56 protein-coding genes (2 of these 56 only partly in view) are annotated in these 57,671 nt (G+C 46.2%); 36 read left to right on the top strand and 20 right to left on the bottom strand.

Going from position 1 to position 57,671, the window contains the following annotated elements; translation table 11 throughout:
* From R7R24_RS03765 to R7R24_RS03745, 5 genes are all read right to left on the bottom strand, one after another.
* Window positions 1–500 carry the 5' portion of a hydroxymethylglutaryl-CoA lyase gene (locus R7R24_RS03765; RefSeq protein ID WP_054579011.1) on the bottom strand. Its footprint begins 409 nt before the window's first position, so only the first 500 of its 909 coding nucleotides appear in the window; it begins with the start codon at window positions 498–500; the stop codon falls past the left edge of the window.
* A complete protein-coding gene (locus tag R7R24_RS03760) occupies window positions 500–1,339 on the bottom strand; it encodes an enoyl-CoA hydratase-related protein (RefSeq protein ID WP_054579010.1) in 840 nt (279 codons plus the stop codon). Before R7R24_RS03760 ends, R7R24_RS03765 begins: the two co-directional genes overlap by 1 nt.
* A gap of 29 nt (window positions 1,340–1,368) precedes the next feature.
* On the bottom strand, window positions 1,369–2,973 hold the full coding sequence (locus R7R24_RS03755) for a carboxyl transferase domain-containing protein (RefSeq protein WP_132936377.1): 1,605 nt from the start codon (window positions 2,971–2,973) through the stop codon (window positions 1,369–1,371).
* Window positions 2,974–2,998: 25 nt separating this feature from the next.
* Window positions 2,999–4,168 carry an isovaleryl-CoA dehydrogenase gene (locus R7R24_RS03750; RefSeq protein WP_132936378.1) on the bottom strand — a complete coding sequence of 390 codons (1,170 nt, stop codon included), beginning with the start codon at window positions 4,166–4,168 and terminating at the stop codon, window positions 2,999–3,001.
* A gap of 66 nt (window positions 4,169–4,234) precedes the next feature.
* Entirely contained in the window at window positions 4,235–4,609 is a 375-nt protein-coding gene (locus R7R24_RS03745) for a MerR family transcriptional regulator (protein WP_017821195.1), read from the bottom strand.
* Between the two features lie 275 nt (window positions 4,610–4,884).
* Between R7R24_RS03745 and R7R24_RS03740 the strand changes: the two genes are divergently transcribed.
* The 13 genes from R7R24_RS03740 (at window position 4,885) to R7R24_RS03680 (ending at window position 19,822) form a co-directional block, all read left to right on the top strand.
* On the top strand, window positions 4,885–6,096 hold the full coding sequence (locus R7R24_RS03740) for an acetyl-CoA C-acyltransferase (RefSeq protein ID WP_318119419.1): 1,212 nt from the start codon (window positions 4,885–4,887) through the stop codon (window positions 6,094–6,096).
* Between the two features lie 23 nt (window positions 6,097–6,119).
* Window positions 6,120–7,613 carry a CoA-acylating methylmalonate-semialdehyde dehydrogenase gene (locus R7R24_RS03735; protein WP_191115844.1) on the top strand — a complete coding sequence of 498 codons (1,494 nt, stop codon included), beginning with the start codon at window positions 6,120–6,122 and terminating at the stop codon, window positions 7,611–7,613.
* A gap of 19 nt (window positions 7,614–7,632) precedes the next feature.
* Window positions 7,633–8,787, top strand: coding sequence for an acyl-CoA dehydrogenase family protein (locus R7R24_RS03730; RefSeq protein ID WP_191115843.1), 1,155 nt, complete (start codon window positions 7,633–7,635; stop codon window positions 8,785–8,787).
* Window positions 8,788–8,825: 38 nt separating this feature from the next.
* Entirely contained in the window at window positions 8,826–9,611 is a 786-nt protein-coding gene (locus R7R24_RS03725; protein WP_191115842.1) for an enoyl-CoA hydratase, read from the top strand.
* 8 nt (window positions 9,612–9,619) lie between these two features.
* Entirely contained in the window at window positions 9,620–10,759 is a 1,140-nt protein-coding gene (locus tag R7R24_RS03720) for an enoyl-CoA hydratase/isomerase family protein (protein ID WP_191115841.1), read from the top strand.
* Between the two features lie 11 nt (window positions 10,760–10,770).
* Window positions 10,771–11,676: a 3-hydroxyisobutyrate dehydrogenase gene (gene mmsB, locus R7R24_RS03715; protein ID WP_005375775.1), complete on the top strand. Its 906-nt coding sequence runs from the start codon at window positions 10,771–10,773 to the stop codon at window positions 11,674–11,676.
* Window positions 11,677–11,786: 110 nt separating this feature from the next.
* On the top strand, window positions 11,787–12,545 hold the full coding sequence (locus R7R24_RS03710; RefSeq protein WP_005375778.1) for an SDR family oxidoreductase: 759 nt from the start codon (window positions 11,787–11,789) through the stop codon (window positions 12,543–12,545).
* A gap of 798 nt (window positions 12,546–13,343) precedes the next feature.
* Window positions 13,344–14,225: a ubiquinol oxidase subunit II gene (gene cyoA, locus R7R24_RS03705; protein ID WP_005388604.1), complete on the top strand. Its 882-nt coding sequence runs from the start codon at window positions 13,344–13,346 to the stop codon at window positions 14,223–14,225.
* Between the two features lie 5 nt (window positions 14,226–14,230).
* Window positions 14,231–16,267, top strand: coding sequence for a cytochrome o ubiquinol oxidase subunit I (cyoB, locus tag R7R24_RS03700; protein WP_005375781.1), 2,037 nt, complete (start codon window positions 14,231–14,233; stop codon window positions 16,265–16,267).
* Complete coding sequence (gene cyoC / locus R7R24_RS03695; RefSeq protein ID WP_005375782.1) at window positions 16,257–16,859, top strand: cytochrome o ubiquinol oxidase subunit III; 603 nt, start codon at window positions 16,257–16,259, stop codon at window positions 16,857–16,859. The genes cyoB and cyoC overlap by 11 nt, the downstream gene beginning before the upstream one ends.
* Complete coding sequence (gene cyoD, locus R7R24_RS03690) at window positions 16,859–17,170, top strand: cytochrome o ubiquinol oxidase subunit IV (RefSeq protein ID WP_012842490.1); 312 nt, start codon at window positions 16,859–16,861, stop codon at window positions 17,168–17,170. The genes cyoC and cyoD overlap by 1 nt, the downstream gene beginning before the upstream one ends.
* Window positions 17,131–18,045: a heme o synthase gene (gene cyoE / locus R7R24_RS03685; RefSeq protein WP_033906955.1), complete on the top strand. Its 915-nt coding sequence runs from the start codon at window positions 17,131–17,133 to the stop codon at window positions 18,043–18,045. Before cyoD ends, cyoE begins: the two co-directional genes overlap by 40 nt.
* A 670-nt stretch (window positions 18,046–18,715) precedes the next feature.
* A complete protein-coding gene (locus R7R24_RS03680) occupies window positions 18,716–19,822 on the top strand; it encodes an NADH:flavin oxidoreductase (protein ID WP_054579004.1) in 1,107 nt (368 codons plus the stop codon).
* An 80-nt stretch (window positions 19,823–19,902) separates the two neighbouring features.
* Here the strand turns inward: R7R24_RS03680 and R7R24_RS03675 are convergent, their stop codons facing one another.
* Window positions 19,903–20,793 (bottom strand): LysR family transcriptional regulator, encoded by an 891-nt coding sequence (locus R7R24_RS03675; RefSeq protein WP_005375788.1) that lies wholly within the window; start codon window positions 20,791–20,793, stop codon window positions 19,903–19,905.
* A gap of 155 nt (window positions 20,794–20,948) precedes the next feature.
* Here R7R24_RS03675 and R7R24_RS03670 point away from each other — a divergent pair, with 155 nt between their 5' ends.
* From R7R24_RS03670 to R7R24_RS03640, 7 genes are all read left to right on the top strand, one after another.
* Entirely contained in the window at window positions 20,949–21,347 is a 399-nt protein-coding gene (locus R7R24_RS03670) for a RidA family protein (protein WP_005375789.1), read from the top strand.
* A gap of 73 nt (window positions 21,348–21,420) precedes the next feature.
* Complete coding sequence (locus tag R7R24_RS03665; protein ID WP_005375790.1) at window positions 21,421–22,881, top strand: aldehyde dehydrogenase family protein; 1,461 nt, start codon at window positions 21,421–21,423, stop codon at window positions 22,879–22,881.
* Window positions 22,882–22,950: 69 nt separating this feature from the next.
* Window positions 22,951–23,940: a membrane dipeptidase gene (locus tag R7R24_RS03660; RefSeq protein ID WP_053303711.1), complete on the top strand. Its 990-nt coding sequence runs from the start codon at window positions 22,951–22,953 to the stop codon at window positions 23,938–23,940.
* 109 nt (window positions 23,941–24,049) lie between these two features.
* A complete protein-coding gene (locus tag R7R24_RS03655) occupies window positions 24,050–25,651 on the top strand; it encodes a BCCT family transporter (RefSeq protein WP_054579003.1) in 1,602 nt (533 codons plus the stop codon).
* Between the two features lie 101 nt (window positions 25,652–25,752).
* The gene (locus R7R24_RS03650) at window positions 25,753–27,489 is read left to right on the top strand and encodes a hypothetical protein (RefSeq protein WP_154203910.1); all 1,737 of its coding nucleotides are present in this window, start codon (window positions 25,753–25,755) and stop codon (window positions 27,487–27,489) included.
* Complete coding sequence (locus R7R24_RS03645; RefSeq protein ID WP_025767672.1) at window positions 27,486–28,217, top strand: DUF3726 domain-containing protein; 732 nt, start codon at window positions 27,486–27,488, stop codon at window positions 28,215–28,217. The genes R7R24_RS03650 and R7R24_RS03645 overlap by 4 nt, the downstream gene beginning before the upstream one ends.
* A gap of 142 nt (window positions 28,218–28,359) precedes the next feature.
* The gene (locus R7R24_RS03640; RefSeq protein ID WP_191115848.1) at window positions 28,360–28,737 is read left to right on the top strand and encodes a nuclear transport factor 2 family protein; all 378 of its coding nucleotides are present in this window, start codon (window positions 28,360–28,362) and stop codon (window positions 28,735–28,737) included.
* A gap of 82 nt (window positions 28,738–28,819) precedes the next feature.
* Here R7R24_RS03640 and R7R24_RS03635 read toward each other — a convergent pair whose 3' ends face one another.
* Window positions 28,820–29,815, bottom strand: coding sequence for an ABC transporter substrate-binding protein (locus R7R24_RS03635; RefSeq protein ID WP_104980766.1), 996 nt, complete (start codon window positions 29,813–29,815; stop codon window positions 28,820–28,822).
* A 141-nt stretch (window positions 29,816–29,956) separates the two neighbouring features.
* A complete protein-coding gene (locus tag R7R24_RS03630) occupies window positions 29,957–32,191 on the bottom strand; it encodes a hypothetical protein (protein WP_191115840.1) in 2,235 nt (744 codons plus the stop codon).
* Window positions 32,192–32,616: 425 nt separating this feature from the next.
* Between R7R24_RS03630 and artP the strand changes: the two genes are divergently transcribed.
* From artP to R7R24_RS03605, 5 genes are all read left to right on the top strand, one after another.
* Entirely contained in the window at window positions 32,617–33,345 is a 729-nt protein-coding gene (artP, locus tag R7R24_RS03625; protein ID WP_086013014.1) for an arginine ABC transporter ATP-binding protein ArtP, read from the top strand.
* 88 nt (window positions 33,346–33,433) lie between these two features.
* The gene (locus R7R24_RS03620) at window positions 33,434–34,165 is read left to right on the top strand and encodes an arginine ABC transporter substrate-binding protein (protein ID WP_054579000.1); all 732 of its coding nucleotides are present in this window, start codon (window positions 33,434–33,436) and stop codon (window positions 34,163–34,165) included.
* 1 nt (window position 34,166) lies between these two features.
* The gene (artQ, locus tag R7R24_RS03615; protein WP_005388570.1) at window positions 34,167–34,856 is read left to right on the top strand and encodes an arginine ABC transporter permease ArtQ; all 690 of its coding nucleotides are present in this window, start codon (window positions 34,167–34,169) and stop codon (window positions 34,854–34,856) included.
* Complete coding sequence (artM, locus tag R7R24_RS03610; RefSeq protein WP_053303703.1) at window positions 34,853–35,521, top strand: arginine ABC transporter permease ArtM; 669 nt, start codon at window positions 34,853–34,855, stop codon at window positions 35,519–35,521. The genes artQ and artM overlap by 4 nt, the downstream gene beginning before the upstream one ends.
* 138 nt (window positions 35,522–35,659) lie before the next feature.
* Window positions 35,660–36,232: a protocatechuate 3,4-dioxygenase gene (locus R7R24_RS03605; protein ID WP_054578999.1), complete on the top strand. Its 573-nt coding sequence runs from the start codon at window positions 35,660–35,662 to the stop codon at window positions 36,230–36,232.
* 9 nt (window positions 36,233–36,241) lie between these two features.
* On the opposite strand, the gene R7R24_RS03600 is transcribed toward R7R24_RS03605, so the two are convergent.
* The gene (locus tag R7R24_RS03600) at window positions 36,242–37,072 is read right to left on the bottom strand and encodes a LysR family transcriptional regulator (RefSeq protein ID WP_191115838.1); all 831 of its coding nucleotides are present in this window, start codon (window positions 37,070–37,072) and stop codon (window positions 36,242–36,244) included.
* A 118-nt stretch (window positions 37,073–37,190) separates the two neighbouring features.
* On the opposite strand from R7R24_RS03600, the gene R7R24_RS03595 reads away from it, so the two are divergent.
* Window positions 37,191–37,838, top strand: a complete 648-nt coding sequence (locus R7R24_RS03595; protein WP_054578997.1) for a glutathione S-transferase family protein — start codon at window positions 37,191–37,193, stop codon at window positions 37,836–37,838.
* Window positions 37,839–37,922: 84 nt separating this feature from the next.
* Here R7R24_RS03595 and R7R24_RS03590 read toward each other — a convergent pair whose 3' ends face one another.
* Entirely contained in the window at window positions 37,923–38,594 is a 672-nt protein-coding gene (locus R7R24_RS03590; RefSeq protein ID WP_054578996.1) for a type 1 glutamine amidotransferase domain-containing protein, read from the bottom strand.
* A gap of 117 nt (window positions 38,595–38,711) precedes the next feature.
* Between R7R24_RS03590 and R7R24_RS03585 the strand changes: the two genes are divergently transcribed.
* Window positions 38,712–39,596, top strand: coding sequence for a LysR family transcriptional regulator (locus R7R24_RS03585; RefSeq protein WP_005388553.1), 885 nt, complete (start codon window positions 38,712–38,714; stop codon window positions 39,594–39,596).
* A gap of 59 nt (window positions 39,597–39,655) precedes the next feature.
* Here the strand turns inward: R7R24_RS03585 and R7R24_RS03580 are convergent, their stop codons facing one another.
* Entirely contained in the window at window positions 39,656–41,317 is a 1,662-nt protein-coding gene (locus R7R24_RS03580) for an electron transfer flavoprotein-ubiquinone oxidoreductase (RefSeq protein WP_017821213.1), read from the bottom strand.
* 138 nt (window positions 41,318–41,455) lie between these two features.
* Between R7R24_RS03580 and R7R24_RS03575 the strand changes: the two genes are divergently transcribed.
* Window positions 41,456–42,421, top strand: a complete 966-nt coding sequence (locus tag R7R24_RS03575) for an electron transfer flavoprotein subunit alpha/FixB family protein (RefSeq protein WP_136976437.1) — start codon at window positions 41,456–41,458, stop codon at window positions 42,419–42,421.
* Between the two features lie 67 nt (window positions 42,422–42,488).
* Here R7R24_RS03575 and R7R24_RS03570 read toward each other — a convergent pair whose 3' ends face one another.
* The 3 genes from R7R24_RS03570 to pdhA are packed head-to-tail and all read right to left on the bottom strand — an operon-like array spanning window position 42,489 to window position 45,704.
* Window positions 42,489–43,637: a dihydrolipoamide acetyltransferase family protein gene (locus R7R24_RS03570; RefSeq protein ID WP_005375831.1), complete on the bottom strand. Its 1,149-nt coding sequence runs from the start codon at window positions 43,635–43,637 to the stop codon at window positions 42,489–42,491.
* Window positions 43,634–44,617, bottom strand: a complete 984-nt coding sequence (locus R7R24_RS03565) for an alpha-ketoacid dehydrogenase subunit beta (protein ID WP_042521051.1) — start codon at window positions 44,615–44,617, stop codon at window positions 43,634–43,636. Before R7R24_RS03565 ends, R7R24_RS03570 begins: the two co-directional genes overlap by 4 nt.
* A complete protein-coding gene (pdhA, locus tag R7R24_RS03560) occupies window positions 44,610–45,704 on the bottom strand; it encodes a pyruvate dehydrogenase (acetyl-transferring) E1 component subunit alpha (protein ID WP_025998586.1) in 1,095 nt (364 codons plus the stop codon). Before pdhA ends, R7R24_RS03565 begins: the two co-directional genes overlap by 8 nt.
* 65 nt (window positions 45,705–45,769) lie before the next feature.
* Here pdhA and R7R24_RS03555 point away from each other — a divergent pair, with 65 nt between their 5' ends.
* The 4 genes from R7R24_RS03555 to yegD all read left to right on the top strand — a co-directional run bounded on the left by R7R24_RS03555 (window position 45,770) and on the right by yegD (window position 49,103).
* Window positions 45,770–45,964 carry a hypothetical protein gene (locus tag R7R24_RS03555; protein WP_147289583.1) on the top strand — a complete coding sequence of 65 codons (195 nt, stop codon included), beginning with the start codon at window positions 45,770–45,772 and terminating at the stop codon, window positions 45,962–45,964.
* Between the two features lie 396 nt (window positions 45,965–46,360).
* Window positions 46,361–46,681, top strand: coding sequence for a DOPA 4,5-dioxygenase family protein (locus R7R24_RS03550; protein WP_115386690.1), 321 nt, complete (start codon window positions 46,361–46,363; stop codon window positions 46,679–46,681).
* Window positions 46,682–47,005: 324 nt separating this feature from the next.
* Window positions 47,006–47,629, top strand: coding sequence for a hypothetical protein (locus tag R7R24_RS03545; RefSeq protein ID WP_005375837.1), 624 nt, complete (start codon window positions 47,006–47,008; stop codon window positions 47,627–47,629).
* A gap of 121 nt (window positions 47,630–47,750) precedes the next feature.
* The gene (gene yegD / locus R7R24_RS03540) at window positions 47,751–49,103 is read left to right on the top strand and encodes a molecular chaperone (RefSeq protein ID WP_005375838.1); all 1,353 of its coding nucleotides are present in this window, start codon (window positions 47,751–47,753) and stop codon (window positions 49,101–49,103) included.
* Window positions 49,104–49,443: 340 nt separating this feature from the next.
* Here yegD and R7R24_RS03535 read toward each other — a convergent pair whose 3' ends face one another.
* Together R7R24_RS03535 and R7R24_RS03530 are read right to left on the bottom strand one after the other, a co-directional pair.
* Window positions 49,444–49,917: a copper chaperone PCu(A)C gene (locus tag R7R24_RS03535; protein ID WP_005375841.1), complete on the bottom strand. Its 474-nt coding sequence runs from the start codon at window positions 49,915–49,917 to the stop codon at window positions 49,444–49,446.
* 93 nt (window positions 49,918–50,010) lie between these two features.
* Window positions 50,011–50,472, bottom strand: a complete 462-nt coding sequence (locus R7R24_RS03530) for a hypothetical protein (protein WP_005388493.1) — start codon at window positions 50,470–50,472, stop codon at window positions 50,011–50,013.
* Between the two features lie 439 nt (window positions 50,473–50,911).
* Here R7R24_RS03530 and R7R24_RS03525 point away from each other — a divergent pair, with 439 nt between their 5' ends.
* On the top strand, window positions 50,912–51,961 hold the full coding sequence (locus R7R24_RS03525; RefSeq protein ID WP_017634220.1) for a hypothetical protein: 1,050 nt from the start codon (window positions 50,912–50,914) through the stop codon (window positions 51,959–51,961).
* A 97-nt stretch (window positions 51,962–52,058) separates the two neighbouring features.
* Here the strand turns inward: R7R24_RS03525 and R7R24_RS03520 are convergent, their stop codons facing one another.
* Both R7R24_RS03520 and R7R24_RS03515 read right to left on the bottom strand, forming a co-directional pair.
* Window positions 52,059–52,355, bottom strand: coding sequence for a hypothetical protein (locus R7R24_RS03520; protein WP_005375845.1), 297 nt, complete (start codon window positions 52,353–52,355; stop codon window positions 52,059–52,061).
* A 149-nt stretch (window positions 52,356–52,504) separates the two neighbouring features.
* Window positions 52,505–53,704: a DUF5666 domain-containing protein gene (locus R7R24_RS03515; protein ID WP_206946468.1), complete on the bottom strand. Its 1,200-nt coding sequence runs from the start codon at window positions 53,702–53,704 to the stop codon at window positions 52,505–52,507.
* 89 nt (window positions 53,705–53,793) lie between these two features.
* Here R7R24_RS03515 and R7R24_RS03510 point away from each other — a divergent pair, with 89 nt between their 5' ends.
* The 3 genes from R7R24_RS03510 (at window position 53,794) to R7R24_RS03500 (ending at window position 56,742) form a co-directional block, all read left to right on the top strand.
* Complete coding sequence (locus tag R7R24_RS03510) at window positions 53,794–54,462, top strand: response regulator transcription factor (RefSeq protein WP_017820242.1); 669 nt, start codon at window positions 53,794–53,796, stop codon at window positions 54,460–54,462.
* On the top strand, window positions 54,434–55,675 hold the full coding sequence (locus R7R24_RS03505) for a sensor histidine kinase (RefSeq protein WP_017634216.1): 1,242 nt from the start codon (window positions 54,434–54,436) through the stop codon (window positions 55,673–55,675). Before R7R24_RS03510 ends, R7R24_RS03505 begins: the two co-directional genes overlap by 29 nt.
* 137 nt (window positions 55,676–55,812) lie before the next feature.
* Window positions 55,813–56,742, top strand: coding sequence for an SRPBCC family protein (locus R7R24_RS03500; protein ID WP_017820241.1), 930 nt, complete (start codon window positions 55,813–55,815; stop codon window positions 56,740–56,742).
* A 146-nt stretch (window positions 56,743–56,888) separates the two neighbouring features.
* On the opposite strand, the gene R7R24_RS03495 is transcribed toward R7R24_RS03500, so the two are convergent.
* Together R7R24_RS03495 and R7R24_RS03490 are read right to left on the bottom strand one after the other, a co-directional pair.
* Window positions 56,889–57,344 (bottom strand): hypothetical protein, encoded by a 456-nt coding sequence (locus tag R7R24_RS03495; RefSeq protein ID WP_005375850.1) that lies wholly within the window; start codon window positions 57,342–57,344, stop codon window positions 56,889–56,891.
* A 12-nt stretch (window positions 57,345–57,356) separates the two neighbouring features.
* Window positions 57,357–57,671, bottom strand: the 3' portion of a protein-coding gene (locus tag R7R24_RS03490; protein WP_318119418.1) for a S8 family peptidase. Its footprint extends 1,464 nt past the window's final position; the window shows 315 of its 1,779 coding nt (coding positions 1,465–1,779); the start codon falls outside the window, past its right edge; the stop codon is at window positions 57,357–57,359.

Genomic DNA, 57,671 nt, shown 5'->3' with positions numbered 1-57,671 from the left:
AAATCGATGAGTGATTTGACCACGCTCGCCACTTGTTTAGGGGCTGTCGGGCCATCGTAAGGGCAGTCGGCAACGCAGGATAGATAGCCACGAACAGGGATGCCGTGTTTGGTGGCTAATCGCATTACAGGTTCGAAGCGAGTTAGGCTTTCTGCAATCGAGCAATTGATATTGTGTTGGCAGAATCCTTCTGAGGATGAAGTGAAAATTGCGACCTGATTGGCGTCAGCCTCCAACGCTTGTTCTAAGCCTTTTAGGTTTGGAGTCAGGGCAGAGTAGGTAACATGATTTCGCCGTGTTATTGCTTTCATGACCTCTGTTGAGTCCGCCATTTGTGGCACCCATTTGGGTGAGACAAAAGAGCCCACCTCAATATGCGTTAACCCAGTATCAGAGAGTAAGTTGATCAGCCGGATTTTAGTCTGGGTCGCAACAGGAGATTCATTTTGCAACCCATCTCTAGGACCTACTTCGACAATCTTTACTTTGGAAGGTAGCATTACTTGTCCTGTGACTTGGTGACCCAACTTGGGCTACGTTTTTCAAGAAACGCTTGCAGCCCATCTTGACCTTGGGGTGATACTCTAATGTCCGCAATGAGCTTGCTAGTATAGTGAATCAGTTGTTGATCAATGGGGTTTTGATGACATTGATGGCAGAGCGTTTTCGCTTTACGCATCGCATCTGGGCTATTAAGTAGCAACGTCTTGATTACGCTATCGACCGCATTTTCAAGCTGTTTGGCTTCTTTCACTTCGTGCACAATACCAAACCGTTCGGCATCTTCGGCTGAAATGACTTCACCACTTAAGATATAGCGTCTAGCTTGTCTATTCCCCATCGCGCGCATGACGTAAGGCGCAATGGTCGCTGGAACTAAACCAAGCTTAACTTCACTTAAGCAAAAGTTGGCACTTCGGCTTGCGATGGCGATATCACTACAACAAATCAACCCTAAAGCACCACCATAAGCGGAACCTTGAACAACTGCGATGGTGGGTTGAGGGAACGAATCTAATGTTTCCATGAGTCTTGCCAAGTTTTGGGCATCAATGAAGTTATCTTGCCTCGTGCTGTCGGCCATCGACTGCATCCAATTCAAATCGGCCCCGGATGAAAAGTGCTTGCCGTTACTTCTTAATACCAAGCACCGCACATCCGTTCGTAAAGCGAGATAATCTAGGCGGTGGATCAGCAAGTCGATCGTACAAGCGTCAAAAGCATTGTGTTTAGCTGTTCTGTTTAGGGTAATGGTCGCTACGCCATTATCATCGACATGCCAAAGAACATCATCTTGCCTTTGGGCGTTGGGAATAATGCTTGGTTGCATTTCCTGCATACTAACTTCCTTAATTCATCTTTGGATGCTTACATTCTGAAGACGCCAAACTCGCTATCAGGAATGGGGGCATTTAATGCTGCCGTTAACGCTTGACTCAACACCTGACGCGTTTTTTTAGGGTCAATAATTCCGTCATCCCATAGCCGAGCACTCGCAAAATAGGGATGTCCTTGTGTTTCATACAAGTCTATGATCGATTCTCTAAAAATGTGCTCTTCTTGCTCTGACCACGCTTCCCCCTGACGTTCCTTCGCGTCTTTTCGAACTTGTGTTAAAACGCCTGCTGCTTGTTCTCCGCCCATCACAGAAATACGCGCGTTCGGCCACATCCACATCATGGTTGGATCATACGCTCGTCCGCACATGCCGTAATTACCAGCGCCGTACGATCCACCGATGATCACGGTAAACTTCGGCACGTCAGCACAAGCGACGGCCATCACTAGCTTGGCGCCATGTTTTGCGATGCCTTCTTCTTCAACCTTTTTTCCGACCATAAAGCCGGTAATGTTTTGGAGAAAAAGAAGCGGTGTTTTCCGTTTGGCGCACAGCTCAATAAAGTGCGCGCCTTTTTGTGCCGATTCAGAAAACAAGATACCGTTGTTTGCCACAATACCAATCAAGTGTCCTTGAATACGAGCGAAGCCACACACTAGCGTTCTGCCGTACAAGGATTTGAATTCGTCGAAATCAGAATCATCGACGATGCGGGCAATAATTTCTCGAACGTCGAATGACAGTCGTAAGTTGGCATTCACGATTCCATAGATTTCTTCTGCGTCGTAGCGGGGAGGAAGCACGGTGTTTTCTGGCTTAACAGGTCTTGTTCTATTGGCATTGGCAATGGCTTCTCTCGCAAGCATTAGGGCATGTTCATCATTTTCAGCGTAATAATCTGCGACACCAGATTTTCGACAATGCACGTCTGCACCGCCGAGCTCTTCACCCGTCACGACTTCGCCAGTGGCCGCTTTCACCAAAGGTGGCCCCGCCAAAAAAATGGTGCCTTGCTCTTTAACCATAATGGACACATCCGCCATGGCAGGAACGTACGCGCCCCCAGCAGTGCAAAGCCCCATCACGACAGCAACTTGGGGGATGCCTTTCGCCGACATTCTCGCTTGGTTAAAGAAAATGCGACCAAAGTGTTCTTTATCGGGGAAGACGTCGGACTGATGAGGGAGATTTGCGCCACCGGAGTCCACCAAGTACACGCAGGGGAGTTGGCAACGTTGGGCTATCTCTTGCGCTCTAAGGTGTTTTTTTACCGTGAGTGGGTAGTAGGTTCCGCCTTTTACCGAAGCATCGTTGGCGATGACCATGCATTGAATCCCCTCTATGATACCAATGCCGGCGATAACACCAGCGCAGGGGATCGCTTCGTCATACACTTGCCAGGCGGCAAATTGGCTGATTTCAAGAAAGTCAGTGTTGTCATCAAGCAAGCACGCGATGCGTTCTCGTGCGGGGAGTTTTCCTTTTTGCCTCTGGTGCTGAATGGCTTTTTCACCGCCGCACTGTTTGATGGTCTCGATGTGTTGATTAAGTTGAGTGACCAACGTTTCCATCGCAGCTTTATTGGAAAGAAATAACTCGTCAGTTGGCTTAGTTTTACTTTTGATAATGGCCATAATGACTTCCTTGTCGTATGTTCCGTTAGCGAGATTCTTCGAACAGCTCTCGGCCTATTAACATGCGGCGAATCTCAGAGGTACCCGCGCCGATTTCATAAAGCTTTGCATCACGTAGCAAACGACCAGCAGGGTATTCATTGATGTAGCCATTCCCACCGAGCAACTGGATTGCATCGAGTGCCATTTGTGTGGCGAGCTCTGCACTGTACAAAATCGCGCCAGCGGCATCTTTGCGTGTTGCGTTACCTCGATCACAAGCCGCTGCGACGGTATATACATACGCTTTTGCTGCACTCATTCGAGAGTACATATCGGCGATCTTGCCCTGAACTAACTGAAACTCGCCAATGAGTTTTCCAAACTGCTCTCGTTCATGTACGTACGGGACCACAATGTCCATGCAAGCTTGCATTATCCCGAGTGGTCCGGCAGCGAGGACGACGCGCTCGTAATCCAGCCCACTCATTAACACCTCGACGCCTTGATTCAACTCGCCAAGAATATTCTCTTTTGGCACTACGCAATGGTTAAATACAAGTTCGCAAGTATTCGAGCCTCTCATGCCTAGCTTGTCCAGCTTTTGAGCATGAGTGAAACCTGCGAAGTTACGTTCAATAATGAATGCGGTAATGCCACGTGAACCTGCGCTGACATCCGTTTTAGCGTAAAGCACCACTACGTCAGCATCGGGCCCGTTTGTTATCCACATTTTGTTGCCATTCAGTACAAAATGGTCGCCCTTGTTCTCCGCTTTCAGTTGCATGCTTATCACGTCTGAACCGGCATTGGGCTCACTCATCGCTAGGGCGCCAACGTGCTTACCATCAATGAGTTTGGGAAGGTATTTTTCGCGTTGAGAAGGCGTGCCGTTACGAAAGATTTGGTTGACGCACAGGTTAGAATGAGCGCCGTAGCTTAAAGCGACAGACGCAGAGGCACGGCTGATTTCTTCCATGGCAACAACATGAGCGAGGTATCCCATGCCTGCACCACCAAGCTCTTCATCGACGGTCACACCAAGCAACCCCATTTCTCCCAACAAAGGCCATAAATGACTCGGGAACTGGTTATCGCGGTCTATCTCAGCGGCGATGGGCGCAATATGTTCCGTAGCAAAGGCATTAACGTGTTCTCGGAGCATATCGATGGTATCACCAAGTCCGAAATTGAGTGGGGTATAGGTGCTTTTCATAACGTCTCCCGGTATCAGAGGTAAGGTGGAAAAGCCTGTAGCGGTGTTGCTAATTGAGTATAGCGTTTATGTCTGCTTGCTTTTGAGTGTTTGAATACAACGCTCCTTAGCGGCATTCAACTCTGCCATAACGACGCTGATGTCGTTGAGTTGTTGCTGTAGGACGGCTTGTTTCTCTTCAATGATATTGAGCATTTTCAATAACTGTCCTTCGGTTTGTTGCATGTCGTAGAGCTCGAAAAGTTCACGAATTTCTGCCAATGAAAAACCGAGTCGTTTCCCTCTTAAAATCAGTTTGAGGCGAATTCTATCCCTGCGTTGATAAACGCGCATATTGCCTTTTCGCTCTGGTTCAATCAGACCCACGTCTTCATAAAACCGGATACTGCGAGTAGTAATATCAAACTCCTTGGCGAGGTCACTGATCTTGTATTTTTCCATAACATACTTACCTCGAATAAAAATCCAGTTTCTGGAAATCGAACCTTAAATGGGAAGGCCGAACATCAACTTTGAAATATAAACGTCTGCTTGGTGTGTTTTTTCATCTCATTGTAAAGGCTAGTGCTATGCTTACGTAAACGTCAAGAAATCGCGGAATGAAAGTTTGTTAGTGAAAAAGGCGATAAAGGCTGGTGTGGCGCTTGGTGAGTAATTCTATGTAGGGTGTCATCAGTCTGCCAAGTGTTCACATATACCTTAAGGGAATGCGAATCATGGGAAAAGACATCTGGATTGTCAGCGCGAAAAGAACGCCAATTGGGCGCTTTCAAGGCAAGTTGCAAACTTACTCTGCTCCTCAATTAGGCGCACTGGCGATCAAGGCGGCAATGCACGAAGTGAATGTGACTTCGGTGGATGAAGTGTTCATGGGATGTGTGCTTCCAGCAGGGTGTGGACAAGCTCCTGCTAGGCAAGCATCTATGGGGGCAGATCTTCCTTTGGGCGTAGGGTGCACCACCATTAACAAAGTGTGTGGCTCTGGCATGAAGAGCGTCATGTTAGCGCACGATCTCATTAAAGCTGGAACGATTCGCTCTGCCATTGCTGGTGGTATGGAAAGTATGACCAATGCGCCGTATTTGCTGAGGGAGGCGAGAAAGGGAATGCGTATGGGGCACCAGTCTGCGTATGACCACATGTTTCTCGATGGGCTACAAGATGCTTACGAAGGGCACTTAATGGGTGTTTATGCTCAGCAAGTCGCTGACAGGCTTAAGTTCACCAGAGAGCAAATGGATGAATGGGCCGTGATGTCGGCAAAACGTGCGTTGGAAGCTCAAGAGCGAGGCTTGTTTGCCGATGAACTTTCGCCGGTTTCACTCAATACCAAGTCAGAACAAGCGGTGCTGGACTACGATGAGCACCCACGCTCGATTGACCTTGGTAAAATTCCTCAACTCAAACCTGCATTCGATGAAAAAGGTACGGTGACCGCTGCTAATTCGAGTGCCATTTCAGATGGCGCGGCGGCTCTTGTGCTTATGGATGAAGACACTGCGCGTCATCAGGGGCTTAAACCACTTGCGATCATCAAGGCGCACTCTACACATGCCAGAAAACCTGCAGAATTTACTTTGGCCCCCGTCTACGCAATTGAGCAACTGCTGTTCCAGCTAGATTGGTCCATTTATGAAGTGGACCTGTGGGAAATCAATGAAGCCTTTGCCGTCGTGACACAAATAGCGGTGGCGGAACTTGGGCTTGATACGAGCAAAGTAAATATTAAAGGTGGAGCCTGTGCACTTGGGCATCCGATAGGGGCTAGTGGCGCACGAATTCTGGTGACATTGATTCACAGTTTGCGTCAGCTACAAGCGCTAGGCACCAATGGTGATCTCGAAGCCAAAAAAGTGATGCGGGGTGTTGCGTCACTTTGTATCGGCGGTGTAGAAGCCACGGCGATAGGCATTGAAATACCGCTTTAATTGAAATCAGAAAGGAGTAAATGATGACTCGTTTGGTTCCCTTGTTTATTGGTGGCGAGTTTCGTGAATCTCAAACATCGGATTGGGTTGAGGTAACCAATCCCGCCACTAATGATGTCATTGCGTACGTTCCATGTTCCACAGAGCACGAGATGGAAGCCGCCATTGATAATGCGAAAGAGACATTCCAATCTTGGAAAGAAGTGGCGATACCCGAGCGTGCCCGAGTTATGCTGCGTTATCAGCACTTGCTCAAAGACCATCATGATGAGCTTGCCACACTGCTTTCTCATGAGACGGGTAAGATTTTAGCGGATGCCAAAGGCGATGTGTGGCGTGGTATCGAGGTGGTTGAGCAGGCGGCAAACATTGCTAGCAACATGATGGGAGAAACCGTCGAAAACGTTGCTACGGATATTGATAGTTACTCAATGATTCAGCCCTTAGGTGTGTGTTGTGGTATCACGCCGTTTAACTTTCCAGCCATGATTCCGTTGTGGATGTTCCCAATCGCTATCGCTGCGGGCAATACGTTTGTGCTCAAACCATCTGAACAAGTGCCGTTGACCTCTATTCGTTTAGCCGAACTATTTGAGCAAGCTGGCGCGCCTAAAGGGGTGTTGCAGATTGTTCATGGCCGCAAAGAGCAAGTCGACTTTCTTCTGGCTCATCCTGATATTCGAGCGGTGTCATTTGTTGGCTCGGTTCCCGTTGCCCGTTATATCTACACTACAGGGACTAAACATTTTAAACGGGTTCAAGCTTTTGCTGGTGCAAAGAATCACATGGTGATCATGCCTGATGCAAACAAAGATCAAGTGGTGAATAACCTAATCGGAGCCTCCGTAGGGGCTGCGGGGCAGCGTTGTATGGCAATTTCTGTTGCGGTATTTGTCGGCGATTCAAAACAATGGATTACAGACCTCAAACAGGCAATGGCGAAAGTACACCCAGGGCCTTGGGACGATGAGCAAGCTGCTTATGGCCCACTGATCAGTGAGCAAGCTAAACAACGCGTATTGGACCTAATTGAAGATGGCAAACAACAAGGCGCAGTGTGTGAACTCGATGGCAGTCAGTGTGAAGTGGAAGGCTTTCCCGATGGAAACTGGATTGGCCCAACCTTGTTTAGCGGTGTAACAGCGAACATGTCGATTTACACGCAAGAGATATTTGGCCCTGTCTTAGTTTGTATGGAAGTCGAAACGTTGCAAGAAGCTATTGAGTTAGTGAATCGCAACCCTTACGGCAACGGAACTTCTATATTTACCGCTAATGGCGCTGCTGCGAGAAAATATCAGCATGACATTCAAGTCGGTCAGGTTGGGATCAATGTGCCTATTCCAGTCCCTTTACCATTTTTCTCCTTTACTGGTTGGAGAGGCAGTTTCTATGGTGATTTACATGCGTATGGTAAACAAGCAGTGCGTTTTTATACCGAGACCAAAACGGTGACGGCGCGTTGGTTTGATGACGATATTCCAACGGGGCCAAATCTGACCATCCAACTGCGCTGAGTGAATAAAAGGAGCTTTTATGGACTTTGAACTTAATGAAGATCAACGTGCATTTGCCGATACCGCTCAACAATTTGCCGATGAGCGTTTAGCACCGATGGCGGCGGAGTGGGATGAAAAGCAGATTTTCCCCAAAGACGTATTGAGAGAGGCGGGGGAACTAGGGTTTCTCAGTCTCTACACTCCAGAAGCGCAAGGTGGCCTAGGGCTGAGTCGCTTGGATGCTTCAATTATCTTTGAACAACTGGCCATGGGATGTACGTCCACTACGGCGTTTATGACGATTCACAACATGGTCAGTTGGATGATAGCCAGTTTTGCTACCGATGAAGCCAAAACGCAGTTCTGTCCGAAATTAGTTACGGGGGAGTGGTTAGGCTCCTATTGCTTAACTGAGCCTAACGCAGGATCAGACGCCGCTGCACTGACCACTTCCGCTACAAAAAAGGGAGATAAGTATGTCATCAACGGCGGCAAAACCTTTATCTCTGGCGCAGGAGAGACAGATGTTTTGGTCGTGATGGCGCGAACCGGAGAAGCGGGTGCCAAAGGCGTGTCTGCATTTGTTGTTCCTACTCACGCAGATGGTATCAGCTATGGGCGCAAAGAACCCAAAATGGGTTGGAACAGCCAACCAACACGAGCGGTTACTTTTGAAAATGTCGTTATTCCAGCTAGCCATTTACTGGGCGAAGAAGGGCAAGGTTTTGTCTTTGCGATGAAAGGGCTTGATGGAGGGCGTATAAATATTGCGACCTGTTCCGTCGGTACGGCTCAACAGGCCCTTGAACAGGCGACACAATACATTCAGGAGCGTAAGCAGTTCGGCAAGTCGCTTGCGCAGTTTCAAGCCTTACAATTCAAATTAGCAGACATGGCGACAGAGCTAGTGGCTGCTCGGCAGTTAGTGCGCTATGCCGCCAGCAAGCTCGACCGAAATGACCCAGATGCCACGGCTTATTGCGCGATGGCAAAACGGTTCGCAACCGATGTGGGCTTTCAGGTTTGCGACCAAGCGCTGCAGCTTTATGGCGGCTATGGTTACATCAAAGAGTATCCAATGGAGCGTCATTTCAGAGATGTGCGTGTGCATCAAATTCTGGAGGGAACGAACGAAATCATGCGCTTGATCATCGCGCGCCGTTTGCTCTCTGAGGAGTCGGCCTTGCTGTAGCGAAGTATTGGATTTGCTCATTGAGAAAGGATTCAGATATGCCATTAACCCAAGAAGCCATTCAACATACGATCACTAATCACGTTGCGGTGGTGACGATGAACAACCCGCCGGCCAATACGTGGACAGCAGAGAGCCTCAAGGTACTGAAGTCGCTGATACTCACACTTAACAATGATAAGCAGGTCTACGCACTGGTTTTAACCGGCAGTGGAGAAAAGTTTTTCTCTGCTGGTGCAGATCTCAAGCTATTTTCTGACGGTGACAAAGCGGTTGCGTTAGACATGGCGCGATGCTTTGGTGAAGCGTTTGAAACGCTCTCGGAATTCCGTGGTGTTTCCATTGCCGCTATTAATGGTTACGCCATGGGTGGAGGTTTAGAAGTGGCATTAGCTTGTGATATTCGAGTCGTTGAAGAGCAAGCGGTACTTGCTTTACCTGAAGCCAAAGTCGGACTTTTGCCCTGCGCTGGCGGTACCCAAAACCTCACAGCGTTAGTAGGGGAAGGCTGGGCAAAGCGTATCATTTTATGTGGAGAGCAAGTCAGCGCTGACAAAGCAAAAGAACTAGGCTTGGCTGAGGAGTTGGTCTCCAAAGGCGAAGCTTTAAGTAAAGCGCTGGAGCTTGCTGACTCTGTTGCGAACCAGTCGCCATCTTCTGTCGCCGCATGTAAGGCGCTCATTCAAAATATGCGCTCTGCGCCACTTAAGCACGGCTTAATGAAAGAGCGAGAGTTGTTTCTGACTCTTTTTGATACGGAAGATCAAGTTGAGGGTGTTCGCGCCTTTTTAGAAAAACGCCCACCGCAATGGAAAAACCGATAGGAGGCCACATGGCAGGGATGGTAGCCATTAGTGAAATAGAGTGCTTCGATGGCGTGCACCGCATTGGTATCGCAACGTTAGACAACACCGCTTCATTGAATGCATTGACGTATGACATGTTAGTCCAACTTAACGATCAGCTTATCAAGTGGCAAGACGATCCGCATGTGACTTGTGTGGTACTCACTGGCGCTGGAGAAAAAGCATTCTGTGCTGGTGGTGATGTTCGAGCTATGTATCACGTCATGCATAACGAGAGTAAAGAAAAAATCGTAGAGTTCTGTACGAACTATTTCTCGTTGGAGTATGAGTGTGACTATCTCATTCACACTTACAACAAACCCATTATCGGTTGGGGAGAAGGTATTGTCATGGGCGGTGGGATGGGGCTTTTTATGGGAACCAGCCATAAAGTTGTGACAACAACATCACGCCTTGCTATGCCAGAAATCAATATTGGACTGTATCCTGATGTGGGAGGTACGTGGTTTTTAAGCCAGATAGATCCGCAAGTGGGTTTATTCCTCGGATTGACAGGCTCCATGGTGAATTCAAGTGACGCTGTCACTATTGGTTTGGCCGATTGGTTACTGTTGGAAGAGCAGTATCCCACCTTACTGGATGAGCTAAAGCGGCTCCAGTGGTGCAAAGAAGATGCGAAAGAGTTGGTAACTGCACTACTACAATTAATGGAAGAACAGGTTATTGATAGCAAACCAACCACGCAAATTTGTCCATACTTAGATCAGATAGAGGAAGCGTGCAAAGGCTTTGATCTTAATGCGATAGCACAGCGAATCATGGCTATCGAAGGGAATAGCCAGTGGATAGAAAACGCGAAACAAACGTTCGCATCGGGCAGTCCGATCACCGCGCATATTTGCTTCAGACAAGTGAAAGAATACCACAGCTTACCGCTTGCAGATTGCTTCCGCTTGGAGCTGAGTTTATCGATTCGCAGCGCCTTATTAGGTGAGTTTAAAGAGGGCGTCCGTTCTCGGCTCATTGACCGGGATGGCGAGCCGAGCTGGATATTTAACAGTGTCAGTGAAGTCGATGAAGATGTTATCGATACTTTGTTTACCTCGCTTTGGTCAGATAACGAGCATCCGCTTGCTAATTTGGGTGAACAAACACTAGGTCAATAAGGAGAATGATCATGAGTACCATCGCATTTATCGGTTTAGGAAGAATGGGGCATCCTATGGCGCAAAACTTACTCGCGTCTGGATTTAACGTGCAAGTATTCGATGTCGATAGCGAAGCCGCAAAGCAACTAGTACCTTTTGGTGCGGTAGTGGCGAGCTCTATCGAAGAGGTAGTAGATGGTGCTAGCACAGTCATCACGATGCTACCAGCAGGGTCTCACGTTCGTTCCGTGTATCTTGGTGACTTACACGGTGGCGTAGGTGTCCTCAATCTTGTCTCGCCAAGTACCTTGATGATTGATTGTTCAACCATTGATCCGGACTCCGCGCGATTAGTCGCCAATGAAGCGGCAAATAAACGCGTGTTGTTTGTCGACGCACCCGTTTCGGGGGGCGTTGCTGGCGCGAAAGCGGCGACATTAACCTTTATTGTTGGTGGTTCGGATCAAGCGTTTTCTAAAGCCAATGCGATTTTGCAGTATATGGGAAAAAATGTTTTCCATGCTGGCAAAGCAGGCGATGGTCAAATGGCGAAAATCTGTAACAACCTTATGCTCGGCATTTTAATGTCTGGTACGTGCGAGGCATTAAACCTAGGTATCGATCATGGACTCGATCCAAAAGTGCTATCAAACATCATGCTGCAAAGCTCTGGCCGAAATTGGGCATTGGAGCTTTACAATCCTTGCCCAGGCGTGATGGACAGTGCGCCAGCCAGTCACGATTACCAACCGGGCTTTATGAGCAAACTCATGCTAAAAGATCTCGGTTTGGGGTTAGATGCGGCGTTACAAACACATTCTTCGGTTCCGATGGGGTCGTTAGCGCGCAACTTATATTCTTTCCACAACGCGAGCGGCCACGGCGAGCTCGATTTCTCAAGCTTATTTGAGTTATACAAGAGTAAGAAAGGCTAGACTGAGTTTTGTGACAAACCAGCCCGAGATGGTGACCTAAAACGCGCATCATTTCGGCCAACTCAGACTGGTTGAGATAGAGAACATTACGAGCTATGGAGTGCACCAATATGGACATAAAAAGTAGTGTTATTGCCATTACAGGAGCAGGGCAGGGGCTTGGGCAAATGATGGCCATTACCCTTGCTCAAGCTGGCGCTGATTTAGCGTTGTTGGATGTAAACGCCAGTGGCTTAATGGAAACACAAGAGCAGTGTCGAATGCTGAGTGCGAAAGCGTTGACATATCAAGTGGATGTCACCAACGAAATCGACGTTGAAACCACGTTTGAAGCGATTATCCAAGATTTTGGTCAACTCAATGGGTTAGTCAATAACGCTGGCGTGTTAAGAGATGGGTTACTTGTAAAAGCAAAAGATGGCGTGATCAGTAAGATGTCTTTGGATCAATTCAACTTGGTCATGAACGTTAACGTGACAGGAACGTTTTTGTGTGGGCGTGAAGCTGCCGTCAAGATGATTGAGAGTGGCTCCCAAGGCGTTATCATCAATATTTCTAGTGTTGCGAGAGCTGGGAATATCGGACAAACCAATTATTCTGCGTCAAAAGCGGCGGTCGCGACCATGGCGACAACATGGGCTCGTGAGCTCGCAAGATACGGTATTCGCGCGGCGGCGGTTGCACCAGGTGTAGTTCATACCGCGATGGCAGAGCAAATGAAACCCGAAGCCATAGAGCGATTAGAAAAGATGATCCCAGTTGGCAGGATGGGCGAAACAAGCGAAATCGCGCATGCTGTAAAATACATTATTGAGAGTGATTACTTTACTGGCAGGGTTTTAGAAGTGGATGGCGGCATTCGTATGTAAGTGATCACTGAAATAAGGCTCTGATAGACCTGAATAATAAGTCTCTTTCCATTTCAACATTTTCTATGTTGTGGAGTGCTAATTCTGCGCAACCCAAATGTATTTACAACTTATGTTTGGATTTACCTTGAGAATGATTTCTCACAATCCAATAAAGAGATGTAAATACCACTCAAATATTAAGTGAAATCATTAATTTGATGCTGATCACACTTTTGGTTTTTTAGTTTCCGCTTCTCATTAAGGCTATCTGCGTAAATGAAGTTGATAGTCAGTCTCATCAATTTTAAGTTTCAACTATTTGTTTTTAAATAATTAATTGTTGAAGCACGAGAAATTCGTGTTGAGGTTAATATTCGATTTAAAGTGTGTAACTTCCATTAATGGAAGGTTAGTTTCCAGTTGTGGCTAATGAGCTTTAACTTTTTACTCCTCATAATGCGCCAAATGTAACATAGTGTTTCAAAGTGTAACAATAAACTCACACTAAGAGTGTGGTTTTGATCTCCACTCAATTCCGTTTTGTTTCGCTCTGAGCCCGACGTTACTCATGCTCAACACATAAACATTCTAATGACTATAACAACTGGTTCTTGGCTTGGTACCAATCGTATCGTAGTAAATAACGGTTCATTCTAGCTGGTTAAATGCTTGATGACGAAGTTGAAAAATTGTAAGTAGAATAACTACTTATCGAAGTTTCTTCTTGTTCTCATACATTACCTCTGCGCTATGTGTGAGCTCTTATTTACTTTGATTGGCATCTGCTTTGAAACCAGACAACCATCGAGAAAGTTAATGGAAGCCTCAAGATATAAACGCATCTTGTCGAGGGGAAGTTTGGCGTCCGTCATACTTATGCTCTCAGGATGTAATTCAGCTTTACTTGACCCCAAAGGTGCCATTGGTGTGCAAGAAAAAGAGTTAATTATTACTGCTCTTTTGCTGATGTTGATCGTTGTAATCCCTGTGATTTTAATGACGATTTACTTCGCTTACCGATACCGCGCCTCTAACACTGAAGAAGAGTACGCACCCGAGTGGTCACACTCGACCAAAATCGAAGTGGTGGTATGGACAATTCCAATCATCATCATTGCGATTCTTGCGACGATCACATGGCGTTCGACTCATGAACTAGAGCCCTCTAAACCATTGGAAAGTGATGTTAAACCAATGACCATCGAAGTGGTGTCACTCGATTGGAAATGGTTGTTCATCTATCCAGAAGAAAACATTGCGACGGTGAACTATGTGGCGTTCCCGAAAGATGTGCCAGTGCAGTTCAAACTGACTTCGGACAACATCATGAACGCGTTTTTCATCCCTCGCTTAGGTACACAGATCTACGCGATGCCAGGCATGGTTACCAAGCTTAACCTGATAGCGAACCACGAAGGTGACTACAAGGGCTTTGCATCGAATTACAGCGGCGAAGGCTTTTCGCAAATGAAGTTCACAGCTTCAGCAATGTCTGATCGTGCTGCGTTCCTAAATTGGGTGCAGAAAGTGAAGGCGAGCCCTGATCGTATTGAAGATTGGGAGCAATACAGCTCACTGGCAGCGCCAAGTATCGCAGAGCCAGTCACTTTGTTCTCTAGCGTTCCTCCGTTCTTGTTCACCGACGTTGTGACTCAGCATCCTGGTTCAATGAACTGTTTGCCTGAAAACCAAGGATAATCGTAATGTTTGGAAGATTAACTCTTGATTCAGTTCCATTCCACGAACCTATTATCGTCATCACCCTAGCGGTTGTGGCGCTGGTTGGTTTAGCCGTAGTTTACGCGGTGACCAAAGCCGGAAAGTGGCAATATTTGTGGAATGAATGGTTTACTTCAGTAGACCATAAAAAACTTGGCTTCATGTACATCGCAGTAGCGATGGTGATGCTTGTTCGTGGTTTTGCTGACGCAGTCATGATGCGTAGTCAGCAACTCCTTTCTTCTGCGGGTGAAGCAGGTTACTTACCACCGCATCACTACGATCAAATTTTTACTGCCCATGGCGTGATCATGATCTTCTTCGTAGCGATGCCATTGGTCATTGGTCTGATGAACATCATCGTGCCATTGCAGATTGGTGCGCGTGACGTAGCTTTCCCGTATCTGAATAACTTGAGCTTCTGGCTGTTTGTTGTAGGTGTCATCCTAACAAACATGTCTCTCGGCTTAGGTGAATTTGGTCGTACCGGCTGGTTGGCGTATCCGCCGCTTTCAGGTATTGAGGCTAGCCCAGGAGTCGGGGTCGACTATTGGATTTGGGCGCTGCAGATATCAGGTGTTGGTACGACGTTAACAGGCGTGAACTTCTTCGCGACCATTTTGCGTATGCGTACACCGTCTATGCCAATGATGAAGATGCCAGTTTTCACTTGGGCGTCTCTGTGTGCAAACATTTTGATCATCATTTCATTCCCAATCCTAACGGTGACTATCGCTCTGCTTACGCTGGATAGATACCTAGGCATGCACTTCTTTACCAATGATCTTGGCGGCAACGTAATGATGTACGTCAACCTGATTTGGGCTTGGGGTCACCCAGAAGTGTACATCTTGATCTTGCCAATTTTTGGTGTGTTCTCAGAAGTCACCGCAACCTTCTCACGTAAAAAGTTGTTCGGTTACACATCGCTAGTTTGGGCTACCGTAGTTATCACGATTCTTGCCTTTGTCGTTTGGCTACACCACTTCTTTACGATGGGGTCTGGCGCGAACGTAAATGCCTTCTTCGGTATTGCCACGATGATCATTTCTATCCCAACAGGGGTGAAGATCTTCAACTGGCTATTCACGATGTACAAAGGCCGCATCCGCTTTACGACGCCAATGATGTGGACGGTGGGTTTCCTGATCACCTTTACTGTTGGTGGTATGACGGGCGTACTAATGGCTGTTCCGGGCGCAGATTTCGTTCTGCATAACTCAGTATTCCTTATCGCTCACTTCCACAACGTTATCATCGGTGGTGTGGTGTTTGGATGTTTCGCTGCGATCACTTACTGGTTCCCGAAAGCGACCGGTTTCACCATGAATGAAACTTGGGGCAAACGCGCGTTCTATCTTTGGATTATTGGTTTCTTAATGGCGTTCTTACCGCTTTACGCGCTGGGCTTCATGGGGATGACTCGTCGTTTAAGCCAAGACATCAACCCAGAATACTTCCCACTGTTGTCGATTGCCGCAGCAGGTACGGTTGTGATTGCGCTGGGCGTATTGTCTCAGTTCATCCAAATTTACGTGAGTATCCGTGACCGCGAGCAAAACCGTGATCTAACTGGTGACCCGTGGGGTGGTCGTACTCTTGAGTGGGCAACATCGTCTCCACCGCCGTTCTACAACTTTGCGCACCTACCAAAAGGTGATGTGCTGGATGCCTTCTGGTACCAGAAACAAAGTGGCGAGTTCGATCCAACTAAAGAAGTGGAATACGAACGTATTCATATGCCAAAAAACACGGCAACAGGCATCTACGTGTCGGCTTGGTCGCTCCTATTTGGCTTCGGAATGATTTGGTACATCTGGTGGCTAGCGGCGGCAAGTTTGGTCGGTATTATCGTGACGTGTATTCAGCATAGCTATAACGATGATGTGGATTACTACGTGGAAGTTGAAGAGATCAAAGCAATTGAGGCCGAACGTCGAGCTCAGCTTGAAGAAGCGAAGAAAAACTCAGTGAAAGACAGCGAAAGTAAAGATGATCTGGAGGTGACGTATGCAAACTAATATCGCAGCACATCACGACCATGATCACCACCATGACACGAATGGCAACAAGCTATTTGGCTTCTGGGTTTACCTGATGAGTGACTGTGTACTGTTTGCGACCTTGTTCGCGACTTACGCTGTGCTGTCGAGCAATTCAATTGCGGGCCCAACAGGTAAAGACATTTTCGAACTCCCATTCGTTTTTGTCGAAACCATGCTGCTGCTGTTTAGCAGTATCACATTTGGTTTTGGCATTATCGCGATGAAGCGCAACAACGTTGCTGGTCTCAAACGTTGGATGTTAGTCACGTTCGCGCTTGGTCTTGGCTTTATCTGTATGGAGGTCTATGAGTTCCATCACCTGATTGAAGAAGGCTATGGCCCACAAACCAGTGCATTCCTGTCGGCATTCTTTACGTTGGTTGGTACGCACGGCCTGCACGTAACCTTTGGTCTGATTTGGTTAGCGGTAGCATACCATCAACTGTCGACGAAAGGTCTGAACGACAATATGGCAATGCGCTTTAACTGCTTAAGCCTATTCTGGCACTTTCTAGATATCGTTTGGATTTGTGTCTTTACCATCGTTTACTTACTGGGGGTAATGTAATGGATCAACATGTAGAAACCAGTGCGTCAGATTACGTGAAAGGCTTTATTGCCTCACTGATTCTGACGGTAATTCCGTTCTACTTTGTTTGGACGAAATCATTACCAGATACAACGACCTATGCGATTCTATTTGGATGTGCATTAGTGCAGATATTTGTTCACTTTAAATACTTCTTGCACATGGAAACAAAAACATCCGACGGACGTTGGAACCTTGTATCACTGATGTTTACCGCCATTGTTGTACTTATCCTTATCGCTGGCTCGGTATGGATCATCTACAACATGAACGTCAACATGAAGTTGTAGGTCAAGGTATGCTGAAAAGTTATTTGTCTATCACTAAACCGGGCATTATTTTCGGCAACCTGATTTCTGTTGCGGCGGGGTTCTTCCTCGCCGCAAAAACAGAACCAGCCAGTCTAATGTTGTTCGTTACGACGTTAGTTGGTGTTGGGTTAGTCATCGCTTCAGGTTGTGTGGTGAATAATATTTTCGATCGTGATATCGACCAAAAGATGGCACGTACACGAAATCGTGAAACAGTGAAAGGCAACATCAATATCGATATTGCGTTTGTTTATGCACTTGCTTTATTGCTGGTAGGAACCGCACTGTTATTTATCCGAGTGAATCCACTATCCGCTGTCGTCGTGTTGCTTGGCTACGTGTATTACGTGTTCTTTTACACGATGTGGTACAAACGTAACTCGGTGTATGGAACCTTAGTGGGAAGTATCTCAGGCGCAGTTCCGCCATTGGTGGGTTACTTGGCGGTAACAAACTTCATTAGCTTGGAAGCGATTTTACTCTTTACCATGTTCTGTCTCTGGCAAATGCCGCACTCGTATGCCATTGCCATGTTCCGCATGCAAGACTACCGAGAAGCCGGGATTCCCGTATTGCCAGTTAAAGAGGGCATTCATAAAGCGCATCGACACATGAAAGCGTATGTCGTGGCTTTTGGAGCAGCATCATTGGGGTTATTTTTACTAGGTGAAGCCGGGTATGAATACTTAGCAGTTGCAGCGGTTGTTTGCTTTATGTGGACGAAAGTGACCTTTCGCAGCATTGATGACAACAACTACATCGCTTGGTCAAAGTCGGTGTTTAAAGTCTCACTGCTAGTGGTGATGGGGATCAGTGGTGTGCTTGGCGTCGAGTTGATTCCTCTAGCTCTGTAATAACCAAACCTAAGCGTTTGCTACGCGCTAATATCTTTTGCTGCTGAATGCATGAATGACCTTACCTAGAAGTAAGGTCATTTCACTTTCTATTGTCCTTTATTTTCACTGTTTTTCCTGTTCCTCCTCTAGCTTCACTATCACGTATTCATATCTAAAAGCAAAAACAACCAGTGTGTAAAACATAGTGAAGCACGTTTCCGCTGACGCGTAATAATGCCAAGAAATAGCGACTTTTAAGCTAAAAAGTATAAACAGCGCAATAACTCTACTTAACATATGAGAATTCAATATCGATAGTTTGTAATGTAAACATTTGGGGGGAGTGCTAGTTCCCATAGCAGCATACAAACTAACAATGTGAATGTTTGAGTTGAATCACCAGCTAGCGAAATACAAAAGTTTTACGACTGAAAGTGGGTGAGGATGCATCTTAGCTCCAGTGAAATGAACACGATTAAGAATCATCCTTTTACATAATCTAAAAACTCACCAAACCTTAACCCAGATTAAAGTTTTGTCGTCTCCGAGGCATTAAGGTGCGCCTGTAGTTTGCAGGTCTCAAGGATTCAGAGAAGGAACAGCCATACATCGTGTATCGCTGTTCCTTTTTCGTTCTTGTTTACTTGCGAAAAGATAAAATATAAAGACAACTTTAAGAGGACTGGTTTTGAGCATTTTGTTTTCCGAAGCCCGCATTGGCAACATGATCCTAAAGAACCGTTTTGTGCGAAGCGCAACGTGGGAGAACATGGCGACCGAAGATGGTCACATGACGGTAAAGCTTTACGATATTTACGAAACGCTTGCGAAAGGGGAAGTTGGGCTTATTGTCACGGGTTATGCCAATATCGTTGAAGAAGAGAAACCCAACGCAGGTATGATGGGGATCTACAACGACTCTTTTATTGAAGAATACAAAAAGCTAACAGAGCTAGTACATCAACAAGATTCTAAAATCGTGATGCAAATTGCTTACGGTGGCACCAAAACCACCCATAACGTCGGTGAGCGTGTCATCTTCGCTCCGAGTGACGTGCCTGAGCGTGGTACAAATACGCAAGGCAAAGCGATGACAAAGGACGAAATAGACTACATCGTAAAGGCATTCGCATTGGCGAGCAAACGTGCTCAAGACGCTGGTTTTGACGGCGTAGAGATTCATGCGGCGCACACTTATTTAATTAACCAGTTTTTAAGCCCGTACTATAATCGTCGAGAAGACGAATATGGCGGTGACTTAGAAAATCGCATGCGCTTTCTTTTAGAAATTTATTCTGAAACCAGAAAGCTGGTTGGAAGCGAATTTCCCATCCTCGTTAAACTGACGGCAACAGAGTTCTTTGACGGCGGTTTAACGTTCGATGAAACTCGCGTCGTCTGTAAGAAACTTGAAGAAGTAGGCGTTGATGCGATCATCGTATCTGGCAATGTTCACGGCAAAGCAAACGAACTTGTTGGTCAAACGTTCGATGGTTACACACTACAAGAAGAAGGTTACTTTCACGAATATGGTCACGTGATCAGTCAGGACGTTAGCATACCGGTGATTACTGTCGGCGGGCTGAGCGACATTGATGCGATTGAGAAAATTGCAGAAAACACAGGTATCCAATTTTTTGCTGTGTCACGCCCTTTATTGGCTGAGCCACAGTTGATCAAACGTTGGAAAGAAGGCAATCGCGCACCAGTAGATTGCGAACGTTGCTCAAAGTGTCGTACCAAGCGTGGTAACTTTTGCGTGGTGTATAAGAACCGAAATCGTCGCAAAAAATAGAACGAAGCGAATACACAAATACAAATTAGCCTCCACTCTGAATATGGAGGCTTTTAATTATCCGCATGTTAATCGAACCATTATTTATCTTCTTTTTGATAGTTTAAATAATGCACACAAAGATCGTGAAATGCTTTAGCTTGAGGCGAGATCGTGCGATCGGTTAACGTAAATATACCAATTTGCCTTTCAAGTGGTGGATCGATAAGCGGAATCCAAACCAAGCGTGTTTCATTGGTTGGGAAAGCAAGCTTCGGTAGGGTCGTGACACCAATCCCAAGTTCTAAGACAGAAAACAGCGAAGTAATATTTTCGACCGAATAGAGCGCTTGCTGACTCAGAGCTCTTGCTGGGGTTGGATCGAGAAGTGTACAAGTGCCGTTACGGATAAAGGGTTGTTCCAACAAAGTTTGCCACTCGATTCCTTCTGGATGACTCGCAATAGGGTTGTCCTTTAAACACACCACGCCTATTGGATCGGCTAACAGCGGCGTAAAGTCAATGCCGCCCTCATCGAGGTGAGAGGGGTTACCGAGCGCTAAGTCGACCTCACCGGAGAGTAGGCGAGCCTCGACGCCAGCGGCATTATCGTCTATCAAGCTTACTTCTACATTTGGATACTGTTCGCAAAAGGCGCCCAACACGCTAGGAATGAGCTTCGCTGCAACAGAAGGAACGCTAGCAATTCGCACTCTCCCTTGTTGTCCGGCAGCGGCTGCTTTGAGATCGTTGTCTAGTGCACTGTAGATATTGAGAAACTGAACCACTTTGGGAAGACAAATTTCACCAAACGGGGTCAATTTGGTTTTGTTTCCGGGTTCAAACAGCGTTTGCCCTAGAATTTTTTCAAGCTCTTTTATCGATGTTGACAGTGCCGCCTGAGAACGATTTGCACGATGTGAAGCGGCTCGAAAGCCTCCTTCCTCGACTACCATCACAAAATGCATTAATTGTTGAAGCTTAATACTCATCCCTAATGCCTCCTAATCCCTTTATTTACGTTATTTTAAACAGGGTGATAAGTTTAATTTATCAAATGTCAAAAATTTACCGTTAGATTTATCGCCTGTCAATGTGCATCATTTAACCATATTGAAACAAAGCTGTTACAAAGGTTGAAAGGCACGTGAATACTCCTACTAAAAAACACCCAGTTAAAACCAGTCTATTTGCTTCTAAAGCGCCGCTTGAATGGGCGATAGTCAACAACGGAACCCTGTATACGGCTCAAATTCCTATTGATGACACAGGCGCGGTTGTGGAAGGCGGTATCGAAGCACAAACACGCCAAACCTTTAACAATCTCATTCACACCCTGGAGTGTGCAGGGGAGTCTTTGGACTCGGTATTACAGGTCCTGATTTACGTGACCGACAGAGAATACTTAAAAACCGTTAACCAAGTGTACGCGGAATATTTTGAAGCGCCGTACCCAAATCGCGCCGCCATGGTGGTTGCAGGGTTAGCGCGAGAAGAGATGTTGGTGGAGTTTGTTGTCTACGCGTCGGCAAGCCAACCAGAATAAATCCAATAAGAATAATTAGAGATCAGTGAGTGAGTGGCTTGCCATCACAAATCGGAAGAACAAGGAAAGAACCATGACTTTTATTAACAATGTTCAAGCAGAAAAATCCCTCTATATAGCGGGTGAGTGGCAATCGGGCATGGACACCATCGCCAATATTAACCCTTCTGATATCAGCGAAAACATTGGTGATTTTGCACAAGCGAGCGTGTCGCAAGTAGAGCAAGCTATTCAAGCGGCTAAATCAGCGCAGCCAGAGTGGGAAAAAACACCAATCGAGCGCAAACAAGCAGTGTTACAAGCGATTGGTGATGAGCTCATTGCACGATGTGACGAATTGGGCACCTTGCTTTCGCGTGAAGAAGGTAAGCCATTTGCTGAAGGTCGAGGTGAGATTTACCGTGCTGGCCAATTCTTCCAATACTTTGCTGCTGAGGTTCTGCGTCAAATTGGCGATAACGCTGCTTCCGTCCGTCCAGGTGTCTCCGTTGAAGTTACTCGTGAAGCCGTCGGCGTTATCGCCATTATCTCTCCTTGGAACTTTCCAACAGCAACAGCGGCTTGGAAAATCGCGCCAGCACTTGCGTTTGGCAACAGCGTCGTCTGGAAGCCTGCCAACCTAACCCCAGCAAGTGCCGTTGCGCTGACAGAGATTATCCATCGCCAAGGTTTACCTGCCGGCACGTTTAACCTCGTTTTGGGTAGCGGTTCGCAAGTCGGTAATACCCTTATCAATTCGAAGGATGTGAACGGCGTGAGCTTCACTGGTTCTGTGGACACAGGCCGTAAAGTTGCAGCGGCAACGGCACCAAATTTTGTGCGTTGTCAGCTAGAGATGGGTAGCAAAAATGCGCTCGTAGTGGCAGATGATGCAGACATTCAAATTGCTGTCGAAGCAACAATCGCAGGCTCATTCTCGGGTGCAGGTCAAAAGTGCACCGCGTCTTCTCGTCTTGTGGTTATGGACGGAATTCACGACGCGTATGTTGAAGCGCTAATCCAACGCATGAGCGAACTTAAAGTGGGTCACGCACTGGAAGAGGGCGTGTTCATGGGCCCTGTGGTTGATGGTAACCAGCTGAATGCGAACTTTGAGTGGATCGAAAACGCACGCCAAGCAGGCGCGGAGCTGGCTTTCGGTGGTGAGCGTCTGAGCCTAGAGCATGACGGTTACTACATGTCACCAACTCTGTTTTTAAATACACAGAATGGCTGGGAAGTGAACCAAGAAGAAGTCTTTGCACCAATGGCGAGCGTGATTCGCGTTTCTGATCTGGATGAGGCAATTGCAGTCGCAAACGATACGCGCTTTGGCCTGACAGGCGGCATTATCACGCAAAGCTTGCGCAATAGCGCGATCTTCAAACAGCAAGTCCAAACGGGCTGCGTCATGGTTAACTTGCCAACTGCGGGTACAGATTATCACGTTCCATTTGGTGGTCGTAAAGAATCTAGCTTTGGTCCTCGTGAGCAAGGTCAGTACGCCAAAGAGTTCTACACCGTAGTGAAAACCGCTTATCAGCGTCCTTACTAAGATCGGCAGGGTAACTGATGGTGTCAGTTGCCCGCACGAAAAGGCTAAGAAATTGTTTAAGGAGTGGTTATGTACCAACAACGGATTGTGATTGACGGATTGCAGTACTGCAATTGGGATCGAGAGTATTTCCAAACGCTTAAGGCGAGTGGCATTACCGCCGTTCATGCCACCATCGTCTACCACGAAACTGCGCGCGAAACCTTAACGCGTTTTGCTGAATGGAACTTGCGCTTCGAGCAAAATGCGGACCTCATCATGCCTATTTATTCAATGGCAGATGTAGAAAAAGCCAAAGCAGAAGGCAAAGTCGGCATCTTCTTCGGCGCGCAAAATTGCTCACCAATCGATGATGAAATTGGTCTGATTGAAGTGATGCGCCGTCAAGGTCTGCTGATCATGCAACTGACCTACAACAACCAAAGCTTACTGGCGACAGGTTGTTACGAACAAAATGATTCCGGCGTAACTCGCTTTGGTAAGCAAGCGATTGAAGAGATGAACCGAGTCGGGATGATCATTGATATGTCCCACAGCGCGGAGCGTTCGACGTTGGAAGCTATCGAGCTCTCTTCGCGTCCAATTTGTATCAGCCATGCTAACCCGACGTTTGCGCATGACGCACTGCGCAACAAATCCAACACCGTGATCAAAGCACTGACGGAGCGCGGTGGTTTGATTGGATTCAGTTTATATCCATTCCATTTGCCAAATGGCAGCCAGTGCACGCTGGATGATTTCTGCCAGATGGTTGCGAAAACCGCAGACATGTTTGGCGTTGACCATTTAGGTATCGGTAGCGATTTGTGCCTAAATCAGCCGCAACAAGTGTTGGAGTGGATGCGCAACGGGCGTTGGTCAAAAGCGATGGATTACGGCGAAGGTTCAGCAAGTAACTCGGGATGGCCAGATGCGCTGCCATGGTTCTGCGGCAGCGCAGGGATGGAGAACATCTACAACGGATTAATGGGTCACGGATTCAGTGAATCTGAGGCTGGAAAAATATTGGGTGAAAACTGGTTCAACTTCCTTAAAGAAGGATTAGAGCCTATTTCATAGCATTCCCCAAAGTAGGAACCGCCTGTCCACATAATAACAATACGGCAGGCGTAAAACTCACATTTGTAGCCAGTCTTTGGCTGCTGCAAAGAACCTCTGGAGCCAGAGTATGTCTGATTTAACCAATAGCATGAAAGCTTCCACGATGAGCGTGTCATCGGGCAAGTCAAAAGCAAAACACAACACATCAACAACAGAAAACACGACGGACAAATTAGGACTGAATAACCCGGCCTTTTGGTATAGCGGTGGTTTCATCGCGTTGTTCGTTGCTATTGCACTTTATGACGGCGAGCTGTTATCTACGATCGTTAACGCTGGCTTTGGCTGGGCAGTTCAGGTGTTTGGTCCATACTGGCAGTTACTGCTGCTTCTCACTTTTCTTATTGGTCTTGGCTTGGCTGCAGGGCGAACAGGCAAGGTGATGTTGGGCGGGATTGCAAAACCAGAAATGGATTCTTTCCGCTGGATGGCGATTATTTTCTGTACCTTATTGGCTGGTGGTGGCGTTTTCTGGGCCGCGGCTGAGCCTATCGCGCATTATGTTAGCCCACCTCCTTTGTACGGCGCGCAAGATAACCCGCAGCAAGGTGCGGTGAATGCGTTGTCGCAATCCTTTATGCACTGGGGCTTTCTAGCTTGGGCGATTGTAGGTAGCTTAACTTCCATCGTGGTGATGCACCTACATTACGACAAAGGTTTACCGCTAAAACCCCGTATTTTGCTTTACCCAGTCTTGGGCGAACGAGCACTTAAAGGCCAACTCGGTGCATTGATTGACGCGTGCTGCATTATCGCGGTAGCCGCAGGCACCATCGGGCCAATTGGGTTTCTAGGCTTGCAGGTTAGCTACGCGTTAAATGCGCTGTTTGATATTCCTGATGGCTTTACCACTCAGCTTATCATCATCTTGTTTGCGATTGCTCTTTACACCTTGTCAGCACTCAGTGGATTAAGCCGAGGCATGCAACTGCTTAGTCGTTACAATGTGATTCTGGCAATGGCATTGATGGTTTACATCCTGTTTTTTGGCCCTACGAATTTTATCTTTAACGGATACATTCAAGGTGTAGGGAGCATGCTGGATAACTTTATCCCAATGGCGACCTACCGTGGTGATGAAGTTTGGCTAAGCTGGTGGACAGTATTTTTCTGGGGCTGGTTCCTTGGTTATGGTCCGATGATGGCAATTTTCATTGCGCGTATTTCCCGTGGGCGAACTATCCGCCAAGTCATTTCCACCATCAGTATTGTGGCTCCGCTCACCACCTGTTTTTGGTTCACGATTGTAGGCGGCTCAGGCCTTGCGTTTGAAATTGCTGAACCGGGTAGCGTGAGTGCGGCGTTCGAAGGCTTTAACCTGCCAGGTGCTTTGCTTGCGGTGACTCAGCAACTACCAATGCCAATGCTGACTTCAATTCTATTTCTGATTTTAACCACGATCTTCATCGTCACGACGGGCGACTCAATGACCTACACAATCAGTGTCGTGATCAGTGGTGAAACGGAGCCGAATGCGATCATCCGTACCTTCTGGGGCGTAATGATGGGTGTGACGGCACTAATCCTGATTTCTCTTGGCTCTGGTGGCATCTCTGCACTGCAATCTTTCATTGTGATTACCGCGGTTCCGGTTTCGTTGATTCTGTTACCGTCACTTTGGAATGCGCCGCAAATCGCAATCAAAATGGCGAAAGAGCAAGGGCTATAACAACTATCTAACTCAAACAACGTGGAGCTTGTGCGGGTGTTTTCCTCCTGCATCCGCACAAACCCTAGTATTCTTACAATAACAAATAGGTGGTGAGCAAAATGGATGCACATCGTTCTACTTATACGGAAGCAACTATGCGCGATGCAGCGATTGTCATGGCAGCCGAAAGGCTTGGCGCAATGCACCAAAACCGAATCAGCTTTGTTCGCAGTCTGATTCGTAATATGGCAAGCCAAAACTGGCAAGTAACCAAGCATGAGTGGCAGCTTTGTCCTCGTGGTTATGGTCATGTGATTTACAAATTGACCACGCCAGAGCACGTTTATCATTTGGTGGTATTCTGTGATGAAATTGCCGACGACGAGCGTAATGATCGCGTAATTGCTGAAAAGTGGGACGTCACATTTGCACTGGTTCAAGGCGATGTTGATGTTACTTTGTTGGAAAGATTGCGAGAAAATGTACCGCTGCAAGAAGCGGGACGTAATCCAAACAACGTACTTGTTCTTGCTCGCGCAAACAAAAGTGTGCGCGTGTTTGAGCACATTGTTAGCGCGCTTTCTCAAGGCGAGCAGCCTGAGCCGAAAGAGTTAGCGGAAGTGGGTTATATCCTGCGTACCACAGCTGTTTATGGTAACGGAAAGTTTGGTATCGCCGATTTCAAACTGTTAGAGAATAACTCAGATTTCAGCCAGTCTTTTAGTGCGCAAATGTGTGCCGTATATATGTTGCGTGAATTCAGCCTAGATTGGGTGCACTATCTGGCACTTCAACAAGGTGGCGACAACGCGGTGGCTTTGCATCGTGGCTTGCAGCGCTACCTTGGTGTCGGTAATGCTACTGGCTTAGGCATGGCTCCATACTTGATTAATCACCCGTGTATTGTTGACCAATGGATGACCTCTCGCGAACGTGCGGTAGCGCGAGTCTTTGCGATGCCGTGTGAAGCGTCGTTCCATGCTCCTTTGCAAGGATTGCTGCAAAAAGCACAGCGTCATTTAGAGCAAGTCATCACCATTAATGAACATCAAGACAGGCTCAATCATCAAGCGATAGCAGACATCAAACAACTGCTATCGGAGCTAACAACGTTAATGGCATTACATCCGAACTGGGCGAGTTTGGTCGAGCATAAGAAAACAATGAGTGTGGAAGCCCAAGAAATCCTCACCTCTTGCTTGATCGAACTCTACCCATCTTTGGTGGACGAATTTGCCAGCCAAATGAATACGGATGAAACGTTATCTATTCCGGGCGGGAAAAAGATCCATGACTTACTTGAGGTGCTGCAAAGCAAATACCGCTGGGCGATTAATGCGGATTACTCACTAGCCGAGAACAACTACTGGTTCTGGTATCGCTCACAAGATAAAGAAGAGCCAAGGCTTGGTGTTCGTGGGGAAGAGGCAGGAGAAGAAAAAGAACTGCCGCTTGATATCGGCAGACAAGTGAATCGCTTGTACCACGCCTTGCTTGGTTGTGATGAAGAAATTTCCGTAGCAGAGTTTCTATTGCAAAAACCGGCTTATCGTTCGATCACACGTCGCGTATGGACGCTAGGCAACCGTGCGATGGGGGATATTCAAATGAATGTGCTGCGTAAAGATGCGTTACCAATGCACTTACTGCGCTGTAAATTGGCGATCTTTGGCGCGACTAAATTTGATCCGCGCTCGGATCGTTGGGTTCGAGTAACTTTCTTCCAAGGTGCGCCGCTGTTGGATGAAATTCACGACCCTAAATTGGCAGACACATGGATTTTCCCTAGCATGCCGCCACGTGACGAAATTGCGCAAAGTGATAATCAAAAAATCAGTGGAGGATTTGCATTATGATCGTCTCTCATAACGAATTGGTGGCCGCGGTTAATAAGGCATTTCTTGGCATGCGCCGTCACTGTGGTGAGGCGGATGTCATTGCGAACATGGTGGCGGACTTGCAAATGGTTGGCTTACATGGAGTTCGCCATTTTAATAACGCGAGTCTGTTTCTTGGGTTAGATTCAGACTGCGCCGTATCGGTGACCAACAGCACGCCGTCAAGCATAGAGGTAGAACTGCACAACGGGAGTGTAGCGTGTCATTTGCCCGCTGTGTTGGATTTCGCGCTCGAGAAAATGATCAACCGTAAGTCGATTACCATTACGTTGAAACAGTGTCATAACCGTTGGTTGGGTTTCAGTGAGTTGTTGAAGCTCTCTGCGAAAGGCATCGCGTGTCGAGCACAGTGGGTCAATGGCTCTAGTCCCAAGCGAACGCTTTATGTGTTAAACCGCGGACGAATCGCACCAGAAGTCTTTTTCTCGGATCAGTTTGATGGGCATGATACGGATTTGCATAGTATGGTTATCGAGCTCTCCGTGAACGATTTCGATATCGAGAAAAGTGCACAAGGATATACCACCCACATTGAAGGCGATGAGTTAAGCCGTACGCAACAAGCTTCTTGGCAAAATGGTATCTTTGTCGAAGACCAAGAATGGGAAACACTGAAACAAACCGCAACCGCGTTGCTGGTGGAGAACAGTGAGCGTTCTATGCTCGGTGCTGGTGGTGTGGTTTAAGCTATGAAAGGCGATGATTCCAAGTAGAAGTGATGAAGGCTGCTGTTTAGCGGCCTTTTTTGTGCGCGATGTTCAGTCACTTCTGAAGTTCAAAGACTATGATTACCGTTATCCGCAAGATGGAGCAACACAGGTAAGAAAAATGGATCTGCAAGAGAATAAAAGAAATGCCATTGCGTTTTACGAAATCGCCTATAGAGGTAACCCAAGAAAGGCAGTTGAAGACTACGTAGGTGATGAGTACATCCAGCACAATCCATTAGTTGGAAATGGCCCCGAGGCTTTTATCGAGTATTTTGAGCGGATGCAAAATGAGTATCCCGATAAAGATATTACGTTTGTGCGAGCCATTGCTGAAGGGAACTTGGTGGCACTACACACTCACCAAACATGGCCTAATGATATTGAATACGTGACGATGGATTTCTTTCGTTTTGATCATAATGGGAAGATTGTTGAACATTGGGACGCTCTGCAAGAGATACCCAAAGAAACATTGAATGGTCACACCATGTATTAACGAGTCGTTGACGAGTCTCCCATGCCGTTTATTCAAACGGTATGGGAGGTTAAATGATTTGTGGCACTCGAAGTATTAATCATCAAAGCGCTTTTTCGATTCTCACCGCGACGTCTTCAGATACCCAGCCTTTCCACAAGTCAGGGTAGGTATTAAAGAAGTAAAACATCGCTTCTTCACCGTCCGCGTAGTTATCTTCCATCCAGGCCAGCATTTCACTCATTTGCTCGTTGGTAAATCCGCGTTTCTGCAAGTACGCGAATGCTTGGGGTTCTTTGCTCGCAAACGCCTCAGTTGTTACTGTGCGAACTGGAGAAGGTGGGTACATTGTTACTTTTGGTGAAACGCAATCAGGCTGGGTGGTACAGTTGCGATACTCTTCTAAATCTGTTCCGCTACCAAAATCCACTTTGACCATATCATACTTGCCCAATACGGGGGTCGGTGACCAGTAGTAACCAAACCAAGGCATTTTGCGATCATAGGCTTTAGCGATGGTGCCAGCTAGTGCTGCGCCAGAGCCTGGGTCAACCATCTCAAAGCCGTGCTCACTTAACCCTAATGCATTAAACAAGTGACCGGAGGTGATTTGGCATGTCCAACCAGCAGGGCAGCTATAAAACGCGAACTTGTCATCATCTTCTGGGTGTTCAAATAGTTTGGCGTGCTTGATGACGCCTTCTATCGTCGCGAGTTCTGGATACTGTTTTACCAGATAGGCGGGAACCCAAAAACCTTCTTCACCACCATTGACAAGCGATTCACTAGCGATACGCAAGCGTTTATCCGCAATCCCTTTATCAAGTGCTTCTTTAATACCGTTTGTCCATAACTCTGGCGCAACGTCAGGCTGTCCCTTTTCAATCATAGAGGTGCCTGTAGGAACGCTATCACCAGGGATCAATTCCGCATCGCACTGGTAGCCTTCATTTAAGACAAATTGGTCGATGTGCGCCATTAAGCTGGCCGAATTCCAATTCATGTCTGCGATGGTTATTTTTCCGCATTCGTCCGCATTTGCATGAGTAGATAATGCTGATAGCAGCAGAACAGAGAGCATTGAAGGTGTCGTCTTCATGTGACTGAATTTCCTTGTCGTTGTCATTTACTTCAGTATATACATCGGTTTATAAAGATTCAGTGAACAAGTTTTTTTCAGTGACGTTAAGCATAAAAACGGTGATTTATGAAGCGTTTGGTGAGAAGGGTTTAAAGGGCGTTAATACAGCAAGAACACTCCTTCGTAGCCGCCAATCTCAATATGAGAAACATAGTCGCCGATGTTACCGTCTTGATCTACAGGTTGCATAGGCTCTGGAAGCACGATTGTCATCTTCGGTGAGGTGAAATAATCGATATTCTTGCCAAAGAAATCAGTTCGATACAGCACTCGGCCTTTAGTGAATTCGCGGGCTAACACCATCTCCGTAGGACCATGCACCACCACCGTATCGTCTGAGTGATACGCAAAGTACGTATGGGTTGGTAACAAATCGATAGCGCCATTGGGCAAGTCAGGATGAGCCACTTTGCTCATAGAAGCATCTCCAATCACCGTGTAATCGGCAGGATAGGGCGTGCTGGTGGACATCATTACCGGAGTCGCCTGATACCCCTCTGGTATTTGATTGGCAGGCTCTCCCAAATCAACGGCAAGCAAGGTGCTAGGTTGATAAGCAATATTCTTTGGTACGCCTGCCTTCCAGAAGTTGTCACTTGTTGTGTTATTACTTCCATATAAGTAGCCATTGTTCCACTGATTAAAGTAACTGCGCTCAGGGTGATAGTTTAAGTAGAACACTGCTAGTGCAGAGTATTGGTCCTGTTTCCAATTGTTTTCTGTGTTCCCAAAGTATTGAACGCGACCATAACGCGTTGTCGCTTGATAAATCACTTTCTGGCCAGCTTTGGCGAGTGCAGAGTTATCCCAAAACTTAGCTAACCCAGCATAGCCACTAAAGCCGGTAGAAGGGAAAAGGTAGTGCTCGCGCAAGTACAAGGAGCCAGCGTTAACCAAGTGGTTTTGCCCATTACGACCGAATAAGTTTGCCGTACCTATGTTGAGGCCAATTAACGCATCTTCATCCAGCGTTGCCAGTTTATTCAAGAACGCCGAGAATTGCGCTTTGTACGCATCGTCAGCAGCTTGGCTACCCGCCACCAAACCAAGCTCATCCACCGTACCACCGGAATAAACGTAGAACTGATTTTCTCCGAGTAACTTATTCGTGTCGTCGTTGTACGCACCATTTAAACCTTGTTTCGCCCATTCAGCTTGGTAATAGTGGCGCATTGTATTGGTAAAAACGGGATTACCGAGATTGGTCAATGCCCAAGAAGAGGTTTGATTCCACATACGACCAAATGGAATAACCCGTGACTCCCAACGAAATCGTGCCGTTGCATTCTTATTCGAACGGTTTTTGTATTCATTCCAAGAAAGATAATTGTCTTGGTTTCGATCTGCAGATTTGTCAAAGCCACGAATTTTACGCCAGCGTTGAATGGTTTGACCTTCAGGTGTCTCCGTTGGTGCTCCTGAGATATTGACGGCAGGGAAGCTATCTTTGAGTTGAATGTTTTCGAGACGTGGGCGGTTTTCTATGTTGTCGTCATGCCAAGTAATTTTCGCAACGTAAAGGCGGCCGCCGTCGCGTAAAAAGGTGGAGCCAAAGTACTGACCGCCACCATAAGTTTTTCCGCTACCATCATGCGTTGTAGCGCGAACCCAATCCAAAGGAACAGACCAGCTTACTGTTTGGTTTTTAGTCATGTTCTCAGTTTTGTCTTTTTTAATCGCGAAGCTTTTCCATTCAGTTACCCGACCAAACGAGTCGATAGCAGAAGGGTATTCAATCGTGAAGCTGCCGCCTTGAGCAAACTGAGAGAACGTAAATGCTAAGCGGTCGAACTTCTCTGAGTGATAAACATAGAGCGCGCCACCATCATTCGCCTGACCAAATACGTCAGCATCCCATGGTGGCTGTTGATATAGCCAAAAACCGGCGTGGTCAGCACTGGCGGTATAACCAACGATCATCGGTTTTCGATTGAGTAAGGTATTTTCACCATGGCTAGAGTCTACCTCTGCGATGATGGTGTTTTCAGAAAAGTGGAGAAAGAAATCTTCGTAGTCAATTCCACTCAGTTCTGCTTGGTTACGTATATCGTTTTCCAGCCAACCTGAGTTAAGTTCCAGCTTTTGGTTGTACATGTAACCAAGCGCTTTTACACGCTCGTTATCACTCTTATTTTCGTAAGCTCCAAACACAATATCGGCATTATCCAACTCCCATTCAAGTGCAGCGGCAGCAGAGATAGGCTTATCTTGAAGATCAATACCCTGTTCATGCAATCCAGGTAACACGATTGCTGTTCTACTCCAAACGCTGGGTATAGAAAGTAAGCTCAGAGAAGCAAGTGCAATGAGAGAAAAACAATGCGACTTCAACATGGGGTTATCTCACTCATACTTAGATGACTCGAATTAAGGGCCGGAATACAAAGAGAAATTATAGTCCATTCACAAAGTCCTAATCAGGAACCCGCCGATAGAAGGCTTTACCGGAAATCGAGGGGGGAAGCCCGGCAAAAATGAGAAGGTCTGCGTCGGGTGTAGTACGTTCAAAGACTCAAAATTCCGTCTACACAAGCACAAAATTAACCAGAATTTTAACCTTGTTTCGATTGCCATCATATTGTTGGATTTTCATCAACAATTTCAGTTAAAACCAACTGATTAAACCAGTCATATTCTCTGTTGTATTGATTGCTTATCATACAAAAATTTAACAAAATTAATTTTTATACATTTTTATTGCATAAAAAATCCTTTTGAGTAATATAAATGCCAAGTGACAATTAATGCGGTATGTCAGCATGACTATTCAGGTAAGCGGAATCAATAAATCCTACGGTGAGACACAAGTGCTTCACGATGTCAGCTTTAAGTGTGAAAGCGGCGAAACACTGGTGTTACTTGGTCCAAGTGGTGCAGGGAAGAGCTCTCTACTACGTGTTCTTAACCTTCTTGAAGGTGCGGATAACGGCAAGCTAAACATCGCAAATGATGTTTTTGATTTCTCTACTGAAATCAAAGAGAAACAAGGTTTAGCACTTCGTCGTAAAGTAGGCATGGTGTTCCAGCAGTACAACCTATGGCCGCATATGACAGTGATGGAGAACCTGATTGAGGCTCCGGTAAAAGTCGCTGGCATGGATAAAGAAGAAGCGAAGAAGCAGGCAATGCAAATTCTCGCGACGCTGCATTTGGCAGACAAAGCGGATGCATGGCCGATGCAACTTTCTGGTGGTCAGCAACAACGTGTGGCGATTGCTCGTGCATTGATGATGAAACCGGAAGTCTTGCTTTTTGATGAACCGACCGCTGCGCTTGATCCGGAAATTACTAACCAAGTCGTTAAGATTATTAAAAATTTAAGCGAAACCGGAATTACACAAGTAGTTGTGACGCACGAAGTGGATTTCGCCAAGAAAATCGCTAGTCACGTACTGTATTTAGAAAAAGGACACATCGTTGAGCACGGCACAAATGATTCGTTTTCTAACCCGCAAACCGCCCAGTTTGCTGACTACTTAAATCACTAAATCACGTTTTTAAAGTTCAGTCTATTTAACAGATAAGCTCGGCTGTCATTGCGAGTGTCAGCCCACTAAGTACACACGGAGTATTGCAATGAAAAAGATTCTACTAGCTTCACTAATCGGACTTGTCTCAGCGAACGCAGCAGCACAAGAAGAGATCAAATTTGCGATGGAAGCGACGTACGCCCCATTCGAATACATGGATGAAAACAACCAAATCCAAGGTTTTGATGTGGATCTGGCGAATGCACTATGTAAAGAAATCGAAGCAAAATGCACCTTCCACAACCAATCTTTTGACAGCCTGATCCCAGCATTAAAATTCAAGCGCTACGATGCGGCAATCTCTGCAATGGACATTACTGAGGCGCGTTTGGAGCAAGTGAATTTCACGAATGCATACTATGACAACTCAGCAGCGTTTGTTTCTATCAAAGAAAAAGTGGCTGATCAAAAAGCACTAGAAGGTAAGCGTGTTGGTGTTCAAAACGGCTCAACACACCAAAGCTACCTGATTGAGCAAATGCCGGGCGTAACCGCGGTTCCTTACTCAAGCTACCAAGACGCGTTCATCGATATGAAAAATGGCCGTATTGATTCTGTATTCGGTGACACAGCAGTCGTAGCAGAATGGTTCAAGAAAGAAGACAACCTAGCTTACGTGGGTGAGCACATCACTAACCCTAAATACTTCGGTAACGGTTTCGGTATCGCAGTAAATAAAGGTAACGACGAGCTAGTGAACAAGCTGAACACAGCACTGAAAACAGTGAAAGCAAACGGCGAATACGACGTAATCTACAACAAATACTTCGGTAAGTAATATGGCACTAACGGGTTACTCTTTATCGCTTGTTCAAGCTAGTTGGATGACTGTCCAGCTAGCCTTCACAAGCCTCTTAGTCGGTTTGATTCTGGCAGTGGTATTCGCCAGTGGTGAAATGTCTCGCCGCGTTTTCGTTAAATGGCCAATGACGGCGTTTGTGACGATTGTACGTGGCTTGCCAGAAATCCTTGTCGTGTTGTTCATCTATTTTGGTTCGACGCAGGTTCTGTTTTTAATCACCGGCGACTTTATTGAAGTTAGCCCGTTCTTGTCTGGCGTGGTGGCGTTGTCATTGATCTTCGCTTCCTACGCTTCTCAAACTCTACGTGGCGCATTAAAAGCCGTTGGAAGAGGGCAGAGAGAAGCAGCAAGTGCACTCGGCATCAGTCAAGCACACGCTTTCGTTCGCATTGTTTTACCACAAGCAGTAAGACACGCACTACCAGGTTTAACTAACCAATGGTTGGTTCTGCTGAAAGACACCGCGCTTGTATCACTGATTGGCGTAACGGATTTGTTGAAGCAAGCGCAGCTAACATCTGCAGCGACGCATGAAGCGTTTACATGGTACGCGACCGCTGCGGCGATTTACTTAGGCATTACTTTGATTACACAACGTGCCGTCAAACTGATTGATAAGAAGTTCTCAATTCAAGGTATGAGCATGGGACAGGAGGCCACCGCATGAACGAACAACACGTTTGGCAAATGCTGGATGGCTTAAGCACTAGCCTTCAATTGACCGCCGCTTCCTTGGTTGTGGGCTGTCTTTTAGCTTTGATGATGACGCTGACTCTGATCCTGCGTACTCCGGGTTTGCATTGGGTAAGTCGTGGCATCATCACCTTGTTCACTGGTACGCCTTTGTTGGTACAGATCTTTTTGGTGTACTACGGTCCTGGTCAGTTTGACGCAGTAAGAGAAAGTGTATTCTGGACATGGTTAAGCCAACCTTGGTTCTGTGCGATGTTGGCGTTAGCGTTGAATACCGCTGCATACAGCACTCAGTTGTTCAAAGGAGCGTTTAACGCGATTCCTTCCGGTCAATGGCAAGCGTGTCGTGCTCTGGGTATGAACAAAACCGCAACGCTAAAAGTGCTGCTACCATACGCTATTCGTCGTGCTGTTCCTGCTTACTCGAACGAAGTGATTTTGGTCTTCAAAGGCACGTCACTAGCAAGCACGATTACGATCATGGATCTGATGGGTTATGCGCAGCGCATTAACGCACAAACCTACGATACGTTGACGGTATTTGGTATTGCAGGCGCATTTTATTTAACGGTAAATGGTGTGCTAACTCTCATTTTCCGTCAGGTAGAGAAGAAAGCATTGGCGTTCGAAGCCGCATAATCCTTCAATCAACACTCATCATTTAGTTCCACAGTGCCTCTGCGAATGGCTCTCTTGCAGGGGCATTTTTTATATTCGTCATGGCAAATTCCTTAAGTTCCCCCAAACTTAATTCAACGCAATTGTATTGGTGGCACCATGGAAAGAAGACACTTTTTAGCGCTGTGGACATTGTTGTTCGCCCCCTCTTTAAAAGCGAAAACACCAATGCGGCCAACGCCAGCACAAACTGAAGGGCCATTTTATCCAGTAGTGGATATTCCTCTTCGTCAAAACTTGATTCTGCAATCAGAAGGCTTGGTCGGTGAACCTATCGTGTTGCAAGGCAGAGTAGTAGATACATCGGGAAACCCTGTCTCAGGCATCAAAGTAGAAACCTGGCAATGCGATGGGCAGGGGATTTACGATCATCCTAAGCAGCCAAATAATGATAAGTTTGATGCTCACTTTGCAGGCTTTGGCGCATTCGAAACTCAATCGGATGGTCGCTACTTATTCCAGACTTTGTATCCTGTGCCTTATGCCTCTCGTCCTCCGCACATTCACGTTAAGTTGTGGCGGGATAACCAAGAGCTTCTGACCACTCAGTTGTACTTAAAAGGCAATACTGGTGATGAATGGTGGGGTGGCAAAGCCCGTGATTATCTACAGTTTGAAACCATACGAATCGACGGGCGATTAACGGGCGAATTCAACTTTGTGATTGGTTAGCGAATTCAGTTAAGCCATTAACTCAACCAATTGCGCCAAGCATTCTTTATCCAGTATCGGATGAGGCTCGACGCCCGTGACCAAAACGATATCCACGGAAGGCAGCGATGGCATATCGCCTAAGATCTTAAGATCCTCGCTAACGCTAACACTGCCCATCGCACCGATAGCCATGCCTGAACGTACAATTGCTCGTTGTGCAGAAGCCGTATTGCAACATGCCAGTAGTTGATAAGGAGTGCCACGTTTGGTTAATCCGTCTACTGCTGCCGCATGGTATTTACAGTCGGTTTGGAATAGGGCGAGAGGGAGAGGTTGGGCGTTCTCAATGTCAAAATCAGGATGAGCAATCCACACGCCTTTGTCGCTTGCTAGCCAGTAACCTTCCTCACTGTCCGGTGCTCTTGTCACAATAGCGGCGTCTAGCTTTCCTTCATCAAGTTTTTCTCTCAAGGTGATGCTTGGCTCACTGAAGACTTGAATTGAACATGTGGGCTCAGATTGCTGTAATACGCGGATGACTTTAGGCAGGATATTGTCGTTGTAATCCTCGGGGCAACCTAAGCGAAGAGGGCGCTTGTTTTCATAGCGCTTCACTTGTTTCAGTGCTTGATTGTGCAAGTTAACCAATAGTTCGGCGTGAGAGCGCAGTGCCAGTCCCGCTTCACTCAATACTAGGTTGCGACCTTCTTTTTCAAACAAACTGACGCTGAGTTCGTCTTCTAGCTTACGCATTTGAGCACTGAACGCGGATTGGGTGCGATTGATCTGCTTGGCTGCACGAGTGAAACTGCCCGTTTCGACAAAAGCAAGAAAGCTGCGCAACGCATCGATATCCATATCTAAAACTCATCCATCGTTTTTGTTGAAGTGTTCCATCAAAACTATCCGTTAGTCCCCTTAAATACAATCAGATATTATGGATGGGTACTCAAAACACGAACCGCATGGAGGCGTCATGAAACTGTTTATTGCTAATCAAAACTACTCAAGCTGGTCACTTCGCGCATGGCTGATCTTTTCTCAATTCAAACTGGATGTGAAAGTCACCAAGCTCAATTTATTCACAGAAGATTTTTATAAGACCTTGGAAGATATTACACCAACCGCGAAAGTCCCTACCTTAGTGGATGGTGACGCAACCGTGTGGGATTCATTAGCGATTTTGGAATACGTTAACGAGCAATACTTACAAGACAAAGCATGGCCAAGTAAGTCTGCAGAACGGGCTAAAGCACGCGCCATCGCATCAGAAATGCATTCGGGTTTCTTTAACTTAAGAAGCGAACTCCCAATGAACATCCGCGCACGCAGAAAAGTCGATCTAACGGATGGTGCGCGTAAGGATATTGCGCGTATTGATGCCATTTGGGCTGAGCAAGCCAAACTGTATCCCAACGGTTGGCTATTTGGAGAATGGTCGATAGCTGATGCTATGTATGCACCTGTGGCATTGCGTTTCCAAACTTACGGTATCGAGTTATCCGAAGGTGCCAAAGCTTACCAACAGAAGGTGCTAGCAAGTGAATCTTTACAGCAATGGTTGGAAGAGGCGAGCCAAGAAACGGATATCGTAGAAGAGGACGAGGCAGGGGAAGAAGTATAAGCGCATCTTGCGATCGCCTGTAGCAAGGGAAAGCATGACAAAGCACGCTTTCCTCTTCTAGGATGGTTGTAGTTTCCGGCGCGTTTAAGCTAGGTGTTCAACAATCGCTCTGCCTACGCCGTGTGCGCTCGTTGGGTTTTGACCTGTGATGACACGATCATCCACAATTACAAACTCTTGCCAAGGTTGCACTTTAGAGTAGCGCGCTGCGCTGCGTGCAAGAGATTCTTCCAATAGGAATGGGATATCGTTGATGGTGCCGAAGTCGATCTCTTCTTCGCGAGTGAAACCTGTCACTGATTTAGACGCAAGTAGCTTCTCGCCATTGCTAAGCGTGATAGGAAGAAGAGCGCCCGGACCATGACAAACTGCTGCCACAATACCGCCTTCTTCATAGTGTTTTGCGGAAATCTTGGCAAAATCTTCGTTGCTCGCTAGGTCTGAAAGAAGACCAAAACCACCCGGATAGAAGATCGCATCGTAGTTGTCACCGTTGATTTGTGACACTGGAATCGTGTTGTTGATGCGGTTCTGGAAATCATCATCCGCCAAAATTTTCTCGTTCACTGCGTCGCCTTCGATGTCGGTTCCGTACAGTGGTGCTTGCCCGCCTTTGATAGAGGCAATGTCGTAATCGAAGCCTGCACCCAGCAGTTCGCTAAGGGCATGAGTGAGCTCTGGCGCGTAAGTTCCGTTTGCTTGGTCAGTTTCACCTAGGGTCGCATGGTTCGTCACAATGATGAGTACTTTCTTCATGATGGTTTCCTTTTTGGCTTACGTGTATTTGTTGAACACCTTCATACTAATTGCTAAACAAATAAGTGATAATACAATTAATTGGCAAAACATTATTGCTATATAGCAAAGGTAAGTATGGACAGTTTTGAAGGTATCAATGAGTTTGTTACGGTTGCTGAGAGCTTAGGTTTTTCTGCAGCGGCAAAACAGTTAGGTTGCAGTACCAGTCATGTCAGTCGTCAAGTCACAAGGTTAGAAGAGCGATTAGGTGTCGCCTTGTTAGCCCGTTCGACAAGAATGGTGAGTCTAACGGAAGCAGGGCAAGCGTATTATCAGCAGTGTAAAGAGTTGGTGATTGGGCTTCAGCAAGCGAATGAACAGCTCACCACGCAGCAAACTCAACTGAGTGGTACGTTACGCGTGAGCGCCGCTGGTGCGTTTTCTGAGAACCATGTAGCGCCTGCCTTGATGGCGTTTGCCAAGCAACATCCTAATCTCACGGTAGAAATCAACTTCAACACCAGCATGGTCAACTTTATTGAAGATGGCTTCGATTTCGCTATTCGTTACGGAAGGTTGAGTGATTCAGGCTTGGTTGCGAGAAAGCTGGTGGATCGTCCCATGGCAGCGGCAGCCAGTCAGCGTTATCTCGATGAACATGGTTTGCCAACGCACCCCGAGCAACTCAAGCGTCATAGCTGCATTATTGCCAACAAAGACGTTTGGTTGTTTGAAAAAGACGGCAAGCCTTTAGATGGCGTAAAAGTGCAGGGCAGATGGAAGAGCAATAACGCACACACGGTCTTGCAAGCCTGTGCAGAAGGATTAGGTGTGGCGTACTTACCGAAGAGCAGTTTCAACGATGCTATTTCGTCTGGTCGTTTGGTGCCAATCCTAGAGCCCTATTGGGGAAGTGGCAACAGCAGCTGGATTGTTTATCAGAATCGTCACTTTCTGCCACTACGAGCGCGATTGGCTATCGACTTCTTGCTTGATCATTTTGCCGATTGGCAGGAGTAATGAGGCTCTGCCAATCGGTTTGTTTATCCATTTGTTAGATCGTCAACATACTAACGTATCTACATGTTTTGATAGCTCGGTCCACCGCCGCCTTCTGGTGCTTTCCATGTGATGTTTTGTGAAGGATCTTTGATGTCACAGGTTTTGCAATGCACACAGTTGGCGGCATTTATCTGAAACTTCAACTTATTGTTCACTTCCACCACTTCATAAACCCCAGCGGGGCAATAGCGCTGACTTGGTTCGTCATACATACCTAAATTCACATCAATTGGAATGTGAGGGTAAGTCAGAACAAGGTGACAAGGTTGATTCTCTTCGTGCTGTGTTCCCGACAAAAATACCGACGAAGGCTTATCAAAACTGATTTCACCATCTGGTTTTGGGTATGCAATTGGGTGGCACTCTTGTTTAGGTTTTAACTGCTCATGATCGTGCGAATAGTCCTTGATAGACCAAGGTAACGGCTTCTTAACCAGTGGTTGCCACAGGTTGTGTTCAAAAGTCGAAAGAGCACCACCAAGTATGCTGCCAAACTTATGAATGTTCGCGCCAAAGTTACGCGTTTCGGCGAGTTCGTCATACAACCATGATGATTCAAACAACGACTGGTAGTCTGGCTCAGAAGCTCCAGTTTGTCGGGCCGTATGTACCGCTTCTGCTGCAATGATTCCGGACTTCATTGCTGTGTGGCTGCCTTTAATTTTTGCGACGTTCAAAGTCCCCGCATCACAACCAATCAATAAACCGCCAGGGAATTGCTGTCTCGGCAGAGAGGAAAGCCCACCTTTCGCAATGGCTCTTGCGCCGTAAGCGATGCGCTGAGCACCTTTCAAATGTGGTTCAATAGCAGGATGGTGCTTAAAGCGTTGAAATTCGTCAAACGGACTCAAGTAAGGATTGCTGTAATTCAAGTCGACAATAAGCCCGACGGCGATTTGGTTGTTCTCCATGTGATAGAGAAAACCGCCGCCTGTAGTATTTGTTTCACTCAAGGGCCAGCCAGCGGAGTGGATAACACTGCCAGATACATCCTTACTGTCAGTGGGTAACTCCCATATCTCTTTTAGGCCAAGCGCGTAGTGCTGTGGTTGCTTTCCTGCGTCTAGGTCGAACCTTTGAATAAGTTCTTTACCCAGATGTCCGCGACAACCTTCAGCAAAAAGGGTGTATTTTGCCCTTAGCTCGATACCTGGTTCAAAGTTAGGTTTGGCCTGGCCGTTCTTATCTAGTCCCATATCGCTCGTGTTAATGCCTGTCACGGCGCCAGTCTGATCATAATTGATGCTTGCAGCGGCAAAGCCCGGAAAAACTTCCACCCCAAGATTTTCTGCTTGGTTAGCGAGCCAACGGCAAAGGTTGGCAAGGCTAATTACGTAATTATTCTCGCCATTTATCATTGGACGCGGTGTAAGGAAGTGGGGAACGCGAATATGGTTTTGTTCAGTAGTAAGATAAAGGAAATTATCTCGTTGAACCGAGGCTGCTAGCGGGGCCTCCATTTCTTTCCAATTGGGGAAAAGCTCATCTAAGGCACTAGTTTCAAAAACAGCGCCAGATAAAATATGTGCGCCCACTTCTGAGCCTTTTTCTACAACGCAAATTGAAAGTGCGTCACCTTCACTGTCTTGGCTGAGTTGAGCTAGCCGACAAGCGGCGCTTAAGCCTGCAGGTCCGGCCCCCACGATCACGACATCAAACTCCATGCATTCTCGTTCCATCTCTATGCTTCCTTTCTATTATCGTCATCTGCGTGACAGGTTTTTGGTTTCTATACAGAAAACTATAGCTCAGTTGACGTTAACGTGAAGTGGACTAAGCTCAAGTAATGGATCTGACGTGTTATATGAGGCATGACCATGGAAGACCGACCATTAGCAACACTTGTGCTCGCAGAGCATGACAACCAATCGTTGGCTGTAGGGACGCTGTGTGCAATTAAAGCGGCATTTGAGATTAAGGATGATGATAAATCGCTTCCTGTTTCTGTGTTGCTTATTGGTTATCAGTGCCAATCAGTTTTGGATGAGTTGAATTGTGTTCAAGGTGTTGCAGAAATTATCTGGGTTGATGCGAAGGGATATGAACATGGATTAGCGGAAAATATCGCACCTTTGATCTCACAAGTAGCCAAAAACTACTCACACATTCTTTCTCCTGCCAGTACATTTGGTAAGAATGTGATGCCTCGTGTGGCGGCGTTGCTTAATGTTGGTCAACTTTCTGACGTGATGACAATCGAGTCTATCGATACGGTGATTCGTCCAATTTATGCTGGAAATGCATTGGCGAGAGTCACGTCGAATGACCCCTATAAAGTGATGACCATAAGAAGTACGGCTTTTGATGCCGCAGAGATATCTGACACGCCAGTTGTCCCTAAGCTTACTCAAGTCGACACGGTGATTATCAATAAACTTAGTGAGTTTGTTTCGCAACAAACGCCAGAAAGTGAGCGACCAGAATTGCCAGCGGCTAGAGTAGTGGTGTCGGGTGGTCGTGCATTCGGGAGTAAAGAGAAGTTTGTTTTAGTAGAACAATTGGCTGACAAGCTAGGTGGAGCGGTAGGGGCGTCACGAGCGGCGGTCGATGCGGGCTATGTGTCTAATGACCATCAAGTCGGGCAAACCGGCAAAATTGTTGCACCGGAGTTATACATTGCCGTCGGAATTTCTGGCGCGATCCAGCATTTGGCGGGAATGAAAGATTCCAAGGTGATTGTTGCAATTAATAGCGACCCTGATGCGCCTATTTTTGACATTGCAGATTATGGATTGGTCGACGATTTGTTTGTGGTAATGCCTGAGCTGTTAGAGAAGCTGTAGATATAGTCTTGCTTCCTAAAACAAAAGGCTTCCGGACTGGAAGCCTTTATCATTTGATTTTTATAAGTTACTTTTCGCTCGGACGTTGCAGGTGCTCTGCAAGTACTTTTGTAAACCTTGCAGCTTCACCACCAGTACAAGCGCGATGATCAAACGTTACGGATAGCGGCATTGCTTTCACCGAAATTGCTTGACCATTTCTTATCACAACTCGGTCGAGTATTCGGCCCGCGCCGACAATAGCGACTTGTGGCGGTGTGACGACAGGTGTCGCGTAAATACCGGCAATCGCGCCGAAGTTGGAAAGAGTAATCGTCGCGTGTTGCAATTGCTCACGACCGATTTTTCTCTCTCTGATCCCTTCAACGGTTTGATCGAGCCAACGACGAACATCTTGTGGCTCGTATTCATCTGCGTGGCGCAAGACTGGCACGTACAATCCATGACGGCTATCTACTGCAATTCCTACATTGACCGTTGTGTGTACACAGCGTGTCATGGTTTCGGCATCAAACCAAGCGTTTAAAGCGGGCTCTTCTTGACACGCATGAACAATCGCTTGAACAAGGCGGATACTGATATCTTCGTTTGGCAGCCAATCTTCCAACAATGCTTCTTCCGTAATGGTTACGGCAGCAACATGTTCGTGCGATTCGGTCATAGACGATACCATGGTACGTCGAGCGCCTTTCAAAACTTCGGTGCCTGGACGCTGTTTTCCGGCTTCGTCGTAAATATCGGCATCTACGATAAGTCCGTTCGGGCCACTACCTGACACAAGGTTAAGATCTACCCCAAGTTTTTGTGCCAACAAGCGAGCCGAAGGCAGGGCGGTAACGAGGTTACTTTCTGTCGTGTTGTGGTTGCCACCAATCCAGAAATCATCAACGTTAACATGATGCGCTTGGTGAGAAACGCTACCGACGACGGTTGCGGCGTCAGCAGTGGCTTTTTTCTCTGCCGTTACTTCTCTCCCGGCACCTGTTTCATCAATCTCTAGCAGTAATGCACCAATATTGACGATTTCACCTTCCTCACCATGACGGCTGACCACACGGCCCGAATAGGGGGCAGGGACGTCGACCGTCGCTTTTGCTGTCTCTACGGTTAAGATCACTTGATCTAATTTAACCATGTCACCGACATTAACGTGCCATTTTACAATTTCTGATTCAGCGAGGCCTTCGCCGAGATCGGGTAAGTTAAACGTCTTCATTTCCAATCCTCCACGAGTTCGCGCGCTGCGGTCACAATGTCTTCTTTCTGAACCATGAAATAATCTTCGTTACGGTAATAAGGCATAATGGTGTCCATTCCAGTTACTCGTTTAGGTGGGGCTTTAAGTAAGCACATGGCGTGTTCAGCGGTTCGAGCTAATAGCTCAGATCCCACACCACAAGTTTTACTCGCTTCATGAACAACGAGTAAACGTCCAGTTTTTTCTAGTGAGCTGAAAATCGTCGCGGTATCAATTGGCTTAATACTCGCCAAATCAATCACCTCGACTTCAATTCCCTGACTAGACAAGGTTTGCGCGGCCTGAAGTGACTCTACGACGCATGCGCCCCAAGTAACGAGCGTGATATCTCGCCCCTTACGCAAGGTGAAGCAGGTGTCGAGTGGGAGTGCTTCGCCGTTATCAACGACTTCAGATTTAACGGTGCGATATATGCGCTTCGGTTCGAAGAACATGACGGGATCATTGCTTCTAATTGCAGCGAGAAGTAAGCCGTATGCGCGTTGTGGAGAAGAAGGAATCACTACTTTAAATCCAGCAGTGTGAGCAAATAGCGCTTCCACGCTTTCTGAGTGGTGTTCCGGAGCGTGGATACCGCCGCCAAATGGCGCACGAAAAACCGCGGGACAAGTGAGCCGACCGCGAGTTCTGTTACGCATTCGAGCCGCGTGGCACATTAAGTGCTCCATCGCAGGAAAAACGAAACCTTGAAACTGAAATTCGGCGACAGGTCGTAATCCTTGCGTTGCCATACCGACCGCAACCCCGCCGATTAAGGCTTCAGCGAGTGGCGTATCGATGACTCGTTTAAGACCAAACTCTTGCTTGAGTCCAACAGTGGCACGAAATACACCACCATTATCGCCCACGTCTTCACCTAGTACGACAACATTGGGGTCTTGTTGCATTTCGTGGTGCAGGGCAAGGTTTACTGCTTCAACCAACGTTAGCTCAGCCATGTCTGCCTCCCTGCATTCTCATTGCCTTGTTGATGAGTTCATCTCTTTGTGCATGAAGCTCTTGAGGTAGCGATTCATACAAATAATCGAAACCGGTTTCTGGTGCTTGTGGCGGTAAGCTCAGATAGCGTTCAACAGCTAACTCTACTTGCTCTTTACAGTAATCTAGCCATTGCTGTTCTTGTTCGTCGCTCCAAGCGCCTTGATTAAGGAGGTACGTTTTAAGACGTGCGATAGGTTCGTATTGCCATGCAGTTTGAACATCATCTTCTTTACGATAACGAGTCGCATCATCGGCCGTAGTGTGGTCACTCAGTCGGTAACTCACCGCTTCGATGAGTGTTGCACCTTTCCCTTTTCTTGCTCTCTCAAGGGCGGTTTTAGTTGCATCATAAACGGCGACGACATCGTTACCATCGACAGTAATACCCGGTATACCTGCACCTTGCGCTTTTTCTGATAAGAAATCGGCGGCACATTGGAGACTACGCGGAACTGAAATTGCCCACTGGTTATTGTTTACGACGAAAACAAGTGGAATATTCCAAGTACCTGCGCAGTTTATTGACTCAAGAAAGTCCCCTTTGGATGTACCACCATCGCCGCACATCACTAGCGCAGCTTCATGGTTACCTTGAATTTTTAGCGCGGAAGCCACCCCGACAGCATGCGTACATTGCGTCGCTATGGGTACACAGTAGGGAAGGTCTCGGCTAGGAACCGGACTGCCTTCAGGAGCAAAATCACTCCCGCGCTCATCGCCACCCCAGTATTGAAGGTTCTTTTCCATGCCAATGCCACGACACCACATCGCAGGCATATCGCGGTAGTAAGGAACAAACACATCATCGGCTTTAAGTGCTCTGCCGACCGCAATGCCTATGGCTTCCGCGCCTAAGTGTGAGGGATAGGTCCCTAGCTTACCGGTGCGTTGCAAGGCAACTGCTTTGTTGTCGTAAGTGCGAGTTAATACCATATCTCGGTAAAACCCGACCAATGTTTCAGTGTCAGCCCAGTTGGGTAGTTGGCCGACTAGGTCCCCACGATGGTCGATAAACCGATGCATGGGTAATGCCTGAACGTTCATCTCAAGCTCCTTTTGACGCTGCGGGTCTTTTGGACTGCAGCTGTTCATACAAAACCAGAGTTTGTATGGGTACTCAAACTCTGATATCAGCGCAAAGGCCATACCTAAGGTTGCGTGTGCTTTCGATAGCGGTAGGCATCTGTTCGTCCCTTAAACTATTTGTCGATAACATCGCTGCGAATATTTCACCGCAAGATACAGAGAAAGGCTTTTCTGTATCTAACCCTCTAACTAAATCGTGGTATAGCCAGATACAATAAGTGTAAACAAATTGTTAAATTATGCTTCATTTTGACTTTCGCTCAGTAGTAAAGTTTTGCTTACACCCTGATTTTGCAGAGTAATATGCTGCTATTTTGTTGGTGGTATTTTTAAACTCGAATTTAATTACTGGTTAATGAAACATATTTGCAACAAAATTTGGCTGTAAAATTTGACAAAGTGAGTCATTATTAATGAATCAACTCAAACAGTTGCTATATGATGAATTGCAAATTTTTGTTGTGCTCGAAGCCTCGACCTTATGAGAATGCATAACTTCTTCCCAACTGAGTGGAATCAAGGTAGGGTGACGGCATTACAAATGTATACCCTCGGCAGTCCTTGAGCTTATCCAAAGTAGGTGGTGCTCAAGTGGAAGTGATTATGGAGAAGTTATGTACCACGCTCATGTTTATTTTCCCCTAAGAGAACAAGATAAAGCGCAAGCCTTGAACGAGATCATCCGTCAAGAGCGTCAAGATGTGCTGCGTGTGTTTCCATTAGTTGGAAGGTTAGTTGGCCCACACAAGATGCCGATGTTTGAAATTCACCTAGAATCATTGAGTGAAGAGTTCTTGGCGTGGCTTGATACGATTCGAGGCGATTTTTCTGTGCTTATTCACCCAGTAAGCGAAGAAGAGTTGCTCGATCACACAGAACACGCGATTTGGTTGGGCAGAGAGATTGGTGTATTTGAAGAAAAGTTAGAGAAATAGTTGCTCCTCTTGCCCATGCATGGCCGCTTTGAATCCTTCTCTTCTCATTGCGGTCACAGCTTCTGCTTAACGCCTCATCTTCATTGATGGGTGCGGAATCCCTCTCTTACGCTTTGCTGTAGCTATTTTTGTGCTAAACCTAAAAGTAGGCTTTCGAACTTCACACAAAGCGTGAAAATGTCGCTGTATAGTATGCCGTTGAATGAATTTTGGTGGTAATAAAATAATAAGTCTTTGATAAATCAAATAGGTATAGCAGGGAAGTGCAGTTTACGACCCCAACGCCATTGGCAGTGGCGCCGATAATTTCTGAGGGGGAAGGGTATGTTTTCAATACTCTTGGTTATACTTGCACTCTATATATTTTGGCTGTTGTTTCGCAACGGGCCTGAGTTTGCCGGGCGTACCGCCCAAAAAAAACGTGACTGGGTTGGGCCTACCGCCAACAAAGAAGAGTGGCGAGGATTTTGTACGGATGTATTTCAGCCGTTCAGTTCTCAAACAACTTTCTACGCCATTGCTTATTTTGCCAATTACGTAGCAGCAGCGAACGCAATATCTTGGTCAACGATATACGAAGGCGATTATCCGGTCATCATAAGCCGATTTGGTAGCTACTTCATTTTAAGTACGCATGATGCACTGGTCGTAGCTGGGTTTATTGCGCTTGCTTTCTTTATCATTAATTGGCAACTTGCCATGCGCTGCTCTGGTATTCTTAGCCAGTATCTAGTGCGGATTCTTATTATTAATCAAAAGCGCTTTGTCGCGATTAGCTTGGTGTTTTGCAGCTACTTTTCGTACCTACTGACGCTTGGTATATTCTGGCTGTTCCATGATGGGTATTCAATCTGGCATGGATTAATGCTTAGCCCTGTGTTCCTGCTGTTAGCTTTACTGGTAGCGGTTGTTGTGCCATCTGCAAAAAGAGAAAGTAGTGTACCTTAGATAGATTTTCCACGTTAAATTACACTTGATTTTGGGATAGTAATTCTTATGCCATTAAGTTAGCATTGCCAGCTTTTTAACGCTCAAAAGGCCACTAATCAGTGGGACAGTGGGAGAAACAATGTTTATCGGCTTTGACTATGGTACTGCAAACTGTTCAGTGGCTAAAATGGAATCGGGTGATCCAGTACTGCTTAATCTGGAAGGAAACAGCCCTTTTATTCCTTCCACCCTTGCTGCACCGACTCGTGAATCGGTATCCGAGCATTTATTTCGCCATCGAGATATTAAACCATTAGATCAAGTTGGTGAGCAGGTTTTACGCCGGGCAATCAATTTAAACCGAGAAGAAAGTATTGACTTAGAATCCGACGACATCGCGTTTGGTCAGGCTGCACTTAATCTCTATTTGGAAGATCCTCGCGATATCTATTATGTGAAATCGCCGAAGTCTTTTCTTGGTGCATCTGGCTTGCGTGATGTGCAATTGGCTTTCTTCGAAGACCTTGTCTGCGCGATGATGGACAATATTAAGTCTCAAGCCGAAAACGATGCGCAGCAAAGTATTACCGATGCTGTGATCGGCAGACCAATTAACTTTCATGGGCGTGGCGGTGAAACGGCTAACATTCAGGCTGAACGCATTTTGTTGCGGGCAGCGAAACGTGCGGGCTTCCAAAATGTGGAGTTTCAGTTTGAGCCTGTCGCGGCGGGCCTAGAGTATGAAGCGACACTCAGCGAAGATAAAATCATTCTAGTAGTCGATATTGGCGGTGGTACAACGGACTGTTCGTTGATCCAAATGGGACCGTCTTGGCGCGGCAAAGCAGATAGGACCGCAAGCTTGTTAGCTCACAGTGGCCAGCGTGTCGGCGGGAATGATCTTGATATCGCGCTAGCATTTAAGCAGCTCATGTTCCCTTTTGGCATGGGAAGTAAAATGGAGTCAGGCATTGTGATGCCGACTACCCAATTCTGGAACCCGATAGCAATCAATAATGTAGAAGCGCAGAGTGACTTCTATTCGCGAGAGAACCTATCAGCGTTAAAGTTGCTTCAAAAGCAGGCTCAAGAGCCAGAAAAACTTGCTCGTTTGCTAGAGGTGTATCATGAGTCTTTAGGCTACAACATTGTTCGCCGTGCCGAAGAGGCAAAAGTGGCACTTTCAGAACAAGCTTCTTACCGAACTGGCATCAACTTACTATCAGAAACGATTGAAGTTGATGTACAACGTGACGAAATGATCGAAGCGATCCAGTCGCCAAAGAATAAAATGACGGCGTTGGTGACAGAAGCGGTAGAGCAAGCTGGAGTTAAACCCGATGCTATCTTTATGACTGGAGGTTCGGCACGCTCGCCAATCTTGCGCGATGCGGTGCAAACCGTACTGCCAAGTATTCCGGTTGTCAGTGGAAACTATTTTGGCTCAGTAACTGCCGGCTTAGCTCGTTGGGCTGAGGTTTGTTTCAAGTAGAAAGAAAGCCGATTAACAGTGGGTCTTTGTTGCCAAACTTATGATTTCATTTAGGCTTGCCAAGTGATGGTTGGAGAACTTTGTCGAGAGGTTGAGTTTTAAGCGGGTAGGGAACCTTTTTAGGATCTTAAGTCTTTCAAGGTCATTCTGAATAGTGAGGGACGAGCGTGATTTAGAATCTCTTGCCCGAGCACGCTGTTATGATATGTGACCCCGTTTCGCCGAGCGTTATTCATCACCATTATTCTGAAGAGTCGAGTTAGGATCTACCGGAATAATGATTTTGACTAAGCTGAGATAAAAATGCCCGCTAAATCAGCGGGCACTTTTGTTTACGTCATTAATGGTGCATGTGTTTTTCCATGTGACCTTGTTTTTCAACCGCCATTTCTACTTCCACTTTACCCGCGTTTTTGAATGTTAACGTCATAGGGAAGCGGTCGCCTTCTTTAAGAGTTTGTGTTGGGTTAAAAATCATTAAATGGAAGCTGCCTGGCTTAAACAACACTGAGTCATTGGCTGGAACGCGCACTTCGTCAATCTTAATCATTTTCATCACACCATCTTCTTTCTTATGCGTGTGAATTTCGACATGCCCTGCGATTGGGCTTTCTGCTGCGATCAATGCATCTTCACTGTCACCGTGGTTGGTTAATTGAAAAAAACCACCGATAACAGGTGCGTTTGGTGGCGCTTCGCGGCTCCATGGATGGTCGATATGAATTTTTCCTGCTTCATAATCGTGCGCTAAACTCAGTGGGCTAGCGATGACAGCAATAAGCGCGATAGCGGCGGTTTTTAATGATTTAAGCATGTGTTTTTCCTTTTGAATTAATAGCTTCTCTGAATGGACAACAAACAGAGTCATCGTTATTTTTGAATAAAGTTGTCAATGATTAGATGCCTGTTAGGCAGGAAAAACACTCGGCGGAGAGTGCTTAGGCGCGATGTGTTTGTAAACGAGCTTATCGCATTTTGAAAAGTGATAAGTCGTCAGTGCATACTTTACTCGGCGCAGCCAATGGATGGTTGTCAGGTAAAGCCCAATCGCAACCAGAAGAAAGAATTGAACAGCTTGAAGAAGCGGACATTCAAACTGAAAGCCGTCGTGTAAGTTAAGATCTTGGATGAGCTTAGAAGAAGATTGAGCGTTAGCCTCAATCAACGTATTGATATCCACCCATTTGAAACCATCTGCGGTACACAGTAAAACCTTTTCACTTTGGACTTTGTTGAGCCAAGTTGTGCTGTGAACTTGTGTAGGGTTAAGAGCGGCTGTGGACGCTAAATACAACTGAAACAACACCGCGATAATAACCGCAATAGCGTGCAAGCGATGGTGTTTGTGCTGTATTAGAGTGTTTTCCATACAATTGAGTGCTTATCTTCTTCGGCGCGGGATACTAACAAATTAACCAAACAATGTAATTATCAGTTTACTAAAAGGTGATGCAAGTGTGCATTATTTGTTTTATTGCCTATTTTTAACGCTTTAATGTTTTGATTCGGCTGACATTCACAACCTCCAATTCAACTTGTCAGTCTTGCCTAGTCGCTTTTGAAGATACCGAATTAATCTCTCTTATATGCCACTGAAGCTTCGGTTAGTGGGTGTCGTGGTGGTGTTTTTACGTGCTAGATTTGGCTGATATCGATTCAAAATGCACACCGAATCTTCACTTGTTTTCCATTAACGGAATTATGACAGTAATTTAATAAAGGATACGGTATTCTGCGCTCCTTTGTACATGCCAGAAACGTCCGTCCTACTTAGTCGGAGGGGCGATTAATCTTAAGAAATTTCTCAAATGAAATACGAACAACAGATTGGATATCGATACCCTAAAGGTCGATTTGCCATGGTGAGTGTATATGCATTCACCGGTGCTGCGATTTTAGCATCGACTATTTTTTCTCTATTGCTGTTTTTGTCTATCGACGAAAACCCGATGATGCAAACCTTATTTGGTGGTTTAGCGATCATTTTTGAAGCAGGTAAATTTTACGCTTGGTATGAATACGGTGAGCGCCGAGCCCATCGCAACTACACAGGAGCAGCAACCGCTCTCGTGTTTTATTTAGTTTTAGCTGCGATTTCCATTGGCGGTAGTATTGGTGGGATTAATAGTGCAACCAATAGTGCACAAAGTCATATTTCGGTAGAGCAGGCGAAAGTGGAAGCGTTTAATCGTCAGATTGCGGCAATCGATAAGCAGATTGAGCTCAACAATATGGCAGCGCAGAAATACATCGAGATGGAGCGTATCGCGACTGGTGTAACTCGCATTCAGGATCAAAACAAAACCTTACGTGAAGAGCAGCAACGCTTGGCTATGGAGCGTGATAGTTTACCGCCGGTGACGCAAGGCTCAGTGATTGGTTTGATTGATAGCCTAGCCAATGCATTTGGTACCACCTCTCAACAAGCTCAGCTTGGCTTGGTTGTATTTCTTTCGATTCTTTTGGACTTCTTTGCTGCATTTTTTGTTGGCTTGATTGGTGAAGAGCAACGGTTCCGATATTTCTATCGCAGAAATGAGGGCATGATATTGAAAACAGTTCGCGATATAGACCCAGCGCCTGCGGGTTATCTTCCTCATATAAAAGAGGAAGAAGAGCAAGAAATACCAGCTGCGCCGGAGCCAGAAGAACCAAAGGAACCGAAAACCTTGTTAGAGCAAGTTAGCGATGCACTTAAAACGCATCAAATTACGTGCACCAAAAAAGCCGTTGCTAAACAGTTTAGGCTGTCTGCGGAAGAGGTAGACAAGGTATTTGAAGAATTGGCAGAGCTCGGTTTAGTGGGGAAAAAAGCCAACCACCATTATCATTGGATAGGTGAAGCAGAAACCGCATAATTGGTTATCTATTAGAGTTCGGAAAGAGCGTCAATCGGCGCTCTTTTTTTTGGGGAGGGGGGAGTTTCGCTATTAAAGTTAACTACAAGAAAGCGTATCAATCTTTATTGAGCTTTTTGGTTACGTCTTTCACCGTTTTCTTCTCTTTTTCCGGTGTCATTGCATCAACAGCTTTACCCGCCACCCCTTCATCTGGCAATTTGTCTTTTCCTGCATCAACTGCGGTATCTTTCAGTGCCTCTTTAGGCGTACAGCGACCCCCAACACCAACCACGGCTTTTGTCGCAGCGGCTTTAGCTGCCTTTTCTGCATCGCAGTCAGGATCCATAACGCTAGCTAAGCTCGTGGCTGAACCAAAAAACAAGATTAACAAAATGAGGTTGCGTTTTTTCATATTCGTCACCAATGTTGTGAAACATAGGTAAAGTGTAACGGAGAGAAAAGGCTTTGGCTGAGAATTTGTTGGTTTGAGCTTGGGAAGCAAAGTAAGGTGAAAAGAAAAAGTGCCACCGAAGTGACACTTTTTCTTAAGCGTAGAAGGGATTAGTAGTCGTAAACGTCTAACTCCACTTCACGGGCAATATTTTGCTCGTTAATGATCACACCTTCGACTTCGACACGAGCACCATTTAGGTTAAGTTCTTCAATGCCTTGGAAGCGTGTTTGTGCATCAATCACAACGGTGGTGTTAGTTAGTACTTGATCAGCATCATTCTCACAATGCTCGATTTCAAATGTTCTTGCTTCAGCATCGTAGTTTGATACGTATCCTTCACATTCAAATTCTTTACCTTGCCATTGGTTGTTATCGTCAAAGTCTGGTTGCTCAAACTCAATAACGGTAGCGATGCGTTTGCCATTTTTCACGACAGACGTTACTTCCACTTCTTGGCCTTGTTTTAGGTTCGCTTTGCTGCCATCTTCAAATCGTGTTGCGTTATCGATGAAGAATGCACCTCGGTAGTTTAGTGAGAACTCACTGTAGTCATTTGCAACCCAAGTGACGATGCCTTCCACATCGCTGTCATTGCTTATGACGTCGTAGCCTTCAACTTCTACCTCATGTGCCATGAAGATACCGTTTTGCATTTCACCTTCGGCTTCAATCCATTGACCAATGCTAAGCTGGTTAACGTTGTTATATGTCACCGTTACTTTTCCACCTAACTTAAATGTTCCAGCATTTGCATCGATACTGGTAATACGGCCTTCCAGTTCGTAGTCGTTATCAAGTGCTGGGTAATCGTTATCTACGTCGAGCTCGACCACAGACAACACTCGATAACCCGCATCAGCAGTTGGCAATGATGACACCATCACCCAGTCGTTGACCTCTATATCATCACTTAAATCGTCAAACTGCAGCTCTACGCCGTTTACCGTGAATTTTTTCTTCACATGATCAATTGCTGTCACACGTCCAGTAATGGTTGGTTCAAGTATGACTCGGACGCCATTGTCCGAAGTTTGCCGAATATCTGAACCCACGCGAACCACCATTTTTGGTTTTACATCGGCCAGTTGCACTTGTGTGTCGTCATAAACCACCTCAGACACACGATACGTATGTCCATTGACGGTTAACGTGCTTTCTTCAGCGTTGACCGCTTCAACAGAGCCAATCGCTACACTTGGTTTCACTGCTGGTTGAGTTGATGTGCTATCGCTATTGCTGCCACCACCTGAACCACCACAACCAGACAATGCCAAACCTACTACAGAAATAAGAGCGAGTTTTTTCATTGTATTAACCTCAATTTACGAGCGAGTTTAGGAAATTGCCTGTATCTTATTGGGCATATCGTGAAGAGATCGTGAAGAAATGTGATTTTATGAAAATTTTAATTGTAGATGACAACCATAACGTCTCGGAGACGATTGCAGACTATCTTGAGCTAGAAGGCATGATTATCGATTGTGCGTTTCATGGAGAGGCTGCGATTAAGTTAATCGAGGAAAATCATTACGATGTAATCATCATGGATATCATGATGCCGAAGCTCGATGGCATCAGTACGGTACAGAAGCTTCGACAAGATAAGTTATGTGGAACGCCAATTCTCTTCCTAACGGCAAAAGATACGCTAGAGGACAAAATCGCGGCTTTTAAAGCGGGGGGAGATGATTATTTAATGAAGCCATTTGCGATGGAAGAGCTCAGTTTGCGTGTTCATGCTTTGGCTAATCGTGGTCCAAGACAAGATATCGGAACGCTCAAATTTGCAGATATTTGTTTAGATGCGCGGACAGGAAAAGTAACGAGAAAAGACAAAGAAATTAAGCTGAGTCGAATTCAAACTAAAATTTTAAAATTGCTCCTCCAACGTGCTCCAGCAGCGGTCTCGCGCACAGAAGTGATCGATAGTGTGTGGGGAGACGAACCACCCGGAAGTGATGCACTTCGTAGCCATATTTACGGTTTAAGAACCGCGCTAGACAAAGGTTTTGAAGAATCACGATTAGAGACTATTCATGGACAAGGTTACCGACTTAAAGCATAACGAATATCCAAGCATTTATCGCAAGATCCGTTGGGGTTTTGGGGTCATGACGTTTGTGATGTTTACTCTTTTTTGGTCGCTGATTTATGTGGCAGAAAACAAACTGGAAGTGCTGAGTTTACATCACTGGCTAGATACTGAAGCTGCGCTTTATAGTGAGAATTTCGAGAAACAGGGCTGGGATGCGCCATTGCCAAACGTATTGGAATTCAACTCATATTGGAGTGAAGCACCGACACCCGATTGGTTGCTCTCTTTTACTTCACCTGGTTTTTACGAATACCTGCTTGGTGAAGAAGACAAACACTTTGTTGTATTGAACCACCCCTCAGGGAAGGGGCTTATGTACATTGTATTTCAAGATGACTCAGATGATTACTTGGACGAATACGAAAGCTCGCTGCATCAGTTTACGCTGCTGCTCGGTGGTTTGTTTTCATTTGTCATGGTTGGGTATGGCATTTACATGGTGCGAATATTGTCTCGGCCATTAGCGCAAATTGAAGACAAAATTAGCCAAATGTCACCGGATCAACCCGCTTTCCAAGTTGAAACTAAGTTCAGCGAAACACGCCAGATAGAGCAGACTTTGCTGGATAATAAGAACGATATCGCGGGCTATTTCAAACGAGAACAAGAATTTAGCCGTTTTGCATCGCATGAGTTGAGAACGCCAATCATGGTGATTAAAGGCTCAACAGACATTCTGACGCGTCTTCCTGATCAACCTCGAGTTGCGCAAAAAGCCATCACGAGGATGCAGTCAGCTTGTGACGAGATGCGTGTACTGACAGAAGCGTTTCTCTTACTTGGTAAAGAGAAAATAGAGCCTCAACATTACGGAGAGCATCAGCTTCTTACTTGTTTACAAAAACAACTGGAAGAGCTGGCTCCTTTATTTGCCAAGCAAGATTCGAACTACGCTTTGCACGAACAACATAGTGGTGTAGTGAAGGCACCAGAGAGTTTTGTGACCATTGTTATCAACAATCTGATTAAAAACGCCTTTAGCTATAGTGTGGGAGATATTGAAATTGAGTTGAAAGGTCATGCGCTTAAGATCCTAAACCGTCACGATGGCAACGAGACGTACAACGCTGGTTATGGTTGTGGGCTTGTTATCGTACAACGAATATGTGAACGGATGGGGTGGGCGTTAGTACTGGACGATGATGGTGTTCGATTTAGTGCAAAAGTGGAGTTCTGCTCTTAGCTTTGCGCGTATTGATTCAAGTGAGAATTAACGCTCTGGCTTTTTCTTGTCGTACGCATCTAACCCGTAGTCAAACAAGAAAAAACTGGAATTTGAATTAGACTGAAGTTAGTGAAGCGGAAACTCGAGGAACCGTTATGCTCTCTTATCAGGTCAGCCGAAGTATTGAAATTAATAAGAATCAAAGTGAAATTATTGGCTATCTCAAGAACTTCAATAACTGGCCCAGCTGGTCACCATGGATCATTCTTGAACCAAGCTGCGAGCTGACATTCAGTGATAATCAGGGCCACGTTGGAGCTGGTTATCAATGGAATGGTCAGCGTATTGGGACTGGCGCGATTGTACTGGAAAGTACTCAAGAGCATCGATTAGATATGGAGCTACATTTCTTTCGCCCAATCAAGAGCCATGGAAAGGTGACTCTAATCGTGACGCCGTCACAAAATGGCTGTTTAGTCGAATGGCAAATGCAATCTCGCGTCCCTTGGTATCTGTTCTTTCTGAAAAGTATGTTTAAGTCGATGATAGAGATGGATTATCAACGTGGGTTACGCATGCTCAAAAGTAAGCTTGAAACCGGAAGAGTGCATTCAGACTTAGTCGAAATAGGTAACCGAACGTTGCCTCAAATTCATTACATTGGGATCAAGGGTGTGGCTAGCTTGCAGGAATTAGGTTCGGTAATTGAGAAGCATGTTCAGCAACTAGAACAGTTAATTAGTGACGAAACCCTATCCGTGAATGGTGAATTGTTTTGTTATTACCAGTCGATGGATATGCAGAAAGGTACATTCGAGTTTATCACTTGCTTTCCTCTTCATAACTCAGTACCAGCGCCTCAAGGGGCGGTTACCGGTACCATTCCTGAGAGTGAAACATTTGTCGTTGAACACCGAGGTGAATATCAGTTTTTGGGAAATGCATGGGCTTTAGCGATGAACTTGGTTCGTCAGAGTGGTATGAAAGTCAAAACCAGTCCTTTAGGAATCGAACGCTATCTGAATAGCCCGAAGGAAACCACGGAAGAAGAGCTAAGAACGGAAATTATTTTGTTTAAGAAATGACAGGCGCAGGCGAGTAGGGTGTTTAGGTATCATACTGGTTATGCGAAATGTTATTAAAGAATAATAGCCTATCTGTTCCTACCCATAAAAATGCCTCAGCAATCGCTGAGGCATGGTTTTACAGGCCAACTTCTCTTGTTAGAGAATTATTGTGCACGGTATTTACCGCTGTTTAGTTCAATTTTAGACGCTTTTACCCGGCTGTCTGCGTTTAGGTAGTCGCTAATACTTAGCAGATCTTGATCTTGAGATGCTTTTAACACCGCTGATTCCCCCTCTGCGAAGATAACTTCTAATTTTAACTCTTTGGCGACTGCTTTCGCTTCGTTAGGATTGTTTACGGTGATATAAACCAGTCCAGTGGCTTTGGATACGTTACTAAACGCATTCTTAAACACCTCATCACCCGCTTGAAGTTTTACGTCTTCAGATAGGGTTCTAATAGTGCCAGTTTGCACTTTTCGATAATCTTGGCCATTAATCTCAACCGCTTCTGATGGCACAAACAGTTCTGGTGCAGGCTGTTGAGAGAGCTGTTGCTCAGCGTATACACTCGACGTCATGATAACGAGAGCCAGCATAGAAAATGATTTGTATTTCATGTTATTGACTCCTTAGTGTCCAAATATGCGCATCGACCAGTTCTTAATAACACCGGGCTGAGCGTTGTTTGCCATCGGAACGTCATAGATGGTGGAAGAGTTGAAATATGCAATGTAAGAATAGACTTCATCGCCGTTCGTATCTATTGCTCGCAACGTCCATTCGCCTTTTGCATCTTCGCCATAAAATTGGTTAGACAACATTAATTGATCTTTGTAGCCAGTAATCGATGAATCAAGAGATTGACCAACAAGACCATTGCGCGGTGTTTGCAAAACGGAACGAGTCCCTGATGGCGAAATGAGCTCGATAGCTAAGTCGGGCAG

This window comes from Vibrio sp. 704, from assembly GCF_033339295.1.
The sequence above is the reverse complement of the archived record's forward strand: the minus strand, read 5'-3'. Positions and strand labels throughout refer to the sequence as shown.

Coding starts and splice junctions, on each gene's coding strand:
- R7R24_RS03565 (WP_042521051.1), bottom strand. CDS start 44,617: ATGGCTGAGCTAACGTTGGTTGAAGCAGTAAACCTTGCCCTGCACCAC.
- R7R24_RS03520 (WP_005375845.1), bottom strand. CDS start 52,355: ATGAAAAAACGCAACCTCATTTTGTTAATCTTGTTTTTTGGTTCAGCC.
- R7R24_RS03710 (WP_005375778.1), top strand. CDS start 11,787: ATGGACATAAAAAGTAGTGTTATTGCCATTACAGGAGCAGGGCAGGGG.
- R7R24_RS03570 (WP_005375831.1), bottom strand. CDS start 43,637: ATGAAGACGTTTAACTTACCCGATCTCGGCGAAGGCCTCGCTGAATCA.
- cyoE (WP_033906955.1), top strand. CDS start 17,131: ATGGATCATCTACAACATGAACGTCAACATGAAGTTGTAGGTCAAGGT.
- artQ (WP_005388570.1), top strand. CDS start 34,167: ATGGCACTAACGGGTTACTCTTTATCGCTTGTTCAAGCTAGTTGGATG.
- R7R24_RS03620 (WP_054579000.1), top strand. CDS start 33,434: ATGAAAAAGATTCTACTAGCTTCACTAATCGGACTTGTCTCAGCGAAC.
- R7R24_RS03760 (WP_054579010.1), bottom strand. CDS start 1,339: ATGCAGGAAATGCAACCAAGCATTATTCCCAACGCCCAAAGGCAAGAT.
- R7R24_RS03515 (WP_206946468.1), bottom strand. CDS start 53,704: ATGAAAAAACTCGCTCTTATTTCTGTAGTAGGTTTGGCATTGTCTGGT.
- R7R24_RS03745 (WP_017821195.1), bottom strand. CDS start 4,609: ATGGAAAAATACAAGATCAGTGACCTCGCCAAGGAGTTTGATATTACT.
- R7R24_RS03675 (WP_005375788.1), bottom strand. CDS start 20,793: ATGAGTATTAAGCTTCAACAATTAATGCATTTTGTGATGGTAGTCGAG.
- artP (WP_086013014.1), top strand. CDS start 32,617: ATGACTATTCAGGTAAGCGGAATCAATAAATCCTACGGTGAGACACAA.
- R7R24_RS03550 (WP_115386690.1), top strand. CDS start 46,361: ATGTACCACGCTCATGTTTATTTTCCCCTAAGAGAACAAGATAAAGCG.
- R7R24_RS03495 (WP_005375850.1), bottom strand. CDS start 57,344: ATGAAATACAAATCATTTTCTATGCTGGCTCTCGTTATCATGACGTCG.
- R7R24_RS03525 (WP_017634220.1), top strand. CDS start 50,912: ATGAAATACGAACAACAGATTGGATATCGATACCCTAAAGGTCGATTT.
- yegD (WP_005375838.1), top strand. CDS start 47,751: ATGTTTATCGGCTTTGACTATGGTACTGCAAACTGTTCAGTGGCTAAA.
- pdhA (WP_025998586.1), bottom strand. CDS start 45,704: ATGAACGTTCAGGCATTACCCATGCATCGGTTTATCGACCATCGTGGG.
- cyoB (WP_005375781.1), top strand. CDS start 14,231: ATGTTTGGAAGATTAACTCTTGATTCAGTTCCATTCCACGAACCTATT.
- R7R24_RS03635 (WP_104980766.1), bottom strand. CDS start 29,815: ATGAAGACGACACCTTCAATGCTCTCTGTTCTGCTGCTATCAGCATTA.
- R7R24_RS03640 (WP_191115848.1), top strand. CDS start 28,360: ATGGATCTGCAAGAGAATAAAAGAAATGCCATTGCGTTTTACGAAATC.
- cyoD (WP_012842490.1), top strand. CDS start 16,859: ATGGATCAACATGTAGAAACCAGTGCGTCAGATTACGTGAAAGGCTTT.
- cyoC (WP_005375782.1), top strand. CDS start 16,257: ATGCAAACTAATATCGCAGCACATCACGACCATGATCACCACCATGAC.
- R7R24_RS03535 (WP_005375841.1), bottom strand. CDS start 49,917: ATGCTTAAATCATTAAAAACCGCCGCTATCGCGCTTATTGCTGTCATC.
- artM (WP_053303703.1), top strand. CDS start 34,853: ATGAACGAACAACACGTTTGGCAAATGCTGGATGGCTTAAGCACTAGC.
- R7R24_RS03605 (WP_054578999.1), top strand. CDS start 35,660: ATGGAAAGAAGACACTTTTTAGCGCTGTGGACATTGTTGTTCGCCCCC.
- R7R24_RS03665 (WP_005375790.1), top strand. CDS start 21,421: ATGACTTTTATTAACAATGTTCAAGCAGAAAAATCCCTCTATATAGCG.
- R7R24_RS03545 (WP_005375837.1), top strand. CDS start 47,006: ATGTTTTCAATACTCTTGGTTATACTTGCACTCTATATATTTTGGCTG.
- R7R24_RS03590 (WP_054578996.1), bottom strand. CDS start 38,594: ATGAAGAAAGTACTCATCATTGTGACGAACCATGCGACCCTAGGTGAA.
- R7R24_RS03735 (WP_191115844.1), top strand. CDS start 6,120: ATGACTCGTTTGGTTCCCTTGTTTATTGGTGGCGAGTTTCGTGAATCT.
- R7R24_RS03600 (WP_191115838.1), bottom strand. CDS start 37,072: ATGGATATCGATGCGTTGCGCAGCTTTCTTGCTTTTGTCGAAACGGGC.
- R7R24_RS03555 (WP_147289583.1), top strand. CDS start 45,770: ATGGGTACTCAAACTCTGATATCAGCGCAAAGGCCATACCTAAGGTTG.
- R7R24_RS03750 (WP_132936378.1), bottom strand. CDS start 4,168: ATGAAAAGCACCTATACCCCACTCAATTTCGGACTTGGTGATACCATC.
- R7R24_RS03730 (WP_191115843.1), top strand. CDS start 7,633: ATGGACTTTGAACTTAATGAAGATCAACGTGCATTTGCCGATACCGCT.
- R7R24_RS03720 (WP_191115841.1), top strand. CDS start 9,620: ATGGCAGGGATGGTAGCCATTAGTGAAATAGAGTGCTTCGATGGCGTG.
- R7R24_RS03645 (WP_025767672.1), top strand. CDS start 27,486: ATGATCGTCTCTCATAACGAATTGGTGGCCGCGGTTAATAAGGCATTT.
- R7R24_RS03740 (WP_318119419.1), top strand. CDS start 4,885: ATGGGAAAAGACATCTGGATTGTCAGCGCGAAAAGAACGCCAATTGGG.
- R7R24_RS03500 (WP_017820241.1), top strand. CDS start 55,813: ATGCTCTCTTATCAGGTCAGCCGAAGTATTGAAATTAATAAGAATCAA.
- R7R24_RS03650 (WP_154203910.1), top strand. CDS start 25,753: ATGGATGCACATCGTTCTACTTATACGGAAGCAACTATGCGCGATGCA.
- R7R24_RS03655 (WP_054579003.1), top strand. CDS start 24,050: ATGTCTGATTTAACCAATAGCATGAAAGCTTCCACGATGAGCGTGTCA.
- R7R24_RS03580 (WP_017821213.1), bottom strand. CDS start 41,317: ATGGAACGAGAATGCATGGAGTTTGATGTCGTGATCGTGGGGGCCGGA.
- R7R24_RS03660 (WP_053303711.1), top strand. CDS start 22,951: ATGTACCAACAACGGATTGTGATTGACGGATTGCAGTACTGCAATTGG.
- R7R24_RS03595 (WP_054578997.1), top strand. CDS start 37,191: ATGAAACTGTTTATTGCTAATCAAAACTACTCAAGCTGGTCACTTCGC.
- R7R24_RS03630 (WP_191115840.1), bottom strand. CDS start 32,191: ATGTTGAAGTCGCATTGTTTTTCTCTCATTGCACTTGCTTCTCTGAGC.
- mmsB (WP_005375775.1), top strand. CDS start 10,771: ATGAGTACCATCGCATTTATCGGTTTAGGAAGAATGGGGCATCCTATG.
- R7R24_RS03585 (WP_005388553.1), top strand. CDS start 38,712: ATGGACAGTTTTGAAGGTATCAATGAGTTTGTTACGGTTGCTGAGAGC.
- R7R24_RS03575 (WP_136976437.1), top strand. CDS start 41,456: ATGGAAGACCGACCATTAGCAACACTTGTGCTCGCAGAGCATGACAAC.
- R7R24_RS03755 (WP_132936377.1), bottom strand. CDS start 2,973: ATGGCCATTATCAAAAGTAAAACTAAGCCAACTGACGAGTTATTTCTT.
- R7R24_RS03530 (WP_005388493.1), bottom strand. CDS start 50,472: ATGGAAAACACTCTAATACAGCACAAACACCATCGCTTGCACGCTATT.
- cyoA (WP_005388604.1), top strand. CDS start 13,344: ATGGAAGCCTCAAGATATAAACGCATCTTGTCGAGGGGAAGTTTGGCG.
- R7R24_RS03725 (WP_191115842.1), top strand. CDS start 8,826: ATGCCATTAACCCAAGAAGCCATTCAACATACGATCACTAATCACGTT.
- R7R24_RS03505 (WP_017634216.1), top strand. CDS start 54,434: ATGGACAAGGTTACCGACTTAAAGCATAACGAATATCCAAGCATTTAT.
- R7R24_RS03510 (WP_017820242.1), top strand. CDS start 53,794: ATGAAAATTTTAATTGTAGATGACAACCATAACGTCTCGGAGACGATT.